The organism is Rhodanobacter sp. FDAARGOS 1247 (genome assembly GCF_016889805.1).
Taxonomy (GTDB): domain Bacteria; phylum Pseudomonadota; class Gammaproteobacteria; order Xanthomonadales; family Rhodanobacteraceae; genus Rhodanobacter.
Genome location: NZ_CP069535.1, coordinates 3853498 through 3910670 on the forward strand (window position 1 = coordinate 3853498; position 57173 = coordinate 3910670).

51 protein-coding genes (1 of these 51 running past the window's edge) are annotated in these 57173 nt (G+C 67.5%); 30 read left to right on the forward strand and 21 right to left on the reverse strand.

What is annotated here, in order from left to right; genetic code table 11:
* Positions 1–18: 18 nt before the first annotated feature.
* Complete coding sequence (locus I6J77_RS17435; protein WP_204110018.1) at positions 19–753, reverse strand: Bax inhibitor-1/YccA family protein; 735 nt, start codon at positions 751–753, stop codon at positions 19–21.
* Positions 754–886: 133 nt separating this feature from the next.
* Between I6J77_RS17435 and hemC the strand changes: the two genes are divergently transcribed.
* Positions 887–1801, forward strand: coding sequence for a hydroxymethylbilane synthase (gene hemC / locus I6J77_RS17440; RefSeq protein WP_204110019.1), 915 nt, complete (start codon positions 887–889; stop codon positions 1799–1801).
* An 80-nt stretch (positions 1802–1881) separates the two neighbouring features.
* Here hemC and I6J77_RS17445 read toward each other — a convergent pair whose 3' ends face one another.
* Together I6J77_RS17445 and I6J77_RS17450 are read right to left on the reverse strand one after the other, a co-directional pair.
* On the reverse strand, positions 1882–2688 hold the full coding sequence (locus I6J77_RS17445; RefSeq protein WP_204110020.1) for a YdiY family protein: 807 nt from the start codon (positions 2686–2688) through the stop codon (positions 1882–1884).
* Positions 2689–2769: 81 nt separating this feature from the next.
* The gene (locus tag I6J77_RS17450) at positions 2770–3693 is read right to left on the reverse strand and encodes a hypothetical protein (protein WP_204110021.1); all 924 of its coding nucleotides are present in this window, start codon (positions 3691–3693) and stop codon (positions 2770–2772) included.
* Positions 3694–3797: 104 nt separating this feature from the next.
* Here I6J77_RS17450 and I6J77_RS17455 point away from each other — a divergent pair, with 104 nt between their 5' ends.
* Positions 3798–4775, forward strand: a complete 978-nt coding sequence (locus tag I6J77_RS17455) for a YafY family protein (protein ID WP_056762760.1) — start codon at positions 3798–3800, stop codon at positions 4773–4775.
* A 325-nt stretch (positions 4776–5100) separates the two neighbouring features.
* Here the strand turns inward: I6J77_RS17455 and I6J77_RS17460 are convergent, their stop codons facing one another.
* The gene (locus I6J77_RS17460) at positions 5101–6861 is read right to left on the reverse strand and encodes an SLC13 family permease (RefSeq protein WP_204110022.1); all 1761 of its coding nucleotides are present in this window, start codon (positions 6859–6861) and stop codon (positions 5101–5103) included.
* 198 nt (positions 6862–7059) lie between these two features.
* On the opposite strand from I6J77_RS17460, the gene I6J77_RS17465 reads away from it, so the two are divergent.
* Positions 7060–8013: a patatin-like phospholipase family protein gene (locus I6J77_RS17465; protein ID WP_239309088.1), complete on the forward strand. Its 954-nt coding sequence runs from the start codon at positions 7060–7062 to the stop codon at positions 8011–8013.
* A gap of 10 nt (positions 8014–8023) precedes the next feature.
* Here the strand turns inward: I6J77_RS17465 and I6J77_RS17470 are convergent, their stop codons facing one another.
* From I6J77_RS17470 to I6J77_RS17490, 5 genes are all read right to left on the reverse strand, one after another.
* The gene (locus I6J77_RS17470) at positions 8024–8392 is read right to left on the reverse strand and encodes a DUF488 domain-containing protein (protein ID WP_056714614.1); all 369 of its coding nucleotides are present in this window, start codon (positions 8390–8392) and stop codon (positions 8024–8026) included.
* Positions 8393–8474: 82 nt separating this feature from the next.
* A complete protein-coding gene (locus I6J77_RS17475; protein WP_204110023.1) occupies positions 8475–9191 on the reverse strand; it encodes a glycosyltransferase in 717 nt (238 codons plus the stop codon).
* A 196-nt stretch (positions 9192–9387) separates the two neighbouring features.
* Entirely contained in the window at positions 9388–10257 is an 870-nt protein-coding gene (locus I6J77_RS17480; RefSeq protein WP_204110024.1) for a ParB/RepB/Spo0J family partition protein, read from the reverse strand.
* Between the two features lie 3 nt (positions 10258–10260).
* The gene (locus I6J77_RS17485) at positions 10261–11139 is read right to left on the reverse strand and encodes a ParA family protein (protein WP_204110025.1); all 879 of its coding nucleotides are present in this window, start codon (positions 11137–11139) and stop codon (positions 10261–10263) included.
* A gap of 78 nt (positions 11140–11217) precedes the next feature.
* The gene (locus I6J77_RS17490; protein WP_204110026.1) at positions 11218–12309 is read right to left on the reverse strand and encodes an ABC transporter ATP-binding protein; all 1092 of its coding nucleotides are present in this window, start codon (positions 12307–12309) and stop codon (positions 11218–11220) included.
* 131 nt (positions 12310–12440) lie between these two features.
* Between I6J77_RS17490 and I6J77_RS17495 the strand changes: the two genes are divergently transcribed.
* Positions 12441–13796 carry a GH1 family beta-glucosidase gene (locus I6J77_RS17495; RefSeq protein WP_204110027.1) on the forward strand — a complete coding sequence of 452 codons (1356 nt, stop codon included), beginning with the start codon at positions 12441–12443 and terminating at the stop codon, positions 13794–13796.
* Between the two features lie 185 nt (positions 13797–13981).
* Here I6J77_RS17495 and rsmG read toward each other — a convergent pair whose 3' ends face one another.
* Both rsmG and I6J77_RS17505 read right to left on the reverse strand, forming a co-directional pair.
* The gene (rsmG, locus tag I6J77_RS17500; RefSeq protein WP_204110028.1) at positions 13982–14614 is read right to left on the reverse strand and encodes a 16S rRNA (guanine(527)-N(7))-methyltransferase RsmG; all 633 of its coding nucleotides are present in this window, start codon (positions 14612–14614) and stop codon (positions 13982–13984) included.
* Positions 14615–14766: 152 nt separating this feature from the next.
* Entirely contained in the window at positions 14767–15222 is a 456-nt protein-coding gene (locus I6J77_RS17505) for an SPFH domain-containing protein (protein WP_056714074.1), read from the reverse strand.
* Positions 15223–15624: 402 nt separating this feature from the next.
* Between I6J77_RS17505 and I6J77_RS17510 the strand changes: the two genes are divergently transcribed.
* The 11 genes from I6J77_RS17510 (at position 15625) to I6J77_RS17560 (ending at position 32514) form a co-directional block, all read left to right on the forward strand.
* Positions 15625–16635 carry a LacI family DNA-binding transcriptional regulator gene (locus I6J77_RS17510; protein ID WP_204110029.1) on the forward strand — a complete coding sequence of 337 codons (1011 nt, stop codon included), beginning with the start codon at positions 15625–15627 and terminating at the stop codon, positions 16633–16635.
* Positions 16636–16795: 160 nt separating this feature from the next.
* On the forward strand, positions 16796–19621 hold the full coding sequence (locus I6J77_RS17515) for a TonB-dependent receptor (protein ID WP_204110030.1): 2826 nt from the start codon (positions 16796–16798) through the stop codon (positions 19619–19621).
* Between the two features lie 128 nt (positions 19622–19749).
* Positions 19750–21225 (forward strand): glucoamylase family protein, encoded by a 1476-nt coding sequence (locus tag I6J77_RS17520; protein ID WP_204110031.1) that lies wholly within the window; start codon positions 19750–19752, stop codon positions 21223–21225.
* Entirely contained in the window at positions 21222–22547 is a 1326-nt protein-coding gene (locus I6J77_RS17525; RefSeq protein ID WP_204110032.1) for a sugar ABC transporter substrate-binding protein, read from the forward strand. Before I6J77_RS17520 ends, I6J77_RS17525 begins: the two co-directional genes overlap by 4 nt.
* A complete protein-coding gene (locus I6J77_RS17530) occupies positions 22544–23422 on the forward strand; it encodes a carbohydrate ABC transporter permease (protein WP_204110033.1) in 879 nt (292 codons plus the stop codon). Before I6J77_RS17525 ends, I6J77_RS17530 begins: the two co-directional genes overlap by 4 nt.
* The gene (locus I6J77_RS17535) at positions 23419–24240 is read left to right on the forward strand and encodes a carbohydrate ABC transporter permease (protein ID WP_204110034.1); all 822 of its coding nucleotides are present in this window, start codon (positions 23419–23421) and stop codon (positions 24238–24240) included. Before I6J77_RS17530 ends, I6J77_RS17535 begins: the two co-directional genes overlap by 4 nt.
* A 2-nt stretch (positions 24241–24242) precedes the next feature.
* The gene (locus I6J77_RS17540) at positions 24243–27026 is read left to right on the forward strand and encodes a discoidin domain-containing protein (protein WP_204110035.1); all 2784 of its coding nucleotides are present in this window, start codon (positions 24243–24245) and stop codon (positions 27024–27026) included.
* A gap of 88 nt (positions 27027–27114) precedes the next feature.
* Positions 27115–27525 (forward strand): GntR family transcriptional regulator, encoded by a 411-nt coding sequence (locus I6J77_RS17545; RefSeq protein ID WP_056714051.1) that lies wholly within the window; start codon positions 27115–27117, stop codon positions 27523–27525.
* Between the two features lie 20 nt (positions 27526–27545).
* Entirely contained in the window at positions 27546–28466 is a 921-nt protein-coding gene (locus I6J77_RS17550; RefSeq protein WP_056762791.1) for an ABC transporter ATP-binding protein, read from the forward strand.
* 26 nt (positions 28467–28492) lie between these two features.
* Positions 28493–30343 (forward strand): hypothetical protein, encoded by a 1851-nt coding sequence (locus tag I6J77_RS17555; protein ID WP_204110036.1) that lies wholly within the window; start codon positions 28493–28495, stop codon positions 30341–30343.
* 77 nt (positions 30344–30420) lie between these two features.
* Positions 30421–32514: a prolyl oligopeptidase family serine peptidase gene (locus I6J77_RS17560; RefSeq protein ID WP_204110037.1), complete on the forward strand. Its 2094-nt coding sequence runs from the start codon at positions 30421–30423 to the stop codon at positions 32512–32514.
* Positions 32515–32708: 194 nt separating this feature from the next.
* Here I6J77_RS17560 and I6J77_RS17565 read toward each other — a convergent pair whose 3' ends face one another.
* From I6J77_RS17565 to xth, 4 genes are all read right to left on the reverse strand, one after another.
* The gene (locus I6J77_RS17565; RefSeq protein WP_204110038.1) at positions 32709–33542 is read right to left on the reverse strand and encodes a pirin family protein; all 834 of its coding nucleotides are present in this window, start codon (positions 33540–33542) and stop codon (positions 32709–32711) included.
* Between the two features lie 106 nt (positions 33543–33648).
* Positions 33649–34395, reverse strand: coding sequence for a DUF4336 domain-containing protein (locus tag I6J77_RS17570; RefSeq protein WP_204110039.1), 747 nt, complete (start codon positions 34393–34395; stop codon positions 33649–33651).
* A 51-nt stretch (positions 34396–34446) separates the two neighbouring features.
* The gene (locus tag I6J77_RS17575) at positions 34447–35121 is read right to left on the reverse strand and encodes a YecA family protein (protein WP_204111531.1); all 675 of its coding nucleotides are present in this window, start codon (positions 35119–35121) and stop codon (positions 34447–34449) included.
* A 5-nt stretch (positions 35122–35126) separates the two neighbouring features.
* Complete coding sequence (xth, locus tag I6J77_RS17580; RefSeq protein WP_056762803.1) at positions 35127–35894, reverse strand: exodeoxyribonuclease III; 768 nt, start codon at positions 35892–35894, stop codon at positions 35127–35129.
* A gap of 266 nt (positions 35895–36160) precedes the next feature.
* On the opposite strand from xth, the gene I6J77_RS17585 reads away from it, so the two are divergent.
* Positions 36161–36370: a cold-shock protein gene (locus I6J77_RS17585; protein WP_007809889.1), complete on the forward strand. Its 210-nt coding sequence runs from the start codon at positions 36161–36163 to the stop codon at positions 36368–36370.
* A 112-nt stretch (positions 36371–36482) separates the two neighbouring features.
* Here I6J77_RS17585 and I6J77_RS17590 read toward each other — a convergent pair whose 3' ends face one another.
* The gene (locus I6J77_RS17590; RefSeq protein WP_204110040.1) at positions 36483–38525 is read right to left on the reverse strand and encodes a M3 family metallopeptidase; all 2043 of its coding nucleotides are present in this window, start codon (positions 38523–38525) and stop codon (positions 36483–36485) included.
* Positions 38526–38620: 95 nt separating this feature from the next.
* On the opposite strand from I6J77_RS17590, the gene I6J77_RS17595 reads away from it, so the two are divergent.
* A complete protein-coding gene (locus I6J77_RS17595) occupies positions 38621–39157 on the forward strand; it encodes a gamma carbonic anhydrase family protein (RefSeq protein ID WP_056762807.1) in 537 nt (178 codons plus the stop codon).
* On the forward strand, positions 39154–39483 hold the full coding sequence (locus I6J77_RS17600) for a low molecular weight protein tyrosine phosphatase family protein (RefSeq protein ID WP_204110041.1): 330 nt from the start codon (positions 39154–39156) through the stop codon (positions 39481–39483). The genes I6J77_RS17595 and I6J77_RS17600 overlap by 4 nt, the downstream gene beginning before the upstream one ends.
* A 12-nt stretch (positions 39484–39495) precedes the next feature.
* Here the strand turns inward: I6J77_RS17600 and I6J77_RS17605 are convergent, their stop codons facing one another.
* The gene (locus tag I6J77_RS17605; protein ID WP_204110042.1) at positions 39496–39762 is read right to left on the reverse strand and encodes a YkgJ family cysteine cluster protein; all 267 of its coding nucleotides are present in this window, start codon (positions 39760–39762) and stop codon (positions 39496–39498) included.
* A complete protein-coding gene (gene aroE, locus I6J77_RS17610) occupies positions 39759–40589 on the reverse strand; it encodes a shikimate dehydrogenase (protein ID WP_204110043.1) in 831 nt (276 codons plus the stop codon). Before aroE ends, I6J77_RS17605 begins: the two co-directional genes overlap by 4 nt.
* A gap of 120 nt (positions 40590–40709) precedes the next feature.
* Between aroE and I6J77_RS17615 the strand changes: the two genes are divergently transcribed.
* The 3 genes from I6J77_RS17615 (at position 40710) to I6J77_RS17625 (ending at position 42299) form a co-directional block, all read left to right on the forward strand.
* Positions 40710–40961 (forward strand): hypothetical protein, encoded by a 252-nt coding sequence (locus tag I6J77_RS17615; protein ID WP_056713806.1) that lies wholly within the window; start codon positions 40710–40712, stop codon positions 40959–40961.
* A gap of 190 nt (positions 40962–41151) precedes the next feature.
* Positions 41152–41889 (forward strand): LysM domain-containing protein, encoded by a 738-nt coding sequence (locus I6J77_RS17620; RefSeq protein WP_204110044.1) that lies wholly within the window; start codon positions 41152–41154, stop codon positions 41887–41889.
* Between the two features lie 11 nt (positions 41890–41900).
* Positions 41901–42299, forward strand: a complete 399-nt coding sequence (locus I6J77_RS17625; protein ID WP_204110045.1) for a hypothetical protein — start codon at positions 41901–41903, stop codon at positions 42297–42299.
* 257 nt (positions 42300–42556) lie between these two features.
* Here the strand turns inward: I6J77_RS17625 and I6J77_RS17630 are convergent, their stop codons facing one another.
* Positions 42557–44044 (reverse strand): RimK family alpha-L-glutamate ligase, encoded by a 1488-nt coding sequence (locus tag I6J77_RS17630; protein ID WP_007809870.1) that lies wholly within the window; start codon positions 44042–44044, stop codon positions 42557–42559.
* Positions 44045–44289: 245 nt separating this feature from the next.
* Here I6J77_RS17630 and I6J77_RS17635 point away from each other — a divergent pair, with 245 nt between their 5' ends.
* A complete protein-coding gene (locus tag I6J77_RS17635; RefSeq protein WP_204110046.1) occupies positions 44290–44757 on the forward strand; it encodes an N-acetyltransferase in 468 nt (155 codons plus the stop codon).
* Between the two features lie 12 nt (positions 44758–44769).
* On the opposite strand, the gene I6J77_RS17640 is transcribed toward I6J77_RS17635, so the two are convergent.
* The gene (locus I6J77_RS17640; protein ID WP_204111532.1) at positions 44770–45459 is read right to left on the reverse strand and encodes a hypothetical protein; all 690 of its coding nucleotides are present in this window, start codon (positions 45457–45459) and stop codon (positions 44770–44772) included.
* A gap of 112 nt (positions 45460–45571) precedes the next feature.
* Between I6J77_RS17640 and I6J77_RS17645 the strand changes: the two genes are divergently transcribed.
* The 6 genes from I6J77_RS17645 to hslU all read left to right on the forward strand — a co-directional run bounded on the left by I6J77_RS17645 (position 45572) and on the right by hslU (position 50350).
* Positions 45572–45727, forward strand: coding sequence for a lipoprotein (locus I6J77_RS17645; RefSeq protein WP_204110047.1), 156 nt, complete (start codon positions 45572–45574; stop codon positions 45725–45727).
* Between the two features lie 13 nt (positions 45728–45740).
* Complete coding sequence (gene dapF / locus I6J77_RS17650; protein WP_204110048.1) at positions 45741–46601, forward strand: diaminopimelate epimerase; 861 nt, start codon at positions 45741–45743, stop codon at positions 46599–46601.
* 82 nt (positions 46602–46683) lie between these two features.
* A complete protein-coding gene (locus I6J77_RS17655; protein ID WP_204110049.1) occupies positions 46684–47370 on the forward strand; it encodes a DUF484 family protein in 687 nt (228 codons plus the stop codon).
* 7 nt (positions 47371–47377) lie between these two features.
* A complete protein-coding gene (gene xerC, locus I6J77_RS17660; RefSeq protein ID WP_204110050.1) occupies positions 47378–48265 on the forward strand; it encodes a tyrosine recombinase XerC in 888 nt (295 codons plus the stop codon).
* Positions 48266–48374: 109 nt separating this feature from the next.
* Positions 48375–48911: an ATP-dependent protease subunit HslV gene (gene hslV / locus I6J77_RS17665; protein WP_204110051.1), complete on the forward strand. Its 537-nt coding sequence runs from the start codon at positions 48375–48377 to the stop codon at positions 48909–48911.
* Positions 48912–49006: 95 nt separating this feature from the next.
* Positions 49007–50350, forward strand: coding sequence for an ATP-dependent protease ATPase subunit HslU (gene hslU, locus I6J77_RS17670; protein ID WP_204110052.1), 1344 nt, complete (start codon positions 49007–49009; stop codon positions 50348–50350).
* A 35-nt stretch (positions 50351–50385) separates the two neighbouring features.
* On the opposite strand, the gene I6J77_RS17675 is transcribed toward hslU, so the two are convergent.
* Entirely contained in the window at positions 50386–51405 is a 1020-nt protein-coding gene (locus I6J77_RS17675; RefSeq protein WP_204110053.1) for a sugar kinase, read from the reverse strand.
* Between the two features lie 271 nt (positions 51406–51676).
* Between I6J77_RS17675 and I6J77_RS17680 the strand changes: the two genes are divergently transcribed.
* Positions 51677–54505 (forward strand): TonB-dependent receptor, encoded by a 2829-nt coding sequence (locus I6J77_RS17680; RefSeq protein ID WP_204110054.1) that lies wholly within the window; start codon positions 51677–51679, stop codon positions 54503–54505.
* Between the two features lie 131 nt (positions 54506–54636).
* Positions 54637–57173, forward strand: the 5' portion of a protein-coding gene (locus tag I6J77_RS17685) for a LamG domain-containing protein (RefSeq protein ID WP_204110055.1). 1267 nt of this gene lie beyond the right edge of the window; the window shows 2537 of its 3804 coding nt (coding positions 1–2537); its start codon is at positions 54637–54639; the stop codon falls past the right edge of the window.

Below are 57173 nucleotides of genomic sequence, written 5' to 3' on the forward strand. Positions count from 1 at the left end.
TTTGCCGTGTCCGGCTCTTCAGTTGCGCGATTGCAGCTTCGACAGCAGGCGCAGCAGTTCCAGGTACAGCCAGACCAGGGTCACCACCAGCGCGAAGGCGCCGTACCACTCCATGTATTTCGGTGCGCCGGACTGGGCGCCGGTTTCGATCAGGTCGAAGTCGAGGATCAGGTTCAACGCGGCGATCACCACCACCACGGCGCTGAAGCCGATGCCCAGCATGCTGCTGCCATTGATGAAGCCCATCGAATGGCCGAAGAAACCCATCGCGAAATTGGCCACGTACAGCAACAAGATGCCGCCGGTGGCGGCGACCACGCCGAGCTTGAACTTCTCGGTGGCGCGGATCAGGCCGCTGCGGTAGGCCAGCAGCATCGCCGCCATGGTGCCGAAGGTCAGCCCCACCGCCTGGATCACGATGCCCGGATAACGCATCTCGAAGATCGCCGACAGCGCACCGATGAACAGGCCTTCGGCCACCGCCGCCCAGGTCTTCTTGAACACGGTGACCAGGCCCAGCACCAGGCCGCCGATGCAGCCGCCAAGCACCAGCGGCATGATCGTGGGCAGGCTGTCCGGGCCGCTGAAGCGGCTCCAGCTGACGAACGCACCCACCAGTACCAGCAACAACAGCAGCCCGGTCTTGTTGACCGTGCCGTTGATCGTCATCGCGTCGTCGCTGCGGGTGACCACGGCGCCGCTGGCGGCGTCGAGGAAGGTGTTCTTGTTGAGCGCCGGATTGCCGCTTTGCATGATCTGCTCCCGAGGTTTTCCCCATCCTAGCCCGGTCCATCGCGGTTTTGCAGCCGCCTGCGCCAATTCGCCGTTGCGCCGCGGCGCGGAAACTACGCGACAATGAGCGCTCGTTGAACCTCGCGGAGCCCTGATGAATCCTTCCACCCTGCGTATCGCCACCCGCAAGAGCGCGCTCGCGCTGTGGCAGGCCGAGCACGTCGCCGCGTTGCTGCGCACGACGCACCCGGGGCTGACAGTGGAGCTGGTGCCGATGAGCACGCGCGGCGACGAGATCCTGGACAAGCCGCTGGCCACGATCGGCGGCAAGGGGCTGTTCCTGAAGGAACTGGAAGTGGCGATGCTGGAAGGCCGCGCGGATCTGGCCGTGCATTCCCTGAAGGACGTACCGGCGGAACTGGAACCCGGCTTCGTGCTGCCGGCGATCCTGCCCCGGGCGGACGCGGCGGATGCCTTTGTCAGCAACGACCACGCCGAGCTGGCGTCACTGCCCCAGGGCGCCCGGGTGGGCACCTCCTCGCTGCGCCGGCAGGCGCAATTGCGGGCGTTGCGGCCGGATCTCCAGCTGCTGGATCTGCGCGGCAACGTGGGCACGCGACTGGGCAAGCTCGACGCCGGCGATTACGACGCGATCGTGCTGGCCTGCGCCGGACTGGAACGACTGGGCCTGGCCGCGCGCATCCGTTCGCGCCTGGCCGCGCCGGACTGGCTGCCGGCACCGGGCCAGGCGGCGATCGCGATCGAGGCACGCGGCGACCAGCCGGCCGTGCTCGCCTTGCTGGCCGCGCTGGACGACGCCGACACCCGCCTCACCGTCACCGCCGAGCGCGCGATGAACCATGCGCTGGGCGGCAGTTGCACGGTGCCGGTGGGTGCGTGGTGCATGCTCGGCGAACACGGCCTGCACCTGCGCGGACTGGTCGGTGACGCGCGCAGCGGCCGCCTGCTGCATGCCGAAGCGAGCAGCCTCGGGGAACAGGCGGAGTCACTGGGTCGGCAGGTAGCCCGCGCCCTGCTGGCGCAGGGCGCGGGCGAGATGCTGGGGTAGAAGCGGGAACGGGGAACAAGGACTCTGAGCTTCGCGCTCTTCCCGTTCCCCGTTCCCCGTTCCCTGTTTCCGCACTTCCCTCAGAAACTGTAAACCAGGTTCGTCGTGGTCAGCGTGTCGGTCTTCTTGGTGCCGGGCAGCACGTCGCTGTTGTGGCGGAGCTGGAAACCCACCTTCAGCGCCAGCTTCTTGGTCATGCTGACGGCGAGGCCCGCGTCGTTCTGCAGGTAGGTGTTCTTGGAGCCCGCTTCCATCAGGAAGGTATCCTCGAACGCGGTGTTCTCGGTGAGCTTGAACTTGTAGTTGATCAGGCCGCGGCCGACCATTTCGCTTTCGGTCGGCTGCTGCTGGTGCACCACCGCGCCGTCGACCACCACATCCACGTCGGCCGGGCGGTAGCGCTTGTAACCGGGGCCGATTTCGAACGACAGCTCGTTGCGGCCGTCCTTCAGCGCGATGTAGCCGTAACCCAGCGAGACGATGCCCTGCCACAGGTTGGCGCCGAAGTCGTCGTGCTCGTAGCGCGCGGCGCCCACGATGTAGCTGCGCGGATCGAGCTTGAGGCCGACCGAGGCACCACCGTCATAGCGGTTCGCGGTGGTGTTGAACTGCTTGATCGTGTTGCCGTCGGTGTCGACCAAGGTCTGCTGACTCTTCGAGCGCAGCGCGTCGACGAAGAAGTTGTTCTTCCACTGCTCGTTTTCCTGGCTCAGGCCGAGCTTGGCGTTGATGTTCTCCGAGCGCGAATTGCCGGTGGACGAGGCGAAACCGAATTCGCCCGAGCCACTCCAGCCGCCGTTGGCGGCCTGGGAGTCGGTATCCTGGGCCTGGACGGCGAAGCTCGAGAAGGCGGCCAGCAGCAGGCCGGCGATCAGGGTCTTTTTCATCGGGGCGATCCATTTGTTAAAAGATGGTAAGGCCGCTACCTTAACGTGGCGGTTTGAACTGCCAATGAACGTTCCGGAAAATCACGGGAACGGATTCATTCCGGCGGCGGGGAGCCCCCGCGCCAGGGCCGTTTCATAGACATGCTGCTCGATCATCTTGCCGAGCAGGCAACTGGGAACGGCCAGCGCGGACGCCAGCAGCCCGCCGCCGAATCGGTCGGTGAACAGCAGGGCCGCGCAGGGCAGCACGTAGATCAGCAGCGCGGCGGCGACGCGGGGCATGGACAGGTGCTGGACGTACAGGTCATGGTCGCTGCCCTGGGCCGGGGCCAACGACTGCCAGCGCATGCCTTCGAGCAGGCCCAGCAGCAGGGCCAGCGCCAGCAACAGCAGAATCCACGGATAGGCGCCGTGTTCGGGGCCAGGCCCGCCCTGCATCATCACGCACAACCACAGCCACAGGCCGCCGCCATACCAGGCGGTGACCAGCCGGCTGACCGGCAGGGAGGAGGACATCCGCTGCAGGTCGGGTGAAAGCTGGCTGCGGAAGCGGTACGCGCTGTGCACCAGGCTGACCAGGCTGCACAGCAGCAGGGCGACCCCGGCCATGCGCATCGACAACACGTGTCCGTGTCCATCACCCAACACCAGCAGCAACAGCACGGGCAGGAAACAGGCCAGCGCCATCCACGCCGCCCGTTTGGGCCAGCGGCGTTCCGCCGGCGGCCCGCCGTACCACGCGGTGTTCGCCGAAAGACGCAAGCCGCCCAGGGCCAGTCCCGCGCACACCAGCGCCGTGCCCAGCACCAGCGGCATCTGCATCGCGCCGTTGCCGATCTGGTTCATGCCCAGGGTCAGGCCCATGCCCAGCCAGATCCACAAGCCGTAGCCGCTGACCGCCAGCACGCGCAGCAGGATTTCGGCGTAGCTGGATCGCGTCGTCCCGGCATGGGAGAGGTCGTGCGTGCTGGTGACGTCTGTCGGCAATTCGCGGCTGGGCGACATGAGGCATCCGATGCTGGTTTCGACCGTGCCGGCGGCGACTTGTGAGCAACGCAGGCCGCCTCCATGCTACACAAGGCCTGCCATCGACGAAACGCCGACGCCCCATGGATCGCTACGAACGCATACTGACCCTGCACCGGCTGCTGAAGTCGGCGCACTACCCGATACCGCTGCCGCGCCTGCTCGACGAACTGGAATGTTCGCGTGCCACGCTGTACCGCGACGTGGCCTTCCTGCGCGATGCATTGCGCGCGCCGATCGAAAGCGGCGGCAACGACCAGGCCGCCGCATTCCGCTACGAGCTGGGCGAAGGCGAGAAGTTCGAACTGCCCGGCCTGTGGCTCACCTCCGACGAGCTGGCCGCCCTGCTGGCGCTGAACGAGCTGATCGGCCGCTCCGGCCCCGGCGTGCTGGCCGGCGCACTGGCGCCGTTCAAGTCGCGCATCGAGGGCCTGCTTTCCAACCACGACAACGGCAAGGCGTTGCCGATCGAGCGGATCAGGGTGATTCCCTGGGGCGAGCGCAAGCTCGACCAGCAGGTGTTCCGCACGGTGGCCGGCGCGGTGCTGCAGCGCCAGCAGCTGCGCTTCCGCTATCGCGCGCGCACCACCAATGCCGACAGCCGCCGCACGGTGTCGCCGCAGCGGCTGACCCATTACCGCGACAACTGGTACCTGGACGTGTGGGATCACGACCGCGAAGCGCTGCGCAGCTTCGCCGTCGACCGCATGGCCGAGGCGCACGCGCTGGACAGCGCCGCCATCGACGTCCCCGACAGCGACCTCAACGAACTGCTCGCCTCCAGCTACGGCATCTTCGCGGGCAAACCCAAGGCCTGGGCCACCATCCGCTTCTCGTCGCACGCGGCACGCTGGGTCGCCGACGAACACTGGCATTCGCAACAGAAAGGCGAATGGCTGCCCGACGGCCGCTACGAACTGAAGCTGCCCTACTCCAACTCGAAAGAGCTGCTGATGGACGTGCTCAAGTACGGCCCGGACGCGGAGATCGTGACGCCCATGTCGCTGCGCGAGGAGATGAAGATCCTGCTGCAGCTGGCATTGGGCGGATACGCCCAATAGAAAATGTAGCCACCACTCCCCAGCGACGCTCGCCCGTCCCGAATGCACGATGTGGCGACTCCCGCACGGCACGTTCGCCTCCTCTCCCTCCGGGAGAGGATTGAGGTGAGGGCCGGTGTACGACGAAGCTTGCTCGAAGTCGGCTTCGATGCTGGTTCCAGGTGGGGGAGCAAACGCAAAAAAGCGCATCGCGGCGTATTGGGGCACCCTCTCCCCAACCCTCTCCCGGAGGGAGAGGGAGCAAACGCGAAATGCGCTTTGCTTTATTGAAGCGGCCTCTCCCCTGCGGGGAGAGGGAGCAAACGCAAGAGGCGCTTTGGCTCCATTAAAACGGCCAGAACTTCGGGATCAGCCACATCGACAGCGCGCAGAAGATCAGGATCAGCGGGATACCCACCTTCATGAAGTCGGTGAAGCGATAGCCGCCGGCGTAATAGACCATGGTGTTGGTGGGATAGCCGACCGGGGTGGCGAATGACGTCGCCGCGGCGAACGCCACCGCCACCACGAATGGCCGGGGGTCCACCTTCATCGCGTGGGCGACCGACACCGCGATGCCCACCATCAGCACCACCGAGGGGTTGTGTCCCATCAGCTCGGTGAGCAGGGCGGTGAGCAGATAGACCATCAGCAGGGCGGCCAGCGGGCCGTGTTCGCCGACCACGCCCAGGCCCATCTGCACCAGTTCCTGCGACAGGCCGCTGCGCTCGATGGCGATGCCCAGGGGCAGGATCGCGCCGAGCAGGATGATGATCTTCCAGTCGATGCCTTCGTAGACATCCTTGCGGCCGAAGCAGCCGGTCAGCGCCATGGCGATGGCGCCGCAGATCGCGGCGATCGGAATCGGCAGCCAGTGCAGGCCCGAGGCCACCACCACGCCGGCCATGATGGCCGCCGCGTAGAACGCCTTGCGCGGCGTGCGATGCGTTTCCTCGCGCTCGCTCAGCACGATGAAGGCCTCGTCGTTGCGCAGGTTGGACAGTGCGTCGTCGTCCACCAGCACCAGCAGCACGTCACCCACCGCGAGGCTGACGTCGCTGAGCTTGTCGCGCAACAGCTGGCCGCGCCGATGGATGGCCAGGGCGACCGCGTCATAGCGCCAGTTCAGGCCGGTCTCGTCGAGCCGCCGGCTTTCCATCGGGCTGGCCGGCGCCACCATCAGCTCCACCATCACCCGCGAGCGGTCATCGCCCTTGGCATAACGCCGGTCCGGTGCGTTGCGCAGGCCGGTACGGCGCTGGAATTCCTCGATCTTTTCCCAGTCGCCGCGGACCAGCAGCACGTCGCCCACGGCGATCTCCTGGCTGCGCGGCGACCACATGCGCTTCTCGCCCCGCAGCAGCTCCAGCGGGTAGACGCCATAACGCTCGCCCAGCTTTGCATCGGCGATGCTGCCGCCGACCAGCGACGACTGTTCGGTCACCTCCAGCTCGGTGACGTACTTGCCGATGTCTTCCTGCTCCGGCATCTCCGCATCGATGTGGCGCGGCAGCAGCCAGCGCCCGACCAGCATCAGATAGAGGATGCCGACCACGGCGAGGATCACGCCCATGCGGGTGAACTCGAACACGCCGAACGCCGCCATGCCGTGCTTCTGCGCCAGCGTGTCGGCCAGCAGGTTGGACGAGGTGCCGATCAGGGTGCACACGCCACCCATCTGCGCGGCGTAGGCCATCGGCATCAGTACGCGGCCCGGTGGCGTATGCGTGCGCTGGCACACGCGCAGCGCCAGCGGCAGGAAGGTGGCGACCAGGGCGATGTTCTTGACGAAGGCGCCCAGCGGCGCGATCGCCAGCATCAGCGCCAGGGTCAGCAGCCAGGGGCGCCTGATCCGCATCAGCCAGCGGCTCAGCGGTTCCAGCGCGCCGGAACGCTCGATGCCCAGGCTCAGCGCGAACATCGCCGCCACCGTCACCGTGGCCTCGTTGCTGAAGCCGCTGAGCGCTTCCACCGGCGTGACGATGCCGAGGATCACCAGGGTCGCCAGCACCAGCAGGGCGACCAGGTCGATGCGCAGCTTCTCGCTGGCGAACAGCGCCATCGCCAGCGCGATCACCGCCACGGTCGCCCACGCCTGCCAGCTCATCCGGCAAGCTCCGGGCCGCGCGCGCGGCAGGGCTTTCGGGCAGAAGCGGGTGATGAAGAAGCCATGCGCGATTCCATGTTCGTTGCCGCCAGCCAGGTGCCGCAGCCCTGGTCATACTAACCAGCCGCCACCAGCCTCGCTCGCGTTCGATGCAGCCTGCCAACGGCAACGCCTGCATTTCGTGATTGAATGCCTGCCATGAAAGCACATCAACCCGGGCCTTCTTTCACCACGCCGGACCTGCCCGCCGCGCCACTCGGGCCGACGGTGGCGCTGGCGCTCGGGGCCGGTGGCGCCAAGGGGCTGGCGCACATCGGCGTGATCGAGGAAATCGAGGCGCAGGGCTACCGGATCGTAGCGATCGCCGGCACCTCGATGGGCGCCCTGATCGGCGGCATCCATGCCAGCGGCAAGCTGGAGGTCTATCGCGACTGGGTCTGCGCGCTGGCCAAGCTCGACGTGCTCAGGCTGGTCGACTGGACCTTCACCGGCGGCGGACTGATCAAGGGCGAGAAGATCATCGAGACGATGCGCGGACTGATCGGCGACGTGCAGATCGAGGAGCTGCCGCTGGCGTTCACCGCCGTGGCCACCGACATCGAACGGGGCCGCGAGGTGTGGCTCAGCCGGGGCTGCCTGTTCGACGCGATCCGCGCCTCGATCGCCATTCCCACCGTGTTTCGCCCGCACCTGATCGACGGTCACCGGCTGGTCGACGGCGCCCTGCTCAATCCGGTGCCGGTGACTCCGCTGATCCGCGAGAACGCCGACTACACGATCGCCGTCAGTGTCGACGGCGCGGCCGTGACCAGCACGCCACCGGAACCGCCGATCCGCGACGCGAACGCGTCATCGGGCTACCGCCAGCGGATCGGCGACTTCATCAGCCGGATGATTCCGCATGGCGAGAGCCACCCGCCGGTGCCGGGCACGCTCGACCTGCTGACCCAATCGATGGACCTGATGCAGGCCAACCTGGCGCGGCTGCGCCTGGCCGCCTACGAGCCGGACCTGCTGATCGAGTTGCCGCGCAACATCGCCAGCGCCTACGAGTTCTACCGGGCGCGCGAGCTGATCGAGATGGGCCGGCTGCAGGCCCGCGCCGCGCTGGCCAGCTGGCCGCGGGCGGGCACGCCGCAACGCGAGGCGTGACGGGCGCGGCTCAGCGCGGCCCGTGCGAGTGCAGCCAGTTTTCCAGATAGGCCTTCAGCGCCACCGCGTTGTTGTGTTCCTCGTCGCGTGCGCCATACAGCAGGGTGAGCTTGTGCCGGCTGGCGCGTTGCGCCAGCGGTTGCCAGTGTTCGGCGAGCTTGTCCAGTTCGCTGGCGTAGCGATGGCGGAAGCCGTCCCACAACGCGGGATCGTGCCCGAACCACTGGCGCAGCGCGGTCGACGGCGCCAGTTCCTTCGCCCACAGGTCCAGCGGCACCGCGTCCTTCTTCAGGCCGCGCGGCCACAGGCGATCGATCAGCACGCGGTAGCCATCGGTCGTCGCGGCCGGTTCGTAGACGCGTTTGACGGCAATGCTCATGGGCGGTCTCCCGATGCTCCGGATCAGCCGAGGACAACACCACCCAGCATACGAGCATCCGGAACAGCCGACGTGACCTGGATCAGAGTTCCTCGACCCTGGTCACCTTGCCGCGACGCATCAGCCAGGCCACGCCGCGCAGGTCGGCCAGGCCCACCCACAGCCGGTCCAGCATGCCGTACTTGGACACGCCGGCGGTGCGCGGACGATGGCCGACCGGCACGCTCTGGGCGGCGAAACCGGCACGCTTGACCAGCGCCGGCAGGTAGCGGTGCATGTGGTCGAAGTAGGGCAGGCGCAGGAACACCTCGCGCTCGAACAGCTTCAGGCCGCAGCCGGTGTCCGGGGTGGCGTCGCGCAGCATGCGCGAGCGCACCGCGTTGGCGATCTTCGAGGAGATCCGCTTGTTGAAGCTGTCGCGGCGGGTGGTGCGCCAGCCCGCGAACAGCCGCGTTTCGGCCGACGCCGCATCGCGGGCGGCCAGCAGTTTCGGGATGTCGGCCGGATCGTTCTGGCCGTCGCCGTCCAGCGTGGCGATCCACGGCGACTGCGCCGCGCGCACGCCGTTCCACACCGCCGTGCTCTGGCCGCTGCGGGTGACGTGGTGCAGCACGCGCAGTTCCGGATGGCTCGCCTTCTGCGCCGCCAGCACCGCGCGACTGTCGTCGCTGGAATCGTCATCGATGTAGATGACCTCGTAGTCGACCTGGCCGCGCAGGGCGGCGGCGATCTCGGCCAGCAGCGGCGAGATGTTGTCGCGCTCGTTGAAGACGGGGACGACGACGGAGAGTTGCGGCATGGGGAAGGCCTTTCAGCGGAAACAGATACGACGCGTGGCGCGGCAACGGGGCAGTTTAATGCCAAAGCACGTACTGCTCCTCCCTCTGCCAGGCAGGAGAGGCTGGGAGGGGGTGGCTGTTGGCTTGAAAACCAGGATCAGCAGCGACCCCTCCCCGACCCTCCCCTGCCTTGCAGGAGAGGGAGCAGGGCATGCTTCAGCGGATCTTGCCCAGGATGCCGTCGAGCTCGTCGTTGCTGTGGTAGTGGATCACCAGCTTGCCGCGGCCGCCGCGGCCCTGGGCCAGCTCGACGCGGGTGGCGAAGCGCTCGCCCAGCTCGCGTTCCAGCGCGCTGATGTTCGGGTCGGTCGCGGGCGCGTTCCTGGCCTTGCCCTTGGGCGCGGTCTGCGCGCGGCGCGCGGCTTCCTCCAGTTCGCGCACCGACCAGCCCAGCGTCGAGGCCTGGCGCGCCAGCGGTACGGCGATGGACTCCTCCAGCGTCAGCAGGCAGCGGGCGTGGCCCATTTCCAGCTTGCCTTCGTCGAGCAGGCGCTTGATCGCCTCGGGCATCTCGGTCAGCCGCAGCATGTTCGACACCGATGCCCGCGAGCGGCCGACCGCATCGGCGGCCTGCTGGTGGGTGAGCTCGAAATCGTCGATCAGCCGCTTCAGCGCGTCGGCTTCTTCCAGCGGGGTGAGGTCCTGGCGCTGGATGTTCTCGATCAGCGCCATCGCCGGCACCGCCGCCTCGGAGACCTGCTTGATCAGCGCGGGGATCTCGCTCATCTGGGCGCGCTGGGCCGCGCGCCAGCGGCGTTCGCCGGCGATCAGCTCGTAGCTGTGCTTGCCCAGCTCGCGCACCACCACCGGCTGGATCAGGCCCTGGGCCTTGATCGAGGCGGCCAGTTCGTCCAGCGCCTCGTCGTTCCAGTGCCGCCGCGGCTGGTACTTGCCGGGCTGGACCTGCTGGATCGGCAGCATGCGCAGCTCGCCTTCCTGCGCCAGCATCGACGGCGTGGCGTCACCATCGCCGCCGAGCAGGGCATCGAGCCCGCGTCCCAATCCACGTTTTTTCGCAGCAGCCATGCCTTATTCCTGATGGTTGGCGGCCGGCGCCTTGAGCACCGGGCCGCTGTCGTCGTGTGCCGGCGTCGGCGCCGCCACCTCGATGTCTTCGACCGGCACCGCCGCCACGCTCCGCGGCAGCCCGCGCTCGCGCCGGATCACTTCGCCGGCCAGGCCGATGTAGGCGATCGCGCCGCGCGAGCTGCGATCGTACAGATGGATCGGCTGGCCGTGGCTGGGCGCCTCGGCCAGGCGCACGTTGCGGGGGATGATCGAACGCAGCACCTTGTCGCCGAAATGCTGGGTGAGCTGGGCCGACACCTCGTTGCCGAGGTTGTTGCGCACGTCGTACATGGTGCGCAGCAAGCCTTCGATCTCCAGCTTCGGGTTCAGCCGGTGGCGCACCGCCTTGACCGTGTCGAGCAGGCTGGAGAGCCCTTCCAGCGCGAAATATTCGCATTGCACCGGGATCAGCACGCCGTCGGCGGCGGTCAGCGCATTCAGGGTCAGCAGGTTCAGCGAGGGCGGGCAGTCGATCAGGATGGTGTGGTAGTTGTCCGTCACCGTGGCCAGCAGTTCCTTCAGCCGATGCTCGCGGGCCAGCGCATCCATCAGCTTCAGCTCGGCGGCGGTGAGGTCGCCATTGCCCGGCAGCAGGTCGTAATGCGCATCGGTGGACACGATCGCGGCGGCCAGCGGCACTTCCTCCAGCAGCACCTCGCACCCGCTGGCCTGGATGTCGCGCTTGTTGACGCCCGAGGCCATGGTGGCATTGCCCTGCGGATCGAGATCGATCAGCAATACCTTGCGCTTCGCCGCGGCCAGCGCCGCGGCGAGGTTGACGGCCGTGGTGGTCTTGCCGACACCGCCTTTCTGGTTGGCGACAGCGATGATGCGGGCCATGGATGGATAGCTACCGTTCGCGAAGGACGGCTAGATTAGCATTGCCGCCGCGGCTTGCCTGCCCGGCCGGCGCCTGGCTCACGCCACGATGCGCCCGCCGCTGTCCGCATCGAACAGGTGCAGCCGCTCGTTCGCCAGGCCCAATGGCACTGCGTTGCCGGGCTTGGGCAGGGCTCGCGGCGCCACGCGGGAGACCAGCGGCTGGCTGCCGTAGCGCAGGTTGAGGAAGACCTCGTTGCCGACCGGCTCGACCACTTCGAGCTGCGCGGTGAGGGCGGCCGCGCCGGACGGCTGCGGCTGCAGGTCCTCCGGGCGGACGCCCAGCACCACCGCACGATCGCGCCACAGCTCCCACGCGGACGCCTGCGGCGGTTCGCCCAGTGCGATGTCGCCCTGACCGGTGACCAGCTTCCAGCCGTCCTGCCGCTGCAGGGTGCCGTGCAGCAGGTTCATCGCCGGGCTGCCCACGAAGCCGGCCACGAACAGGTTGGCCGGCTTGTCATACAGGTTCATCGGCGTGTCGATCTGCTGGATCACCCCGCCATCGAGCACCACGATGCGCTGGCCCAGGGTCATCGCCTCGATCTGGTCGTGGGTGACGTAGACCATGGTGGCCTTGAGCTGCCGATGCAGCCGGGCGATCTCCACCCGCATCGACAGGCGCAGCTTCGCGTCGAGGTTGGACAGCGGCTCGTCCAGCAGGAACACTTTGGGATCGCGCACCAGCGCCCGGCCCAGCGCCACGCGCTGGCGCTGGCCGCCGGACAGCGCGCCGGGGCGCGAGGCCAGCCGGCTTTCCAGCTCCAGCGTCTTCGCCGCGGCCGCCACGCGGCCGTCGATGTCGGCCTGCCTGTGGCCGCGCAGTTTCAGGCCGAAGCCCAGGTTCTCGGCCACCGTCATGTGCGGATACAGCGCGTAGTTCTGGAACACCATCGCGATGTCGCGATCCTTGGGCGCGACGTCGTTGACCACGCGGCCGTCGATCGCCAGGGTGCCGTCGCTGATCGTTTCCAGGCCGGCGATCATCCTGAGCAGGGTGGTCTTGCCGCAGCCGGACGGCCCCACCAGCACCAGCAGTTCGCCGTCGGCGATCTCGAAACTGGCGCCCGCCACGCCGACGTGGCCGTTGGGGTAGACCTTGCGCAACTGATCCAGTTGTACGGCGGCCATCGGCATCTCCGGTGCGGGTGGCCACGATGGCCGTCCCGCCGAAGCATGCGCTGGTCTGCACATCGGCGGGGCATTGGGCTATTCTGCCCATGTAATCGTTTACATCAAGCACTTTGATTGCAGGAACCCCGATGACACGCCCCAGTTTCCGCTTTCCCGACGGCTTCCACTGGGGTGCCGCCACGTCGGCCTACCAGATCGAGGGTTCGCCGCTGGCCGATGGCGCCGGCCCCAGCATCTGGCAGCGCTTCGCCCACACGCCGGGGATGATGGTGAACGGCGACACCGGCGACGTCGCCTGCGACCACTACCGCCGCTACAAGGGCGACGTGCAGCTGATGAAGGCGCTGGGCCTCAAGGGCTACCGCTTCAGCATCAACTGGGCGCGGGTGCTGCCCGAGGGCACCGGCCGGGTCAATCCGCAGGGACTGGATTTCTACTCGAGGCTGGTCGACGAACTGCTGGAGAACGGCATCGTGCCGAACGCCACGCTGTTCCACTGGGACCTGCCGGCGGCGCTGGACGACCGCGGCGGCTGGCTCAACCGCGACATCGCGCACTGGTTCGCCGAGTACGCCGAAGTGATGTTCAAGGCGCTGGACGACCGCGTGCCGCGCTGGGCCACGCTCAACGAACCCTGGGTGGTCACCGACGGCGGCTACCTGCACGGTGCACTGGCACCGGGCCATCGCAGCAAGTACGAGGCGCCGATCGCCACGCACAACCTGATGCGCGCCAGCGGCGCCGGCATCCAGGCCTATCGCGCCCATGGCAGGCACGAGATCGGCGTGGTGTTCAACATCGAGCCGAAGTACCCGCACAGCGACAACGCCGAGGATCTGGCCGCCACCCGCCGCGCGCATGCCTACATGAACGAGCAGTTCGCCGACCCCGCCCTGCTGGGCCGTTATCCGCCCGAGCTGAAGGAGATCTTCGGCGACGCGTGGCCGGACTTCCCCGAAGACGATTTCAAGCTGACGAACCAGAAGGTCGACTTCGTCGGCATCAACTACTACACCCGCGCCGTGGTGAAGCACGATGCGAACGCCTACCCGCTGAAGGCGGTGCCGGTGCGCCAGCCTAACAAGACCTATACCGAGACCGGCTGGGAGGTGTTCGAGCAGGGCCTGACCGACACGCTGACCTGGTTCAAGGATCGCTACGGCGACATCCCGCTGTACATCACCGAGAACGGTTCCGCGTTCTACGATCCGCCGGTGGCCGAGAACGGCGAGCTGGACGACCCGCTGCGCACGAACTACCTGCGCAAGCACCTCAAGGCGCTGCACAAGGCGATCGGGGCCGGGGTGAACCTCAAGGGCTATTACGCGTGGTCACTGCTGGACAACCTCGAATGGTCGCTGGGTTTCTCCAAGCGCTTCGGGCTCTACCACGTCGACTTCGCCACCCAGCAGCGCACGCCCAAGGCCACCGCGAAACTGTATGCCCGGGTGATCGAGAGCAACGGCGCCGTGCTGGACGACTGACCCATCGGAAGCTTTTGCTTCCCCTGCCCCGCAGGGGAAGCTGCCCGAAGGGCTGATGGGGTAGTGCTTTTGCTTTTCGCTGCTCGGAGCGTGGCTGCGCCGCGCGCACCCCCATCCGCCCTTCGGGCACCTTCCCCCACATGCGGGGAAAGGGATCAGCGGACTGGTCGCGGAGGTGGTTTCGGTTAGGCGCCGCGGGCCAGCACCAGCAGGTGGCGTTCGGCCGGCAGGCCCGGCACCGTCAACTCGTGCGTGCTGCGCAGCGCGAAGCCCGGCGGAATGCCCGGCAGCTCGTCATCCGGCCGCTTGCCTTTCATCGCCAGCCAGATTCCGTCCGGGGCCAGCAGATGACCACCCCAGCCCAGCATGTCGGCGAGGCTGGCAAACGCCCGGGCGGTGACGCAGTCGAACCGGCCTTCGACGTCTTCCACCCGCGACTGTTCGGCACGAACCCCTTCCAGTTTCAGCGAACGGATCGCCTCGCGCAGGAAGCGCACCTTCTTGCCGTTCGAATCCACCAGCAGGATCTGCCGACCGGGCGCGGCAATCGCCAGCACGATGCCGGGCAGGCCAGGACCGGTGCCGAGATCGGCCAGGGTCTGGCCCTGCACGTACGGCAGGATCGCCAGCGAATCGAGCAGGTGACGGGTGATCATCTCGTCCGGATCGCGCACCGCGGTGAGGTTGTACGCCGCGTTCCAGCGCTGCAGCAGGGCCTGGTAATCGAGCAGGCGCGGCACCGCCTCGGACGGCAACGACAGGCCAAGCGTGGCGATGCCTTGTTCGAGTCGTGCCTGCAGGGCGTCGCGGCTGGTCATCGGTTCACTCGTCACATGGGGCCGCAAAGTATCGGCGGCCGCTGCCGCGCTTGCCAGCCCCGCCAAAAAGAAAAACCCGCCGTAGCGGGTTCAATACCTGCAAATCCCCTGCGGCGCGGGCGTTCTGGGACGCCCTGGCGCGACCCCTTGATTCAGGCGGCGTCCAATTCGACCCGCGTCACCATCATGCCGCGCTCGCGGAGCGCGCTGTTCAAGGACTGTTTCATCCGGGCGCCAAGGTCGCGCCGATCGGCGCCGGCGGCGACGGGCTCGTTGCGCAGCGCTTCACGGGCGCCGCGGCGAATCAGCTGGTCGACCTGCTCGAACACCGCGTCCGCCCGCTCCGGCTCCAGCACCTGCCAGTACACGGTGCCGCGTACCTCGCCGGCATCCTCCTGCGACGCATCCAGCCGCAGCGTCTGCCCGGCCAGGTTGATCTTGTGGGCCACCCGGTCGAGCAACGGCAACACCAGATGCGTTCCCTGCTGCAGTACCCGCACCAGCTTGCCGCGGCGATACAGGCTGTAGACCTGACCGGCCGGCACATGACGCACGGCGCTGGCGATCAGCGCGGTGGAGACAAGCAGCAAGGTGAGAGCAGCAGTCATCATGGTCTTGAAAAACAGCAGGTTGCCTATCGTTTATTGAGTAACCGCGATAACTTGAGGATACAGTTGCCTGAGTCCACAAAGATTAACCTTCATTTAACGGTGAAACTGAAAATTTAACAAGTGGTCAGGCGAGGGCGGCGAATGACTCCGGTCACAGAACCACCAAGTCACTGAATGCCATGCCTGAATCGTGCCAAATCAAGGGCTGCTGCAACGCCGCAGCGGGAAACCGGTCGATCCGGGCCCGCGTCAGGGGATCTGCCGGCGACGGCGCGCGGCGATCGACGGCGACTGCCGCAGCGCAGCAGAGGTATCGTTTTACAAGCGCTTTACAATCCGCCATGAAAACGTTTACGTTGGCGCCGCAATGCGGTTCCCTGTTCGCGGATCGGGTCACCAATGCCAGCAGCAACCATCAAAGACGTGGCGCGCGAGGCCGGTGTATCGGTGGCCTCGGTGTCGCGCGCGCTGAACGGCGGCCGTGGCGTCACCGCCGAAACCTGCCGGCGCATCGTCGAGGCGGCCCAGCGCCTGCGCTACGTGCCGCACGCCGCCGCCCGCATGCTGATCACCCGGCGCACCAATACGGTGGGCGCCCTGCTGCCCGACCTGTACGGCGAATTCTTTTCCGAGCTGATCCGCGGCATCGACCTGGCGGCGCGGGCGCGCGGCCTGCACCTGCTGGTCTCCAGCTCGCACGATGACGCGGAAGCGGCGGCGGCAGCCCTGCGCGCGATGCAGGGGCGGGTCGACGGCCTGCTGCTGATGTCGCCCCACGCCGATGCTGACTTCCTGCGGCAGAACCTGCCGCAGAATCTTCCCACCGTGCTGATCAACACCCGGCTGTCCGGCACCGACTACTGCGCCCTGTCGGTCGACAACGACGGCGGCGCGCGGCTGATGGTCGAACATCTGCTGTCGCTGGGTCGACGGCGCATCGTGTTCATCCAGGGCCCACCGGGCAACCGCGACGCCACCCAGCGCGAACTCGGCTATCGCGAATCGCTGGCCAGCCATGCACCGGACAGTCCGGTGATGATGCTTCGCGGGGACTTCAGCGAGGAATCCGGCTATCGCGCCGGCCAGCAGGTGCTGGCGATGCGGCCGCGGCCGGATGCGGTGTTCGCCGCCAACGACATGATGGCGATCGGCTGCCTGGCGGCCCTGCGCGAGGCAGGCCTGCGCATCCCGCAGGACATCGCCGTGGGCGGCTTCGACGACGTGCCGATGGCGCGCTACGTGACGCCGCCGCTGACCACGATCCAGGTGCACATCGCGGAACTCGGCGGACAGGCGATGGCCCTGCTGGGCGAGCAACTCGACCACCCGGACGACGTGCGCGCGGGCCACCGGCGCCAGGTCGGCGCCGAGCTGGTGGTGCGCGCATCCAGCGCCGCACCATCGGGCTGAAACGCATCGACATACCGGCGCCGGATCGCGCCGGAAGGAACTGCACCGGGCAGCGGTCGGTGCACTCCAGGCGGGCCACGGTAGCGGTCCGCAGACAATGGCACGGCAACGACGGAAGAGCGTTCCACCACCTTGCAACGATTACGGGAGAGGGTCAGTCATGGTCAATCAACGTACGTTATCCAGGCACATCTCGCTGGCACTCGCCGGCCTGCTGGTCACCGCATTCGCGCTGCCGGGCGCGCACGCCCAGACCAGCACGGCGATCCTGCGCGGGCACGTCAGCGCACCGCAGGGCGCGATGCCCACCCAGGTGGTGGCCACCAATACCGCCAACGGTTTCGTCAGCAAGGCGAAGGTCGGTGCGGACGGCAACTACACCCTGGCCGGACTGAGCCCGGGCAGCTACACCATCGTGGCCAGCGGCAACGGCAGCAGCGCCAGCCGCACCGTCACGGTGCAGGTCGGCCAGGCGCTGAACCTCAACCTGGACGCCGGCGCCGCCGCGGCCGGACCCAGCACCAGCAATGCCACCGAGCTGCAGGGCGTCTCGGTGAACGCCACCACCCTGGTCGAGACGCGCACTTCGGAAGTGGCCACCAACATCAGCCAGAAGCAGATCCAGCAACTGCCCCAGAACGAGCGCAACTTCCTGGATTTCGCCAAGCTGGTGCCGGGCGTGACCACCTCGCGCGACCCCAACTCGAAAAGCTTTTCGGCGGGCGGTCAGTCGGCCGAGAATGTAAACGTTTTCATCGACGGCGCCAGCCTGAAGAACAACGTGCTCAAGGGCGGCATCGCCGGCCAGGACTCCACCCGCGGCAACCCGTTCTCGCAGGAGGCGGTGCAGGAATTCCGCGTACTCACCAACAACTACAAGGCCGAGTACGAGCAGGCCGGCACCGCGATCATCACCGCGGTGACCAAGTCCGGCACCAACGAATTCCACGGTTCGCTCTACGACTACTTCCAGAACACGTCGATGATCGCGCAGAACTCGTTCGACAAGAAAAACCACGTCAAGAAACCCGAATACAAGCGCGAACAGCGCGGCTTCACCCTGGGCGGCCCGATCATCAAGGACGTGGCGCAGTTCTTCATCAACTACGAGGAACGCAAGGACACCGCCAACAAGACCGTACAGATCAACGACCCGCGCTTCGCCCAGTACAACGGCACGTTCTCGGCGCCGTTCAACGAGAAGACCTTCTTCGGCAAGTTGAGCTGGCAGCCGAACCATGACAACAACGTCGACCTCAGCCTGACCACCCGGCGCGACAGCGAGCAGCTCGGCTTCGGCGGCACCACCGCCTACAGCGCCCGCAGCAACCGCAAGAACAACGTCGACGACCTGCTGCTGAAATGGCAGAAGCGTGGCGACAGCTACACCAATGATTTGCTGCTGGATGCGGGCACGGCAAAATGGCGCCCCACCTCGGCCGAATCCGGCACGGCGCGGGCCATCGTCGATCCCGGCATCGCGGTGATCGGCGCCGGCGGCGACCTGCAGGACAAGGGCCAGGACCAGCGCACCTTCCGCGACGATTTCACCTGGTTCGGCCTGCCCGACCACACGATCAAGGCGGGCATCAAGTACGCCGCGTACGGCATCACGCTGGAGCAGAACAGCGCCACCGTGCCGACCTACTACTTCCAGGAAGGCCCGGATTATCCCGGCGGCTTCAACACTCCCTACAAGGCGGTGTACGCGCCCAACGGGGCCAGTGCCAACCTGCACACCAACCAGTTCGGCCTGTATGTACAGGACGACTGGGACATCACCGAACGCCTGCAGTTGAACCTGGGCATCCGCTGGGATTACGAGACCAACGCCCTCAACAAGGACTACGTGACGCCGGCCGCGCAGATCCCCACGCTGGAATACCTGGGCCTGCAGAACTACATCAGCAACGGCCACAACCGTGACGGCTACAAGGGGGCGATCCAGCCGCGGCTGGGCTTCTCGCTGGACGTCAGCAAGGACGGCGACCAGAGCACCACCATCTTCGGCGGCGCCGGCCGCTACTACGACCGCACGCCGTTCGACTGGATCAGCCAGGAACAGCTGCACTCGCTGGTGCCGAACTACACCTTCCTGTTCAGTCCCGGCGGCGTCACCCCCGGCACCATCGCATGGGACCCGAGCTACCTGACGCCGGCCGGCCTCAACGGTCTGCTGGCATCCGGCTCGGCCGGTTTCAGTTCCGAAATCGACGTGGTCAACAACAACACCAAGCCGCCGCACACCGACCAGTTCAGCCTGGGCGTGCGTCAGGTGATGGGTGACTGGACCGCCTCGCTGACGTTGGCCCGCGTGCTGGGCTACGACCAGTTCACCTGGGTGTGGAACCGCCTGCCACTGCCGGGCTTCACGCTCGACATCATGCCCGGCAGCCCGTACGGCGCGGTGCTGCACAACACCGACAAGAAGACCCAGTCCAGCAGCGTGCTGGTCAGCATCGACAAGCCGTACACCGAAGCGTCCGGCTGGGGCGTGGGCCTGGCCTACACCTACCAGCGCGCGCGCCAGCAGGGCAACGACAACTACTCGCTGGACTATGTCGATCCGGCGGGCTACCCCGCCGGCAACGTGGGCGAGAAACAGCACCTGGTGCTCAACGGCATCGTGCGCGGGCCATGGGATACCCGGCTGACCGGCATCTTCACCTATGGCTCGGGCCTGCCCTGGGACTACTTCGATACCCGTCCGGGCTGCGACTACAACTGCGTCTTCTACAAGGGCGGCAAGTACGGCCAGAAGTACCTCAACCTCGACCTGTCGATCGCCAAGGAATTCCGCTGGGGCGAAAGCCAGGCGCTGGAGCTGCGCTTCGACGTGATGAACGTGTTCAACCGCGACGTCGACAACGGTTACGTCAACAACCTCTACAACGGAGCGAACCCGAATCCTGATTTCGGCCGGGCCACCAGTGCCGACCCGAACCAGACCCGCCGCTTCCAGATCGGCGCGCGCTACACGTTCTGATCCACCCGCGGCAAGGCAGTACCGATTCATCCGTCCGCTTCGTGAGAACGGACGTCTGGACGTCCACCTGAACCTGCGCTCCCCCGCGGGTCCAGGTGGCGTCGCTCACAAAGTACGGCAGACCGATCATGACGTTTCCCCACCGGCCCGCATGGCTTGCCTCCCTCCTGCTCGGCCTGGCCCTGGTGCTGGCAGCTCCCGCCAGCCCGGCCTGGCAGGCCCGACCCGACCCCGCTCCCGCCACAACCGCCACAACCGCCAGCACGCCCGAAGTACCGGCGCTGGTCAACGACCTCGAACAGCGCACCTTCCAGTTCTTCTGGGACAGCGCGGACCCGGCCAATGGCCTGGTGCCCGACCACTATCCGGGCGAATCGTTCTCCAGCATCGCCGCGGTCGGCTTCGGCCTGACCGCCTACGGCGTGGGCGTGGAGCGCGGCTACATCACCCGTGAACAGGCGGTGGAGCGCACGCTCGCCACGCTGCGCTTCTTCGACACTGCGCCGCAGGGCGACAGCGAGGACGACGACAGCGGCTACCACGGTTTCTTCTATCACTTCCTCGACATGAAGAGCGGCCGGCGCTTCGCCCGCTGGACCGAGGTGTCCACGGTCGACACCTCGCTGCTGCTGGGCGGCGTGCTGTTCGCGCAGTCGTACTACGACCGCGACACGCCGGCCGAGCAGGAAATCCGCACGCTGGCCGACCGCATCTACCGGCGGGTCGACTGGCCCTGGGCACAGGTGCGCGCGCCGCTGATCAGCATGGGCTGGACGCCGGGCGGCAAGTTCATCCCGCACGACTGGGAAGGCTACAACGAGGCGATGCTGGTCTACGTGCTGGCGCTGGGCTCGCCCACGCATCCGGTGGACGCCGACGCCTGGACGGCGTGGACCCGCACCTACGACCGCAGCTGGGGCAGCTTCCACGGCGAGCAGCTACTGAACTTCGGCCCGTTGTTCGGCCACCAGTACAGCCATGTGTGGATCGACTTCCGCGGCATCCGCGATGCCTGGAACCGCCAGCACGACCTCGACTATTTCGAGAACAGCCGCCGCGCGGTGATCGCCCAGAGGAACTACGCGATCGCCAACCCGGGCGGCTGGACCGGCTATGGCCCGAACATGTGGGGGCTCACCGCCAGCAACGGTCCCGGCGGCATCGTCATGGACGGCAAGAGCAAGCGCCAGTTCTACGGCTACACGGCGCGGGGCGCCGGACTGGGCTACCTGGTCGACGACGGCACCCTCGTGCCCACCGCGGTCGCCGGCTCGATCGCGTTCGCGCCCGAGCTGGTGATTCCCGCGCTGGAGGAGATGAAGCGCCGCTACGGCAGCGCGATCTACAACCGGCACGGCTTCGTCGACGCCTTCAACCCCAGCTTCCACGTGCAAACGGAGTTGCGCACGGGCAAAGTGCTGCCGATGGGCTGGGTCGACAGCGAGCAGCTGGGCATCGACCAGGGGCCGATCGTGCTGATGATCGAGAACTGGCGCAGCGACTTCGTCTGGAACGTGATGAAGAAGAACCCGTACATCCGCAAGGGACTTCAGCGCGCCGGCTTCGAAGGCGGCTGGCTGGCCGCGCAGGCGTCGAAAAAATGAGCTGCCGTGCGCGCCCGTGGCGGCACGCATGGCTGGTGGCGATCGCCTGCTGCAGCGCCCTGCTGGGCAGTTGCACGCAAGCGCCGGACAACCACGAACTCACGTTCTGGACGATCGGCCGCGAAGGCGAAGCCATCGTCCAGTTGCTGCCCGCGTTCGAGCGCGCCCACCCGGACATCCACGTCAGGGTGCAGCAGCTGCCGCTGACCGCCGCGCACCAGAAGCTGCTTACCGCCTTTGCCGGCGATTCCACCCCGGACCTCAGCCAGCTCGGCAACACCTGGCTGCCCGAGCTGGCCGCATTGCACGCGCTGGAGCCCTTGCAGGCGCGGGTCGACCGTTCGCGGGTGATCCAGCCGCGTGACTACTTCGCCAGCATCTGGGCCACCAACGTGATCGACGGCACGCTGTACGGCGTGCCGTGGTACGTCGACACGCGGCTGCTGTTCTATCGCCGCGACCTGTTGCAGGCCGCCGGTTTCGACGCACCGCCGCGCAACTGGGCCCAGTGGCGGCAACAGCTTGCTGCATTGAGCGATCCCGCCCGCCACCGCTACGGCATCCTCTTGCCGACCAACGAGTACGAGCAGCTGATGTCGCTGGCGCTGCAGCAGGACTACGGCCCGCATCCCGGCGACGGGCTGTTGCGTGACGGCGGTCGCTACGGCAATTTCGAAAGCGCGGGGTTCAAGCAGGCGCTGGCCTTCTACGTCGACACCTTCCGGCTGCGCCAGGCGCCGGCGATCACGAATGTCGAAGCGGGCAATCCGTGGACCGAGTTTGGCCGCGGCGTGTACGCGTTCTACCTGTCCGGCCCGTGGAACATCGGCGAATTCCGCGCGCGCCTGCCGGCAGCGCAGCAGGACGACTGGGCCACCGCGCCCCTGCCCGGCCCGACCGGTTCCGGCATCGGCGTGGCCGGCGGTTCCAGCCTGGTGATCTTCCGTCGCTCGCGGCACAAGGACGCGGCGTGGCAGCTGATCGAGTACCTGTCGCAGCCCGCGGTGCAGCGACAGTTCTACGACCTGCTCGGCGACATGCCGCCCCGGCGCAGCTCATGGGAGGGCGGCGCCCTGCATGACGATCCCAAGGCGCGCGCGTTCCGCCAGCAGCTGGAGCAGGTGCGGCCCGCGCCGGCCGTGCCGGAGTGGGAGCGCATCGCCAACGAGATGCAGCTGGTCGCCGCCGAGGCGATCGCCGGCCGGCTGACGATTGACCAGGCCGCCGCCGAGATGGATCGCCGCGCCGACGCGATCCTGGCCAAACGGCGCTGGGTGCTCGACCACGCCCATCCTGACCAGCTCCGTGGGCACACGCCATGAATCCGCAACGGACGGCCTGGCTGTTCCTCGCCCCGGCGCTGCTGGTGCTGGGCGTGTTCTTCCTGCTGCCGGTGCTGGCCGCGCTGCTGCTCAGCCTCACCGACTACGACCTCTACGCGCTGGCCGACATCCGCAACCTGCGTTTCGTGGCGCTGGGCAATTACTGGGAACTGCTGCAGCGGCCGCTGTTCTGGTCGGCGCTGGGACACACGATGTACTTCGTGGCGGTGGGCGTGCCGTTGTCGATGGGCGCCTCGCTGGGCGCGGCGATGCTGCTGAACTCGCCGCTGGCGCGCTGCAAGCCGTTCTTCCGCACCGCGCTGTTCGCGCCGGTGGTGACCACGGTGGTGGCCACCGCGGTGATCTGGCGCTACCTGTTCAACACCAAATACGGCATGGCGAATTATGTGCTGGGGCTGCTCGGCATCCATCCGGTGGACTGGCTGGGCGATCCGCACTGGGCGATGCCCACGATCATCGCGTTCGCGGTGTGGAAGAACTTCGGCTACAACATGATCATCTTCCTGGCCGGCCTGCAGGCGATCCCGCCGGACCTGTACGAAGCCGCCCGCATCGACGGCGCCTCGCCCTGGCGGCAATTCCGCCACATCACCCTGCCGATGCTCAAACCCACCATGCTGATGGTGGGCATCCTCACCGTGTCGGGCTACTTCCAGCTGTTCGCCGAACCCTACGTGATGACCGAGGGCGGCCCGCTGCAAAGCACGGTCAGCGTGCTGTACCTGATGTACGACGAAGGCTTCAAGTGGTGGAACCTCGGCTCCGCTTCGGCGGTGGCGTTCCTGCTGTTCCTGATCATGTTCGCGGTGACCGTGCTGATGCTGAAACTGTCCCGACACGGAGAGCAGGCATGAATCCGCGGCTGGCCAGGGCGCTGGTCAACGGCCTGCTGATCGGCGTGGCCGCGGTGGCGCTGTTCCCGCTGCTGTGGATGCTATCGGTGTCGTTCATGGCGCCGGGCGCGGCCAGCGCGCTGCCGCCGCCGCTGCTGCCGCGCCATGCCGGCTGGGACAACTACCGCGAATTGTTCGTGCACGCCGGCATGGGCCGCTACCTGCTCAACAGCCTGCTGGTGGCCGGCACCATCACCGTGCTGTCGCTGGCCTGCAACCTGCTGGCCGGCTACGCCTTCGCCAAGCTGCGCTTCGCCGGGCGCGAGCGGCTGTTCCAGGCCTTGCTGGGCGCACTGGTGATCCCCGCCCAGGTGGCCATGCTGCCGCTGTTCCTGCTGCTGAAGTACATCGGGCTGGTGAACAGCTACGCCGGCGTGGTGGTGCCCGCGCTGGCCACCGTGTTCGGCATCTTCCTGGTGCGCCAGTACGCCCGCGGCATTCCCGACGAACTGCTGGAAGCGGCGCGGATCGACGGCGCCGGCGAGTGGCGGATCTTCGCGCAGATCGTGCTGCCGCTGCTGAAGCCGATCATCGTGACACTGGCCATCTTCACCTTCCTCGCCGCGTGGAACGACTTCATGTGGCCGCTGATCGTGCTGACCGGGCAGGACCACTACACCTTGCCGATCGGCCTGGCCTCGCTGGCGCGCGAACACTCGCAGGACAGCGAGCTGATGATGGCCGGCTCGGTGGTCACCGTGCTGCCGGTGCTGCTGCTGTTCCTGTCGCTGCAGCGCTACTACCTCGAAGGCCTGCTGCTGGGCAGCGTGAAGGGCTGACGATGCGTCGCTACCTTCCCGTGCTGCTTGCCCTGCTCGCGATCAACCACTTCGCACATGCCGAAGCGGCGTCACGAACCCTCGACGACTTCACCCAGCCGAACGCCTGGCAAGCCATCGCCACCGACGACATCGGCGTATCCCTGCGCCCGGCCAGCGGGCCGCACGGCAAGGCGATCTGCCTGGACTTCGACTTCAACGGCGTGTCCGGCGGGCCGAGCCTGCGTCGCACGCTGCCGATCACTTTTCCCGACAACTACGCGCTGTCGTTCGACGTGCGCGGCAACATGCCGACGAACGACCTGCAACTGAAACTGATCGACGCCAGCGGCGACAACGTGTGGTGGTATCGACAACAGAACTTCCGGCCGACCGATGCGTGGCAGACGATCACCGCCAACAGGCGCGACATCGTTTCGGCTTGGGGTCCGGCGCAGGACCGCACGCTGCGCCACACGCAGACGCTGGAATTCACCCTGTATGCCGGGCAGGGCGGTCGCGGCGAATTCTGCCTCGGCAATCTCCGCCTGACGCCGTTGCCGCCCGCACCCGTCGACGAGCCCACGCCGGCCAGCCTCACCCCGAATGCCCGGCTGATGCGGCAGGCGCGCAGCGCCCCGCGCGGCATCTACCCGCGGGGCTTCTCCGGCGAGCAGAGCTACTGGACCCTGGTCGGCGTGGACGGTGGCGCGAAGCAATCGGCGCTGCTCTCCGAGGACGGCGCGGTGGAGGTGCGCAAGGGCGGCTGGTCGATCGAGCCGATGCTGCTGGACGGCGACACGCTGATCGACTGGGGCACGGTGAAAGCCACGCAAAGCCTGCAGGACGGCTACCTGCCGATTCCCACCGTGCACTGGCAGGCCGACGGCCTGCGGCTGGACACCACAGCCTTCGCCAACGGCACGTCGGCTCGTTCGAACCTGCTGCTGCAATACCGCCTGCACAACGACGGCTCGCAACCGCGCACGCTGACGCTGGCCTTGCTGTTGCGACCGTTCCAGGTCAATCCGCCCACCCAGTTTCTCAACACGCCCGGCGGCATCAGCGCGATCCGCGACCTCGAGCGGGATGGCCATGGCGTGCAGGTCAATCGGGCGCTGCGCGTCGTGCCGCTGCAGACACCCACCGCGTTTGTCGGCAGTCGCCATGGCGAGCTCACCTTGCCGCAGCGGCTGGCCCGCGGCGAACGGCCGCGCATCACCGCGCTGCACGACGACAGCGGCTACGCCCAAGGCGCGCTGCTGTATCGGCTGACCGTGCCGGCTCACTCGGCCGTGACGCTGGGCCTGGTGGTGCCTTCGGATGCGTCTTCGTTCGCCACTCCCGCCGACGCCATGCGCTGGCTGCAGCAACAGCGCGACGAGGTGGCGGCCGCATGGCGCGAAAAGCTCGATCGCGTGACCCTGCAATTGCCGGCTGCCCAACAGGCGCTGGTCGACACCGCGCGCAGCGCGCAGGCCCAGATGCTGATTTCGCGCGATGGCCCGGCGCTGCAACCGGGCACGCGTTCGTATGCGCGCACGTGGATTCGCGACGGCGCGATGATGAGCGAGGCGCTGCTGCGCAGCGGCCACGCCGACGTTGCGGGCGCGTTCGTGCAGTGGTACGCGCCGCACCAGTTCGCCACCGGCAAGGTGCCGTGCTGCGTCGATGCGCGCGGTGCCGACCCGGTGGTGGAGAACGACAGTCCCGGCGAATTGCTGTTCGCGATCGCCGAATGGTGGCGCTACGGCCATGACCGTGCCGGCCTGCGGCGGCTATGGCCGCACGTGGAACGCACGGTGGCCTACATGGACCGGCTGCGCGCCAGCGAGCGCACCCCGGCGCAGCAGGGCAGCTCGCGCTACGGCCTGATGCCGGCCTCGATCAGCCACGAAGGCTACTCGGCCAAGCCGATGCATTCGTACTGGGACGACTTCTGGGCGCTGCGCGGCTACGACGATGCGGTCGAGCTGGCGCGCGTCCTGGCCAGGCACGACGAGGCGATCCGCTACGCCGCCTCGCGCGATGCCTTCCGCGCCGACCTGCAGGCCTCGATCCTGGCGGCGGTGCACGAACACCGCATCGACTTCATCCCCGGCGCGGCCGAGCTGGGCGACTTCGATGCCACCTCCACCACCATCGCGCTGTCGCCCGGCGGCACCCAGGCGTGGTTGCCGCCAGCGTTGCTGCAGCAGACCTTCGAGCGCTACTGGCAGGGCTTCATCGCGCGGCGCGACGGCGACAAGCCATGGGATGACTACACCCCGTACGAGTGGCGCAACGTGGCGGCCTTCGTCCGGCTGGGCTGGCGCCAGCGGGTGCCGGCGCTGCTCGACTTCTTCATGGCCGACCGCCGTCCCGCGGGGTGGAACCAGTGGGCCGAAGTGGTGGGTCGCGACGCGCGCGAGCCGCGCTTTGTCGGCGACATGCCGCATGCGTGGATCGCCTCGGACTTCCTGCGCTCGCTGTACGACCTGTTTGCCTGGGAGCGCCGCAGCGACCAGGCGCTGGTGCTGGCCGACGGCATGCCGGTGGACTGGCTGCGCGGCGAAGGCATCGGCATTGAGCACCTGCGCACGCCCTACGGCGAGCTGAGTTACCGCCTGCGCGAACACGACGGGCGGCTGGAGCTGTCGCTGCCGGCCGGCAACGCGATGCCGCCCGGCGGCCTGGTGCTGCGCTGGCCGTACGCCGGCCAGCCCGGCGGCACGGCGCGGCTGAATGGTGCGCCGGTGGCGTGGCGGCACGGCGAGATCGTCGTCCGCTCGCTGCCCGCCACGGTGCAGATCGACCCCGCCCGCTGATCCCGACTGCGAAAACCGCTTGACCGAGACGTTGCGCCTACTGTACTAATGCACACAGTACACAAGGTACAGCCAAGCGGAGACCCTGATGGCCCGAACCCAAGCCCTGCTGATCCAGATCGCCACCGGCGATCCGCGGCCGATCAGCAAGCAGATCGTCGACGGCGTGCGCATGAAGATCGCCACCGGCGAGCTCGCCGTCGGCGCGCAGCTGCCCAGCGTGCGCGGACTGGCGCAGCAGTTGACGATCAACCCGAACACCGTGGCCAAGGCCTATGCCGAACTCACCGGCGACGGCTGGCTGGAATCGCGCCAGGGCCTGGGCCTGTACGTGGCCACGCCGCGCCAGCGGCTGAGCAATGCCGAACGCGACCGCCGCATGGATGACGCCGTGCAGAACTTCGTGCACGAGGTGGCCGCGCTGGACTATCCGCCCGAGCGCGCGCTGAGCCGGCTGGAACGCGCGCTGCGCGTGCTGGCCCCGAAGAAATCCGCCTGACCCGGAGGCGAGAGACGAGCATGACCGAGCCCACGCCTTCCGAGTACGTGATCGAGACCGCAGCGTTGTGCAAGCGCTACGGCACCAAGCTGGCGCTGGACCAGCTGGACCTGCGCATCGCCAGCGGCCGCATCCACGCCATCGTGGGCGCGAACGGGGCGGGCAAGTCCACGCTGTTCCGCATCCTGCTCGGCTTCCTGCCACCGAGCTCGGGCCAGGCCCGCATCCTCGGCCGCGACAGCCAGCGATTGACACCGACCGACCGCGGCCGCATCGGTTTCGTCAACGAGGAACACACGCTGCCGAACTGGATGCGCGTGGCGGCGGTGACCGCGATGCAGCGCCACCACTACCCGCGCTGGGACCAGCGCGCGTTCGACGAGGTGATCGGCCACTACCACGTGCTGCCGGAGCAAAAGGTCGGCCAGCTGTCGCGCGGCGAGCGCGCCGGTTTCAACCTCGCGCTGACCCTGGCGCAACGGCCGGAGCTGCTGGTGCTGGACGAGCCGACCCTGGGGCTGGACGTGGTGGCCAAGCGCGCCTTCCTCGAATCGCTGCTGTATTCGAACGCGGCCGGCCAGTGCACGGTGATCTATTGCTCGCACCAGATGGAAGAGGTCGAACGGGTCGCCGACAACCTGATCATCCTCGAACGCGGCCGACTGATGAACATGTCGGCGCCCGACGATTTCTGCGCGCGGGTGACCCACTGGGTGGCGGACATCCCGTTCGCCGGCCCGCCCCCGGCCAGCGTGCCCGGACTGCTGCAGGTACAGCGCATCGACGGCTTGCACCACTACCTGGTGCTGGACCAGGACGAGGACTTCGCCAGCTTCCTGCAAGCCAGCGGCGCGCGTTCGGTGCAGAGCATGCCGGTGAGCCTGGACCGTGCGGTCAACGGCTTCCTGGCCAAGAACCACGCCGTACCGGCCGCGGCCTGAGCGCCGCCCTTTTTCGAGGAAACAACATGCGCGATCTTTTCAGGGCCGAACTGCTGCGCTTCCGCAGCTGGGCCATCGCCGGCGCGTTGCTGCATCTGCTGGTGCTGGGTTTCCTGACCCGGGTGGTCGACCTGGCGCAGCAGCCACTGCTGGTTTACCGCGTGTTCGGCGGCGTCTACGCGCTGGCCGGCCTGTTGCTGGGGCTGTTCCAGATGGGCAGCTACCGGCGTCCCAGCACCTGGCTGAACCTGCTGCACCGGCCGTTGCCGAACTGGCGCATCGCCGCGGCGCTGCTGGGTGCGGGCGTCGTGTTGCTGGCGCTGGCCGCGGCGCTGCCGATCCTGCTGATCGCCGTCTACCAGCACGGCATGACCGCACGCGTGGTCGACCTGCGCCACTGGCTGTTCCCGCTGGCCGCGCTGCTGATCGCCGCCTGCGGTTACCTGGCCGGCGCCTACTGCATGCTCGGCGGTCGTCGTCATTCGACCTGCGCGCTGGTGTTCCTGGTGTTGCTGGCGGTGAGCCAGGCCATCGGTCCGCGGATGCTGATCGTGCAGGCGCTGGCCCTGCTGTGGCTGGCGGCGATGGTGCTGGCCGCGTTCAAGCCCGACCTCAGTGCGCCGCCGCGTTCGCTCACCGCCACCGTGATCACCGCCCTGCCGCTGCAGATGGGCGTCTATCTGCTGGCCCTGCTGCTGGGCTTCGGCGTGGAGATGCTGTGGATCATGCAGGGCACGCATCCGAACAACATGAGCGTGCCGCCACCCGGCGGCCACAACGAAACCGAACGGATGACGCCGCAGCAGCGCATGCTGGCTGGCCTGGCCGCCAGCCGCGCGGCGCAGGCGCCGCTGTGGCGCGAGCAGGTGGCGCTGTCCGAAGTGCATGAGATCGGGTCGCAGCTGGCGGCCACCCCGGTGCGCAACGAACTCACCCACGCCGCGGCGGCGCAGATGGAATTCGACGACGAGGAACTGCGCGTGCGCTGGGTGTTCAGCCACGATCGCATGCGCTTCGAAGGCTACCGCCTCACCGATGGCCGCCATTTCGGCGAGCTTGGCGTGGGCGCCGGCGATGCTGCATTCCCGGCACCGGCGCAGGCGGCCGGCAGCCTGCCGGCCCTGCCCAGGGGTGATGGCGCGCTGGTCGCCGGCAACACGCTGTATCACTACGTCAGCGCCAGCCATCAGGCACGGCCGCGCATCCGCCTGGCCGCCGGTGAAATCCTGGCCGGGGTGACGCCGGTGGGCGAAAGCCTGGTGGTGGCGAGCGATCGCGCGCTGTACTTCTTCGATGGTCGCGACGCGGCCGCCAGCGACGCCTTGTTGAGCCCGCGCCAGCGACTGTCGATGCCCGGCCGCAGCGGCGACCTGAGCAACATCGATCTGATCGAGCTGGTGGACGGCTACCTGGTGTCGTTCTCCTTCACCACCTACGCACATGAACTCACCGGCGCGGCGCCGTACCAGAGCGTGCTGTGGCTGGACGACGCCGGCTACGTCACCGAAGCTGCCCATCGCGCGATCGGCTACGACTACCCCGCGTTGTACCGCTACAAGGCGTGGTGGCCATCGCCGGCGCTGTATGCCTTGCGCGTGGCGGCGCTGGAGCTGTTCGCGGTACACGATCCGCTGGACGTCACCGCGCCACCGCCGATTCCCCGCCGCATCCAGCTGTTCGCCGGCGCCCTGATGCTGCTGTCGCTGCTGGCGGCGATCTGGCTGTGCCGTCGACGCGCCCTGTCCACGCCGGCGCGGCTGGCCTGGCTGCTGGCTTGCGCCGTGGTCGGACTGCCGGCGCTGGCCAGTCTGTGGCTGCTGTATCCCGCCGGCGAATACGCGCCGTCCCGACGCAAGCTGCTGCCCGCAACCGCCTGACCACGCGCGGCGCAGGCCGCCTCGTCCCCTTGATGATGCGGCCCGTCGGCATGACGGGCCGACAGCCGGAGAAATCCATGTCCACGTTCCCGAAGTGGTTGGCGGCGCTGTGCGCCCTCGTGCTGGCGCTGGCGAGCGGAACGGTGCGCGCCGACGAGGCAGCAGACGCTGCCGCCCTGCATCGCGCGGTCGCCATCGAGCAGGCGCGCGCGCCGGCGCCGCGCTTTCCGCGCAGCGCGTTCCTGGTCGATCGGATGATCGACAGCGTGAGCCTGTCGCCCGACGGGCGATCCGTCGCCTGGCTGCGCGTGCAGGGCAACCAGCGCAGCGTGTGGCTGCAGTCGACCGCGGGTGGCGCCGCACGCCAGCTGCTCTCGCGTACCGAGGCGCGCCAGTTGTACTGGTCGCGCGACAGCCGGTGGCTGCTGCTGGAATCGCCGCGCCAGCTGTTTGCGCTGGCGGCGGCCGACCAGGGCGGCTCCGGCATCGTCACCGCGCTGGGTGGCGGCGAACGGCGCGAAGTGCGTGCCGTCGATCCGCTGCAGGGCGCCGCGGTCATCGTCAGCGAGCAGGTGCCGACCACGTCGCCGGCATCGGCCAAGACGTGGCGCCTGTTGCGCGTGGACATCCACGGCAAGCGCAGCGTGCTGCACGAAGACGCCGATGAACTGGCCGGGTTCGCGTTCGATCCGCAGGGTCGGCTGGCCTTCCTCGAACGGGTCGAACACGAGGACCTGGTGATCCATCGCGTCGACGCGGACGGCGGCCTGCACGAGGTGCTGCGCTGCGCGCAGTTGCAGCGCTGCAGCCTGTTGCCGGTGACCGCGCCAGACGGCGAGCTGCTGCTGCGCACGGATCGCGGCGGCAGCCTGCTCGACCTGGCGCGGCTGGATGCGCAAGGCAAGCTGCATACCCTGCTCACCGATCCGGCGGGCAAAGCCGACCTCGATGCGCTGCTGCTCGATCCCGTCGACGGCCAGCCGCTGATCGCCAGCTGGCGCAGCAGCACGTCGGCGCAGCGCGGGCTGGATGCGCAGACGCAGCAGGCGGTCGAAGCCATCACCCGCCACTTCCCGCAACGCGATCTGGACATCCAGGTCGGTCGCGGCGCGCAGGCCGCGTGGCTGGTCGGCGAACGCGGGCCCACGCTGCAGGCCGGGCGCTGGCATCTCTACGAGCCGTGGTCGGGTCGATTCAAGCCGTTCCTCGACGACGCGCTGACGCAGCAGCGCAGCGGCAAGCCGCTGTCGCCGTTGCCCGAGTCGGCACTGGCACGCAAGATTCCGTTTACCTGGAAAGCCTCCGACGGCATGCGCCTGCATGGCTTCCTGCTGCTGCCGCCGGGCGCCGATCCGGCCACGCTGCCACTGGTGGTGACGCCGCATGGCGGTCCGTGGAACCACGATCGCCCGGACTACGGCAGCTTCGGGCAGTTCCTGGTCAACCGCGGCTACGCGGTGTTCCAGCCGCAGTTCCGCGGCTCCACCGGCTACGGCCGCGACTACGTGCTCGCCGCGCACGGCGACTTCGGCAACGGCCGGGTGCAGCAGGACATCGTGGAAGGCACGCGTTACCTGCTGGCGCAGGGCATCGGCGATGCGCAGCGGGTCGGCATCGCCGGCGCCTCGTTCGGCGGCTACGCGACCCTGCTCGGGGTGACCTTCCAGCCGGAGTTGTTCAAGGTGGGCGTGGCGATCGTGCCGCCGGCGGATTTCGGCTGGGATCTGCGCTGGGTTTCGCGCAGCCACGAGGCGCTGAACCTGTCGCGCTACATCCCGTTCATCGCCTGGCTGCGCCTGCTGTCGCTGGACCTGGACGACGACGCCACCATGGCGCGGCTGCATGCGCAGTCGCCGCTGGCCAACGCGGCACGGATGCAGCGTCCGTTGTTGTTGATCGCCGGTGGCGCGGATCACCGGGTGGCGATCCGTGGCGTCATCGCGTACGCCGCGCAGCTGAAGCTGATGGAGCGGGAGGTCAGCCTGCTGGTCGATGACCAGGCCGGCCACACCAACGAGGATCCGCTGGCCAGGGAGGCGATGTTCTACCTCACCGGACGACTGTTGCAGCGTCAGCTGGGCGGCGTCGCAGCCGCGCCGCCGGACGCGGCGATGCGCGAATACCTGAAGAAAAATTTGCGACTCAGTGGAAAGGATCTGCGCGGCGAGTGAATCGCGCCGACGGCCCGGTGCCGCCCTGCGCGGAAGCCGCGCAGGGCGGGCAGTGCCCGCCCCTTTCGACGGAAGCGCGCTTCGCCCAGGCAACGCTGGACGCGTGGACCCTCACCCCAACCCTCTCTCCCGCAAGGGGACTTCCTGCGGTCGCCGGGGGAGAGGGAGCAACGCGCAAGAAGCGCGTTACTTGATCAAAAGCGGCCGGCGCGAAAGTCGGCGATTGCCTCGTGGATCTGCTCGGGCGTGTTCATCACGAACGGCCCGTAGCGCGCCACGCTTTCGTTCAGCGGCTTGCCGGCGACCACCAGCAGACGTGACGGTTTGTCAGTACCCGCCAGCTGCAGTTGCCCGCCTTCGGACAGCACGCCCAGTTCGCTGCGCCGCAGTGATTCGCCGCCGACCAGGGCCGATTCGCCCTCGAACACATAGGCGAAGCCGTGATGGCCGGCGGGCAGATCCAGCGTGAACTGCGCGCCGGGCTGCAGGCTGATGTCCAGGTACACCGGCGCGGTGACGATGCCTTCGACCGGGCCGGTGGCACCGGCCAGCTCACCGGCGATCAACTTCACCTCGACGCCGGCGGCCGGATGCACCACCGGGATCCGTTCCGGGCCGATGTCCTGGTAGCGCGGCGCGGTCATCTTGTCTTTCGCCGGCAGGTTCACCCACAGCTGGAAACCCCACATCAGGCCGTTTTCCTGCTGCGGCATTTCCGAATGCAGGATGCCGCGGCCGGCAGTCATCCACTGCACGCTGCCGGGCACCAGATTGCCCCGGTTGCCGTGGTTGTCGCCGTGCTGCATGTGGCCGGCCAGCATGTAGGTCACCGTCTCGAAGCCGCGGTGCGGATGTTCCGGGAAGCCGGCGATGTAGTCGCCGGCCTGGTCGGAGCGGAACTCGTCCAGCAACAGGAACGGGTCGAGCATGTCCAGCCCGGGCTGGCCGATCACGCGCTTCAGCTTCACGCCCGCGCCGTCGGAGGTGTCCATGCCGCGGATGCGGCGGGTGATGTGGCGATCGCTCATGGCTTGCTCCGGTAAAGGGAAGGACTGGCCGCCAAGATGGCCCCGTTCGAGCGTCTGTCCAAGCGCCGCCGCGGGAACGGATCGTTCCGGCAGGGGCAACGCCGGGTCAGTCGAGCCAGCGGAATGCCCGGGCCAGCTCGGCCGGCGCGTTGTCCAGGTAGCAGCGACCGTGGGCGAGGATCACCCGCTGCGGCTGCCAGGCCAGCATCCGCGCCAGGCAGGCGCGCGCTTCGTCCTTGTGCCCGAGATAGGTCAGGCGCATGTCCAGCGGCGCCTTGCCGTCGGGATCGGTCACGCCGCCCAGTCGCGCCATCCAGCGCATCGCCGTGGGCAGCTTCCCAGCTTCGAAGTTCTCGATCAGGTCAGTCAGGATCAGCGTGGCGCTGGCGCGATGCAGGAACACGATTTCCTGCAGCACGCGGCTGCCACGGAAGCGCAGCTGGTCGATCGCGGCGGCCCAGTCCGGCGGCGGCGCGTCATCGAGATCCGCGTCGAACGCGACCTCGATGTGCTGGCTGGCGGCGCGCTGCCGTACGCCTGGCGAGGCCCACGCCGTCGCCTGCGGATAGCGTCGTTTCCAGGCCGCGATGTGCGCGTAATGCAGCAGGTTCGGCGAAACCAGGTGACGCACCGGGCCGAGTGCGTCGATCGCGGCGAACAAGGCTTCGTCAGGCGCGATCGGCGAGTGGCACCACAAACCGCCATCGGCCAGCCGCACCACCGTCATGCGGGTGGGAAACGGCACGCGCATGCCGAGTGTGGCCATCTGCACCAGCGGGCCATCGGCGATCCAGATCCCGGACGCGACCGGCTTGAGCGTGTTGAGCGGGGTGTACAGGCCGACTTCGGACATGGCAGCTTCCGTTTCGCAGTAACGCGCCAGCAGCCTCCCGCAGGACCCTGTTCAGTGCACCCAGTGGCCGCTGCGCTGGCGCGGCGGGGTGGCTTCTTCCTGCTTGCCCGGGCGTTGCTGCAGCACCATCGTCTCCACTTCGGCCTCGGTGGCGGGCTTGGCCTGCCAGTACTGGTTGACCGCGCCAAGCACGGTCGGCACCTGGGACAGGCACTCGTCGTATTCTTCTTCGCTGAGCTTCTCGAATTCGGTGTCGGCGCTGAGGATGCCTTCGTCGACCGCCAACGCCATCACCGGGCCCAGCAGTTCCATCAGTTGCGGGTCTTCGGCCAGACGGTTTTCCCACAGCACAGCGCGCAGGTCGATGCCGCGGCTGAAGCCCTCGCACCAGCCCGCGGCCGACAGCATCGGGCCGCCTTCCATCTCCACTTCGCCCAGGATCGGCTCATAGGCGTCGACATCGAGCTCGGCGCTGATCGAATCGTTGAGCTTGGCCAGCAAGGCCAGCACGCGATTGCCTTCGTCCTCGTCGGTGAACGGCTCGTGCAGCACTTCATGCAGCCATTCGTCGGGCAGCACCAGCAGCGGGCCCACCGCCAGTGCGCTGAGCAGGCCGTGGACGCCATCCAGCAGCAGGTCGCCTTCGCCGGTGTGCGCGCGCAGGTAGCGGTCCAGTTCTTCCAGTTCGTTGTCGTCCAGCGAGCTGGGCCATTCGGCTTTCGTCATGTCGTTCATATATCCAGTTCCAGCGTCACCGGCGTGTGATCGGAAGGGCGTTCCCAGCGTCGCGGTTCGCGGTCGATCGCTGCCGCCGTGGCAGCGGATTTCAACGCCTCGCCGATCAGGATCAGATCGATGCGCAGGCCCATGTTGCGGCGGAATGCCGCCTGCCGATAGTCCCACCAGCTGAAGTGCCCGGACTCGGGCTGGAACAGGCGGAAGCTGTCGTGCAGGCCGAGGTCGGTGATCGCCTTCAGCGCAGCGCGTTCCGGCGGCGAACAGAGGATGTCCTCGCCCCAGGCCACCGGATCGTAGACGTCGCGATCGTCCGGGCAGATGTTGAAATCGCCCAGCACCACCAGGTTCGGATACCGCTCGTGTTCGCGGGCCAGGAACTCGCGCACCCGGGCCATCCAGTCCAGCTTGTAGGCGTATTTTTCGTCGCCGACCGCCTTGCCGTTGACCACGTACAGGTCGACCACCCGCAGGCCGCCGACGGTCGCCGCCAGGATGCGCCGCTGCGGATCATCCAGGCCGGGAATGTCGGTGACGATGTCGGCGGGTTCCTCGCGGGCCAGGATCGCCACCCCGTTGTAGGTCTTCTGGCCGGAATACACCGCCCGGTAGCCGGCGGCGGCCAGCTCGTCGACCGGAAACTTCGCGTCTTCCAGCTTGGTTTCCTGCAGCGCCACCACGTCCGGCTGCGCGTCCGCCAGCCACTGGGTCAGGTGCGGCAGGCGCACTTTCAGCGAATTGACGTTCCACGAGGCGATTTTCATCGGGTCATTGTAAGGGGAAGCGCCGGCACGAGGCAGCGCAGGCGAGCGCCAGGCGCGCCACGACGCGGTTTCGGGGAAAAAGGGGTGGTTTCGATGAACGGGAACGCGGGTTCGGGGATGTTTGCCTGAAAAACCCACCAAACCGCCGAAATACGGTGTATGCTGGTCGAGCAAGAGTACCGCGTAAAGGCGACCCCTTGCTTCTATTGCGGTTCGGCGCACGTCGCCAGGGCCGCAAATCATCCATGCTTCAAAGGTAATGTTACATGTCGGATCGTCAGAGCGGTACAGTCAAGTGGTTCAACGACGCCAAGGGTTTTGGCTTCATCACCCCGGAAAGCGGTGACGACCTGTTCGTGCATTTCCGCGCGATCCAGGGCACGGGCTTCAAGTCCCTGCAGGAAGGCCAGCGCGTCACGTTCGTCGTCACCAAGGGCCAGAAAGGCCTGCAGGCTGAGGAAGTCCAGGTTGCCTGATTCCCCCGGGAATTGAGCGATCTTGAAGAAACCCGCTTCGGCGGGTTTTTTCTTGCCCGGCGTTTGACCTTGCCCGGACAACGCCGCGGCGGTGGCCGCGGCGTTGCGTCGATCAGGCCAGCCCGTGGCTGCGCAGCAGCGCCTCGGGTTCCGGCTTGCGGCCACGGAAGGCGATGAAGCTTTCCAGCGCCGGCCGGCTGGCGCCCACCGAGAGGAACTCGGCGCGGAAGCGTTCGCCGGTGGCGCGATCGATGACGCCATGTTCCTCGAACTCGCCGAACGCATCGGCGCTGAGCAGTTCGGCCCACAGATAGCTGTAGTACCCGGCGGCGTAACCGCCGGCGAAGATGTGGCTGAAGCCGTGCGGAAACCGCTGCCAGGCCGGCGGATGCAACACGGCCACCTGCTTGCGGACCTGCTCCAGCACCGCCAGCGTGCGCGCGCCCTGCGTCGGCTCGTACTCCAGGTGCAGCAGGAAATCGAACAGCGCGAATTCCAGCTGGCGCACCAGGAACAGGCCGGCGTGGAAGTGGCGCGCGGCCAGCATGCGGTCGAACAAGGCGTCCGGCAGGCGTTCGCCGGTCTCGTAATGCTTCGCGAACAGGTCCAGCGCCTCGCGGTTCCAGCCGAAGTTCTCCATGAACTGGCTGGGCAGCTCCACCGCGTCCCATTCGACGCCATCGATGCCGCCGATCGAGGGCAGCGCGATCCCGGTCAGCAGGTGGTGCAGGCCGTGGCCGAATTCGTGGAACAGGGTCAGCACGTCGTCGTGGGTGAGCAGGGCCGGCCTGCCTTCGGTCGGCGGCGCGAAATTGCAAGTGAGGAAAGCCACCGGCCGCTGCTTCCGGTCGCCGTCGTCGAAGCGGGCGCGGCAGACGTCCATCCACGCGCCGCCGCGCTTGCCGTTGCGCGCGTACAGGTCGACATAGGCGCCGGCGAACACCTGGCCGTCGGCATCACGCACGTCGTAATAGCGCACGTCCGGATGCCACACATCGACGCCATCGCGCGCGGCCAGGGCGATGCCGTAGAGCTTTTCGGTGAGGCCGAACAGTCCGTCGATCACCGCCGGCAAGGGGAAGTACGGCTTCAGTCGCTCCTCGTCCAGTGCGTACTCGCGCTGGCGCAGCTTCTCCGAGGCATAGCCGACGTCCCACGGTTCGAGGTTGTCGAGCTGCAATTCCTCGCGGGCGAAGGCGCGCAAGGTCGCCAGCTCCTGTTGCGCCACCGGCTTGGCGCGGGCGGCCAGGTCATGCAGGAATTCCAGCACCTCGGCCGGCGAGCCGGCCATCTTGGTCGCCAGCGACTCCTCGGCGGCGTTGGCGAAGCCCAGCAGCCCGGCCGCCTCGTGGCGCAGCGCCATGATCTGCTCGATGCGCGCGCTGTTGTCGAACTTGCCCGCGTTCGGGCCCTGGTCCGAGGCGCGCGTCTGGTACGCCCAGTACACCCGTTCGCGCAAGCCGCGGTTGTCGGCGTAGGTCAGCACCGCCTGCACGCTGGGCTGCTTCAGGGTGACCAGGTAGCCATCCAGCTGCTGGTCTTCGGCGTACTGGCGCAGCACCGCGCGACCGGAGTCGGGGATGCCGGCGAGATCACGCTCGTCGGTGACGTGTTCGTGCCACGCCTCGCTGGCATCGAGCACGGCGTTGGAAAATTCGGTCGAAAGCTTGCTGAGCTCGACGCCGATCTCGCGGAAGCGCGAGCGCGCCGGCTCTTCGAGCGCCACGCCGGACAGGCGGAAATCCCGCAAGGCGTGCTCGACCAGCGCACGCTCCGGCCGCGGCAGCGACGGAAAGTCCGCCGCGTCGGCCAGCGCCTGCACCGCGGCGTACAGCTCGCGGTTCTGGCCCAGTTCGATCGCGTGATCGGTGAGCTTTTCCTCGGCCGGCGCGTAGACCTCGCGCAGCGCCTCGCTGTCGGCGACGGAATGCAGATGGGACACCGGCGCCCAGGCGCGCGCCAGGCGTTGTTCCAGCCTTTCCTGGGTCAGCATCACCGTGGCGAAGTCGCGCGGCGCCGCGGGCGCCAGCAAGGCGTCGATGCCGGCGCGATAGTCGGCCAGAAGGGACTCGACGGCCGGCAGCACGTGTTCGGGGCGGATCTGCGAGAACGCCGGCAGGGTATCGTCAGCCAGCAGGGGGTTGTCGTGACTCATGAACGCTCCTTTGCGATGCGCCAGCGTGGCGACCGGGACGGGCGAAATCAAGCGCGGCGACGTGACGACGCGGCCCCCGCCGCTAGAATGCCCGGATGAACTCCTTGCGCAGCTTCCAGGGCGTCACGCCCACTCTCGGCCAACGCGTCTACGTCGACCCGGCCGCCAGCGTGATCGGTGACGTGGTGCTCGGCGACGACGTCTCGATCTGGCCCGGCACGGTGCTGCGCGGCGACGTCCACCACATCCGCGTCGGCGCAAGGACCAGCATCCAGGACGGCAGCGTGGTGCACGTGGCCCACGCCGGTCCGTACGGTCCGGGCTTTCCCTGCCTGATCGGCGCCGGCGTCACCATCGGCCACGCCGCCGTGGTGCACGCCTGCACCATCGGCGACTACTGCATGATCGGCATGCACGCCACCGTGATGGACGGCGCGGTCGTCCACAAATACGGCTTCGTCGGCGCCGGCAGCCTGGTGGCGCCGGGCAAGGTGGTCGGCGAGCGCGAACTGTGGCTGGGCAATCCGGCGCGGTTCGTGCGCCTGCTCAGCGACCGGCAGATCGAGCAGCTGCATTATTCGGCCGACCACTACGTGCGGCTGAAGGACCGCTACCTGGCCGGAGCCGAATGAGCGCACGGCGCGTGCTGTTCCTGTGCAGCCGCAACCGGCTGCGCAGTCCCACCGCCGAACAGGTGTTCGGCGCGTGGCCGGAACTCGAGGTGGATTCGGCCGGTCTCGCCGACGATGCCGAAACGCTGCTCAGCGCCGAACAGCTGGACTGGGCCGAACTCATCGTGGTGATGGAGGCGGCCCATCGCCGGCGTCTGCAGGCGCGCCATCGCCGCCGGCTGCGCGGCAAGAAGGTGATCTGCCTCGACATTCCCGACCACTACGCGTTCATGCAGCCGGAGCTGGTCGCCTTGCTGCTGAAGAAGGCCGGGCCGCTGCTGCGTTGAGCTGGCCCCGCTTCAGGCCGGCGTGGTGGCGGCCTCCAGCGCCGCCAGCCAGGCCAACGCGTGCGCCCGGTCGTCGCCGCACATCACCACTTCGGCGCGCAGGCTGCTGCACACCGCGGGGCGCTCGGGCTGGCCGAAGATCGCACAGCGGTTGTCGTCGGTGAGTTGCACGCAACGCACGCCGGCCGGCTTGCCGTGCGGCATGCCGGGGATCGGCGAGGAGATCGACGGCGCGATGCAGCAGGCGCCGCAACCGATCCGGCAAATCACCGAACTCACGCGGCTTGCTGACGCAGGGACTGATAGACCGGTTCGGTCTCGGGGCGCCGGCCATGCCACAACTCGAACGCGTCGGCCGCGGTTTCCACCAGCATGCCGAGGCCGTCGACCGCATAGCGCGCGCCCGCCGCCTTGGCCCAGGCCAGGAAGCTGCCGGCGGCGGGGCCGTAGGACAGGTCGTAGCACAGCGCACGCGCGCCGATCAGCGAAAACGGCAGTTGCAGCGCTACCCCCAGCACGCCGGCCGAGGTCGCGTTGACGATCAGGTCGTAGCTGCCGATGTTGGCCAGGTCGTCCCAGTAGCGCGTGTGCGCACGCGCCGGGTCGCCGATCGCGTCGGCCAGCACGTCGGCCGCCTCGGGCGAACGGTTGACGATGGTCAGCGTTTCCACGCCGGCGTCCAGCAGGTTCCACGCCACGCCATGCGCGGCGCCGCCCGCGCCCAGCAGCAGCGCGGTGTGGCCGCGCAGGTCCAGGTCGTGGCGTTCGGTGATGTCGCGCACCATGCCGGCACCATCGGTGTTGTGCGCCGCGAGCCGGCCATCGGCGAGCCGGGTCAGCACGTTCGCGCTGCCGGCGCGGGTGGCCGCCGCACTGCGCTCATCGGCCAGCGCGAAAGCGGCGGCCTTGTGCGGCAGGGTGACGTTGGCGCCGCGGCCGCCGGTGGCAAAGAACCGCCTCACGGCCTCGGCGAAATCGGCCGGTGCCGTGTCGATCGCGCGGTATTCCAGTTCGATGCCGAACTGTTGCGCGAACGCCTGGTGGATGCGCGGTGACAGCGAATGGCTGATCGGATGGCCGAATACGGCGAACTGGGCGATGGGCATGTGATTCCCCGCAGGATGTCTGGCAACCATTCTACAAGCCGGATTTTTGGGGAAGCGAAGTCGCAGGTGATGAGATGGCGGTCCGGCAACTTGCGGACAACCTGTCCGAGGAGAACTCCCATGCGCATGCCCGTCCTGCCCTCGCCGCGCCACCTGCGCCTGCTCGGCGCCGCCGTGCTCTGGTTGCTGGGCGGAACCCTGTTGCTTCTGAGCATGCTGGTGCCAGCTCATACGGAGCTGCTCGGCTGGACGCCGGCGTTCTGGCTGGGCGGTGCGCCACTGATGGTGGTGCTGGTGCTGGAGCCGACGCTGCCGCGGCAGGTGCTGGCGTTGTGCCGACCGCAGCGACGCGCGATCCGCCGCGCCATGTGACCCCGGCGGATTGTCCGGCCGGTCCTGTGCAGGGCAGCTGGCGAGTCGGTATCTGCCTACGCACTTTTCGGGATTCCCGCAGCAGCTCCAGCGCTACCCTCGACGTTGGCGTTCAACGCCGCAGGGTGGCCCGACGTGGCCGGTATCCGGCACCGGCTCGGCGCCCGGATTTGACGGAGGAGATGCGCAGATGGCGGGGCCGCCCCATGCGAAGTCGGGTTTCCAGAAGTGGCAGGACACGATTCGTCGTGCCCGCTGCGATACGAAGTGGGCCGAATACGACGCCGACATCAGGAGAACCGTCGGGGAGTTCAACACGCACCTGAAACCGAGCTCGGGCTACGTCCCGCTCGACTGGCGGTTGATCAAGGCCATGGCGTGGACGGAAACTGGCGCGGCGGCAAGCTTGTGGAAGTCGAACCCGATGCAGATCGGCATGTTCAATGATCCAGGGCTGGATCAGCTGCTGTCGGGAGCGCCGGCGTCGCGCTTGATTCTTCCGGCCTGGAAGCAGCCGCTGACCAGGAAGGACGTGCGCACGACGCCGCTTTACAACATTCGCGCGGGCGTGGGCTATCTGCTGCTGAAACTCGCAAGGTTCGAGGTGAGGGACGTGCTCGACAAGGACAACACGATCCACCAGCTGACCGTGAAGGCTGGCGACAGCTTCGACAAGTTGGCGCATGCGCACGGAAGCACGGTTGCGGTCATGCAGGCATTGAACCCCGGGGTGCGCGTGCTGCACCCAGGCCAGGTTCTGAAATATCAAAAGGCCTCCCGCCAAACGGTCATCGCGGGGTGGCGGGCTGCCACCACGGCAAACGTCGCCATGTATTACAACGGCGGAGGTGACGCGGCCTACGCGAAAAAGCTGGATTTCGCCCTGTCGGTCATCCAGCAGGGGAACGTTCCGCCATGCCGGCCGTGATCCGACGCAGGATGGCCGTGCTGGCGGGCCTGATCCTGCTGGTCGGTTGCGCCAACGCGGGCGATGGCATGCTGACTGGCCAGTTCGAGGGAAGCGGCCGGCAATGTCGGGGCGTCCTGTTGGTGCAGGCCAGGACCATCGCGTGGCACACCCCGTTCGCAAGCTGTGCAAGAACATCCTACGAAGTTCTCGACCAGCCCGCCGTTGGCGGCGCGACGCGCAGGGTCTTCCTGTTGAAGCCGGGTTCCGCCTGCGCCTTCGCGGTGATTTCGCTGGAGCGGGATGCCGAACATCCGGAATACTGGAATGCCACGGGCTACCGTTCGCGCCAGGATTACGAAGACGGCAGCGACGACACGCTGCGTTGCAACCTCACCAGGAAGGAAATCGCGTCAGCGTCGTCCCGCTGACGAAGCGCGCCTGCCTGAACCCACCCGTTGCGCACGGAACATCGCGGGAACCGTCGAGCACCATCGGCCCCGACCCACCCTCTGCACGAGACGATCGTCCTGCGCTCAGCGCCTGTGAAGAAAGCCACTTCCTGTGGTTTTCTTCTATCGCGAGTCCGGTACACGCCCGGACTCGCTCACATGAAACAGTCACTTGCATGACTGCTTCATGCTCGGCCATCCATGGCCGACCTGAGAGGTTGAAAACTCACAACCTCTCAGCGCGCGCTGCCGCCCTGACGCTTGCGCTCCATCCGGCGCAGGAACTCCTGCATGATGCGCGAATACAACTCGTCGCCGAGATGGGCGTCCTCGACACCGGCATCGATCGACGGATTGTCGTTGACCTCGATCACCACCGGCTTGCTGCCGACCTGTTTCAGGTCGACGCCGTAGAGACCATCGCCGATCGGCTGGGTGGCCTTCAGCGCCAGCTTGACCACCTCGGCCGGCGCGTCCTTCACCGCAATCGTCTCGAAGCCGCCGGACTTCGCGGTGCCCTTGGCGCCGTGGTTGTAGATCTGCCAGTGGCCGCGCGACATGTAGTACTTGCAGGCGTACAGCGGCTCGCGGTTGAGCACGCCGATGCGCCAGTCGAATTCGGTGTAGACGTATTCCTGCGCCAGCAGCAGCGCGCTGTGCTGGAACAGGCCGCTGGCCGCTGCGGCCAGCGCCGCCTCGTCCTCGACCTTGACCACGCCCCGCGAAAACGAGCCGTCCGGAATCTTCAGCACCAGCGGGAAGCCCAGCTTGGCGACGACTTCCTTCATACCCTTGCTGTCGTCGCGGTAGAGAATTTCCGTACGAGGGACAGCAAGCTTGCGCGAGACCATCAGATCGTTGAGGTAGATCTTGTTGGTGCAGCGCAGGATCGAGCTGGGGTCGTCGATCACCACCATGCCTTCCTTCTCCGCGCGATGGGCGAAGCGGTAGGTGTGGTTGTCCGACGCGGTGGTCTCGCGGATGAACAGGCCGTCGTATTCGGCCAGCCGCTGGTAGTCGTTCTTGCCGATCGGGTCGACCTCGATGCCGAGTTCCTTGCCCGCGTCGATGAAGGCCTTCAACGCCTTCTTGTTCGACGGCGGCATCTTTTCCTTCGGATCGACCAGCATCGCGAGGTCGTAGCGGAACTGCCGGCGCGCGCGCGGCTTGCGCCACAACTTGCGCGAGAAGCGGTCGAGCTCCTCGGCGAAGGCGTCTTCCTGGGCGTCGTCCAGCGTGTGCAGGCCGACCGGCTTGATCGAGCTGACCTGCCACACGCGGTCGCGCTCGAACTCGATGCGCAGCAGCGGGCAGGGGAACATTTCGAACACCTGCCGGGCCAGGTCCTGCAGCGCCGGATAGGCGGTCTCGCCGAAGTAGACCAGGATGCCGAAGTCGGTGGTGTCGCGCCCGCCCGCAGGCAGGAAGTGGGTGAGCTTCTGGTTGAGGTCGTCGATGTCCAGGCCGTACAGCGAGCGTCGGCGCAGGTCGTTCACCGTGCGCACCGACGGCATCACCTTGTGCCCGCGCGCCTCGGCCAGCAACGACACGTAGTAACCGGTGCCCAGATATTTGTAACTGCGGCACAGGTTGATCACGTGGGTGCGCTCGTCGTCGCCGCCGACCGGCTTGCGCAGGTAGTCCATCGCGCTCATGACATCGACGGACGGGTAGTACGAGCCCCAGTCGGAGGCTTTTTCGACAACGATGACCAGACGGGTCATGACACCACTCAGGCGATGCGGCGACGGCGGACAGGCCTGCGTGGGCAGGGCGGTACGTGCAAGGCGCGCAGTTTGGCACAGCAACCACGGTGCACAAGGGCAGGCGCTGAAGCGTGACTAAACGGCACGACTGCGCTGCGAAGCGCACCTTCAGGCCCGCCGGCTGCTAGAGTCCGCGCGTGCCGACCCATACGCCCCAAGCCTCACCCGACTACGCGCGCCGCGTCGTGGCGGAATCCGCCGACATGCCGCCGGTTCCTGCTGGCACGCGCGTGCGCCGCGCTGCCTCGTCCGACCTGGATGAGCTGGTCGCCCTGGAACAGCGCAGCTTCAGCAGCGACCGCTTGAGCCGCGCGCAGTATCGTCGCCACCTGGACAGCGACAGCGCCGTGGTCCTGGTCGCCACCGGCCATCCCCGGCCGCTGCTGGGCAGTGCCGTGCTGTTCTTCCGCAAGCGCAGCAGCGTGGGCCGGCTCTATTCGCTGGCGACCCGGCCCGAGGCACGCGGCCAGGGCGTCGGTGCGGCCTTGCTCGAAGCGGCGGTGAACGCCTGCCGACACCGTGGCTGCCACGCGCTGCGACTGGAAGTGCGCACCGACAACGCCGCCGCGATCGGCCTGTACGAGCGCGCGGGATTCCGGCACATCGGCTGCTACGAGCGCTACTACCAGGACGGCGCCGATGCGTGGCGCTACGAGAAGTCGCTGGACTGAGCGCCGGCCCGCTCAGCCGCCCAGCGGCTGCCCGATGCGCCGCTCGGTCGCCTCGTCCGGCCGCGCCACCAGCGCGCCGGTGCGCATCAGGCTCACCGTGTAGTGGCCCTGGTCGACCAGCGGCAGGAACGCGCCGCTGCCGTAGACCGTGTCCACTTCGGGCAGCCAGCGCGGGTACTGCTTCTTGAGGTCGAGCAGATCGAAGCCGCCGTTCTCGCCGAAGCCGATCACCGTGCGCGGTGCATTCATTTCCTGCGCCGCATCGTCATAGCGGCCGGACAGGCGGTCGAGCCGGTACAGCGGCGGCACGCCGGCCAGCAGGGCCGGCAGTTTCCATTTCAGCACCACCGCCTCGATGCGCCACTGGTCTCCCGCCAGTTGCACCTGGCGCGTGCTGCCGTCCGGCCAGTTGAGGGTGACGTCCCAGCGCTGCGGCGACAGGATCCGCGCGTCGATCTCCACCACCGGCGCCTCCTCGCCGAGCAGGCGGTAGCCGCGCAAGGCATAGCCGGCGCCGGCCAGCAGCAGGGTCAGCGCGAAGCAGGTCAGGCAAAGCAGCGCGCGCCAGCTGGCCGCCAGTCGACGACCGCGCTGCAGGCGCTGACGCACGGCCACCAGTTGCACCAGGGTGACCAGTGCAAGCACGGCGGCCAGCACCAGCAGCATGGTCGTCGGCAAGCGCAGCAGGGTGGCCCAGTCCATCGTGTTCATCCTCGTCGCCGCGACCGGCGACCTGCGTCGGCATGATAACCGGCGCCCGCGAAGCAGGGCGGCCGGCCTCGCTATACTGCGCGAATCCACAGGAAATCCCGCCATGTCCCGTACCCTTTCGCTGCTGGCCTGCTGCCTCGTCCTCGCCCTGCTTGCCGGCTGTGGCAACAAGGGCCCGCTGGTGCTGCCGAGCCATCCCGCCGCCGCTTCCACCGCGCCGGCCCCGGCAGCGGTTGCACCGGCCAGCCAGCCGCGCTGAGCGGCGTGACCTGATGCGGCTGCACTTCTCCAAGATGCACGGCATCGGCAACGACTTCGTCGTGCTGGATTGCCGGCAGCACCCGTTTCCGCTGAACCCGGAACAGATCCGTGTGCTGGGCGATCGCCATGTCGGCGTCGGTTTCGACCAGTTGCTGAGCGTCGAGCCCGCGCGCGATCCGTCCTGCGCGTTCTACTACGGCATCTGGAACGCCGATGGTTCGCCGTCGGGCCAGTGCGGCAACGGCGTGCGCTGCGTGGCGGCGTGGCTGCATCGCGCCGGCGCGCTGGCGCTCGGCGAGCAGGTGATGATCGAAAGCCCTTCGGGGCCGGTGACGGTACGCCTGCTGGACGCCCACGAGGTGACCGTGGACATGGGCGAACCACGCTTCGAACCCGGGCGCATTCCGCTGGTGGCCGAGGCGGGGACGGACCGCCACGAAATCCTCGTCGGTGAGCGCAAGGTCGAGTTCGGCGCGGTCTCGATGGGCAATCCCCATGCGGTGGTGAGCGTGGCTGATCTGGCCGACCCGGCGCTGCAGCAGCTCGGCCCGCTGCTGACCAGCCATCCGCGGTTTGCCGAAGGCGCCAACGCCGGCTTCGTCCTGCAGCTGGACCGCACGCAGCTGCGCCTGCGCGTGCACGAACGCGGCGCCGGCTGGACGCGCGCCTGCGGCACCGGCGCCTGTGCCGCGATGGCGGTGCTGCATCAGCGCGGCGAGGTGGACGACTCGGTGAGCGTCGAACTGCCCGGCGGCAAGTTGCGGATCGATTGGGCCGGCCCCGGCCATCCGTTGTGGATGACCGGCCCGGCCGCCTTCGTGTTCGAGGGCGAATGGCCGGTTCCGGCGGTCGACGGCGACCGGGGCGGTTGAAGCGCGCCCCGGTCCATCGCACACTCGCGCCAGGCGGCACGCATCCTGCGCGTGTCCCGGAACGGTTCGAGGAACTTCGCGCATGACCGCAACCCTGCTCGACGACGCCACCCAGGCCCGGGTGGTCGCCGCTTACCTGAAGCGCCATCCGGAGTTCCTCAGCGAGTATCCCGAGCTGGCGGCCAAGCTGACCATGCCGCGCCCCGAGGGCGCGGTGGCCTCGCTGGCGGTGTATCAACTGCAGAGCCTGCGCGACAAGAACGCGGAGCTGGAACGCCAGCTGGCCGAGCTGGTCGCCATCGCCGCCGAGAACGAAAAGCTGATGGAGCGCGTCCATGCGCTGACCGTGGCCCTGCTGCGGGCGAACACCATGGAAGTCACCGTGCGCACGGTCATCGCCAGGCTGTCCGCGGATTTCCACACCGAACAGGTGCGCCTGCTGCTGTTTGGCGACGAGCCCCAGCTGCCGCGCACCGACTGGATGCAGCAGATTCCCGAAGGCGCCAGCGCACTGCCTGAGTTCAGCGAGTTCCTGCACAAGAACGAACCCGTGTCCGGGCGGCTGGCGAGCGAAAAACTCGTGCGCCTGTTCGGCGTCGATGCCCCACAGATCCATTCGGTGGCGATGATGCGGCTGGGCGACTGCGGCATCCTGGCCATCGGCAGCGCCGACCCGGACCGCTTCCAGCCAGGCATGGGCACGCTGTTCCTGAAGATGATCTCGGCCACCATCACCGCGGCGCTGGCGCGCTCACGGGACGTCTCCTGAGCCGGCGATGACGCCCGAACAACAGGTCGAACGCTGGCTCGGCCGCCTCGCCGAAGAACGCCACGCTTCGCCGCACACGATCGCCGGCTACCGGCGCGACCTGGCCAAGCTGCTGCGCTTCATGCGGGCGCAGCGGCTGGCCTCGTTCGATGCGCTGGATGCGAACCGGATGCGCACCTTCATCGCCGGCGAGCATCGCGACGGGCTGGCGCCGAAGAGCCTGCAACGCCTGCTGTCGTCCTGCCGCAGCCTGTTCCGCCAGCTCACCCGCGAAGGCCAGCTGGCGAACGATCCGCTGCTGGGCGTGCGCGGCCCCAAGGTGCGCCGCAAGCTGCCCCAGGTGCTCGACGTCGACGAAGCCACCGCCCTGGTCGAGACCGACAGCGGCGGCCAGCTCGCCGTGCGCGACCGCGCGATGCTGGAGCTGTTCTATTCCAGCGGCCTGCGCCTGTCCGAACTGGTCGGCCTGCGCTGGCTCGACCTCAACCTCGACGACGGCGAGGTGCGCGTGCTGGGCAAGGGCGGCAAGACCCGCATCGTGCCGGTCGGCCGTCACGCCGTGATGGCGCTGCGCGCACTAGGCGCGGAGCAGGGCATGCCGGCCGACGGTCCGGTGTTCCGCGGCCGCGGCGGCGCGCCGATCAACCCCCGCACGATCCAGCTGCGCATGAACAAGCTGGCGCTGCAGCAGGGCATCCCGAAGCACATCCACCCGCACCTGCTGCGCCACACCTTCGCCAGCCACATGCTGGAATCCTCCGGCGACCTGCGCGCCGTGCAGGAGCTGCTCGGCCACGCCGACATCGCCACCACCCAGATCTACACCCACCTGGATTTCCAGCATCTGGCCAGGGTCTACGACGCCGCGCATCCGCGAGCCAAACGCAAACCGTAAGCTGTGCTCCCTCCCCTGCATGCAGGGGGAGGAGCTCGATCCCCCAACGTTGAAGCCCCATCCCCACGCCCCCATCTCATCCGCTCAGACATCCTCTTGCGGAGCACCCATGGAATCGTTTCACGCCACCACCATCGTCTGCGTGCGCCGCGAAGGCCGCGTCGTGATCGGCAGCGATGGCCAGGTCACCCTTGGCAACACGGTGATGAAGGGCAACGCGCGCAAGGTGCGCCGGCTCGGCAAGGCCGGCGAGGTGGTGGCCGGTTTCGCCGGCGCGACAGCCGATGCATTCACCCTGTTCGAGCTGTTCGAGCAGAAGCTCGAGAAGCACAACAACAACCTCACCCGCGCCGCGGTGGAGATGGCCAAGGAATGGCGCACCGACCGCCGCTTCGGCAAGCTCGAGGCGATGCTCGCGGTGGCCGACAAGGAAACCTCGCTGCTGATCTCCGGCAACGGCGACGTGGTCGAGCCCGAACACGGCCTGATCGCGATCGGCTCGGGTGGCCCGTTCGCCCAGTCCGCGGCGATGGCCCTGCTGGAAAACACCGAACTGGATGCCCGAACCATCGTCGAGAAGGCGCTGAAGATCGCCGGCGACATCTGCATCTATACCAATCACAACGTCAGTATCGAAGAGCTTTGAGGCGGGAACGGGGAACAGGGAACGAGGAACGGCAAACCGCCGACCGCTGTTCCCCGTTCCCCGTTCCCTGTCCCCCGTTCCTTTGAGTAAAGCCCATGTCCGAACTCACCCCCCGCGAAATCGTCAACGAACTCGACCGCTACATCATCGGCCAGCACGACGCCAAGCGCGCCGTGGCGGTGGCACTGCGCAGCCGCTGGCGGCGCATGCAGTTGCCGGCCGAGATGCGCAACGAGATCACCCCGAAGAACATCCTGATGATCGGCCCCACCGGCGTGGGCAAGACCGAGATCGCGCGGCGCCTGGCCACGCTGGCCAATGCGCCGTTCGTGAAGGTCGAGGCGACCAAGTTCACCGAGGTGGGTTACGTGGGCAAGGATGTCGAGTCGATCATCCGTGACCTGGCCGACGGCGCCTACAAGCTGACCCGCGAGCAGGCAGTCAAGCGCGTGCGCTCGCAGGCCGAGGACCGCGCCGAGGATCGCATCCTCGACGCGCTGCTGCCGCGCCGGCAGTCCCAGCCCACCGACTGGAGCCACGACGCCGCGCCCGAGCCCGCCATCGAAAGCGACACCCGCCAGAAGCTGCGCAAGCAGTTGCGCGAAGGCGCGCTGGACGATCGCGAGATCGAGCTGGATTTCGCCATGAACGTGGGCGTGGAAATCATGTCGCCGCCGGGCATGGAGGAGATGGGCGCGCAGCTGCGCCAGATGTTCCAGAACATCGGCGGCGCCAAGACGCAGCAGCGCAAGCTGGCGATCAAACTGGCGCGCCCGCTGCTGATTGACGAAGAAGCCGGCAAGCTGCTCAACGACGATGAAATCCGCGCCCAGGCGATGGAAAACGCCGAGCAGAACGGCATCGTCTTCATCGACGAGATCGACAAGGTCGCCCAGCGCAGCGACCACGGCCACGCCGGGGTCAGCCGCGAGGGCGTGCAGCGCGACCTGCTGCCGCTGGTGGAAGGCTCCACCGTATCGACCAAGTACGGCCCGATCAAGACCGACCACATGCTGTTCATCGCCTCCGGCGCGTTCTCGCTGGCCAAGCCGTCCGACCTGATCCCCGAGCTGCAGGGCCGGTTGCCGATCCGGGTCGAGCTGTCCGCGCTTTCGGTGGACGACTTCAAGCGCATCCTGCGCGAACCGCACAACGCGCTGACCAAGCAATACGTCGCCCTGCTCGGCACCGAAGGCGTCACCATCGAATTCACCGATGCCGGTGTCGATCGGCTGGCCGAGGTGGCGTTCCAGGTGAACGAACGCACCGAGAACATCGGCGCGCGCCGGCTGCATACGGTAATGGAGCGCCTGCTGGAGAAGATCTCCTACGAAGCGGCGGACAAATCCGGCGAGAAGTACCTGATCGACGCCGCGCACGTGGACAGCTCACTGGGCAGCCTGGTGCTGGACGAAGACCTCAGCCGATACATTCTGTAACGCCACCCGCTCGGGGCGTTCGTCGCCAGCGCCACTCAGCGGCGCACGTCGAACGCTCCAGCTTCCATCGCCGCCATGACATCGGCCACGCCGACCGGACTGAAATCGCCGGGAATGGCATGCTTCAGGCACCCGGCAGCCAAGCCAAAACCGATGGTGGCATTGCTGTCGAACCCTTCCATCAGCCCGTGCAGCACGCCGGCGGCAAACGCATCGCCGGCGCCGATCCGGTCGACGATGCCCGCCAGTTCCCGGGTCGGTGCCACCGCCCGGGTACCGTCACGGCCGAGCAGCATCGCGCCCAGCGAGTGCTGGCTCGCACTGTGCGCCGCGCGTTGGGTGCAGGCCATGTACTGGAGCTGGGGAAACGCCGCGAACGCCGCCGCGGCCGCCGCGTCGACCCGTGCCTGGGCATCAGCCTGGGCGAACTCGCCACCCAGCACCACGGCCATGTCGCGATGGTCGGCAAACACGATGTGAGCGCAAGCGAACAGCTCGCGCAGAATCGCCCGGGCGTCGCCCCCGGAGCGTTCCCACAAGCGGGGTCGGAAGTTGCCGTCGAACGAAACCTTGATGCCCTGCTCGCAGGCCGTCCGCGCCGCCGCCAGCGTGGCTTGCGCCGCCTGCGTGCCGAGCGCCGGACTGATGCCGGAAAGATGCAGCCACTGTGCGCCCTGCAACAGGGCCGGCCAGTCGTAGTGGTCTGCCTGCGCCGTGGCAAACGCCGACTCGGCGCGGTCGTACACCACCTCGCCGGAACGCAGACCGGCGCCGGCCGTCATGAAGTAGAGACCCATGCGTCCCGCGCTGCGCCGCACGTGGCGGGTGTCCACCCCGTGCCGGCGCAACTCGCCCGAAGCGGCGGCGCCCAGCGGGTTGTCGGCCACCACGCTGACCATTGCCACGGCATGGCCCAGGCAGCTCAGTGCCACGCCCACATTGGCCTCGGCACCGCCGACATGCACGTCCAGGGCAGGTGTCTGCAGCAGCAGCTGCTGGCCCGGCGCGCCCAGGCGGAGCAACAGTTCACCAAAGCAAACCACGCGAGCGGACATGGGAGTTCCTGATTCAGACGGTAAGGAAGGCATGTTGCCATATTCCTTAGCTACCGGTGTCATCGGGCTGGTGAAGTGGCGTTTGCGGCTCAGTGATTATCTTGCAAATCACTGATAATAAAGACTATACAAGAGCTGCTGCGGTGCAAGATGCGGCATCCACGAGTAACTGTTACGTTTCCGTATGACCAGCGGTGTCATTTGTGGTTCATTGTTGCGTAACCACGTTGCGTGACCAGATAACGGGCAGGATCTTCGGGAGGGGAACACCATGAAGCTACTCAGCAACCAGAAAAAGACACCGGTTACCGCGCTTGCGCTGGCGATCGGTTTCGCCTTGCATGCGGGCGCCGTGATGGCCCAGGACACAGCCGCGTCGGTCCAAGACGCCAGCCCGGTCGCGCAAAGCGCCGCCACGCCGGCCGCCAACCAGAAAGACGCCACCTCGCTCAATGTGGTCACCGTCACCGGTTATCGTGCCAGCGTCGAGAAGGCGCTGGACGTCAAGCGCGGCGAACTGGGCATGGTCGATGCGATCGTCGCCGAAGACGTGGGCAAGTTTCCCGATCTGAACCTGGCCGATTCGTTGCAGCGCATTCCCGGCGTGGTCATCACGCGCGACGCCGGTGAGGGCCGCAACATCACCGTGCGCGGCCTGGGCCCGGATTTCACCCGGGTGCGCATCAACGGACTGGAGGCGCTGACCACTGTGGGCGCCACCGACCAGAGCGGCGGCACCAACCGCAGCCGCGGTTTCGATTTCAACGTTTTCGCCGCCGATCTGTTCTCGGCCATGATCGTGCGCAAGACCGCCTCGGCCGACGTGGAAGAGGGTTCCCTCGGCGCCACCGTGGACCTGAATACCGCACGTCCCTTCGACTACGACGGCTTCACCCTGGCAGCCAACGCCCAGGCCAGCTACGGCAGCATGTCGGAAAAGACCGACCCCCGCGTGTCGGCGCTGATCGCCAACACCTCGGCCGACGGCCGGTTCGGCGCCCTGCTTTCGGTGGCCTATTCCGAAAAGCACACGCTGGAGGAAGGCAGTGGCACCGGACGTTGGGCCAACGGCCCCAGCAACGGCGGCTACAACGCCAGCTCGCCGTTCACCGATGCGCTGCGCTCGGACGTCTACACCCCGCGCTTTCCCCGCTATACGCAGATGCTGCACGACCAGAAGCGGCTGGGCGTCACCGGCTCGCTGCAGTTCAAGCCGGACGAGGACACCCTGTTCACCCTCGACGCGCTGTATTCCAAGATCGACGCCAAACGTGACGAGCATTACATCGAGGCCATTTCGTTCAGCCGCAACGTGACCAAGTTGCCGGACGGCAGCTCCTTCACCGGCAAACCGGAAACCATCGTCAAGGACGGCTACATCGATCCGGCCAGCGGCGGCTTGCTGTACGGCAGCTTCGACAACGTGGACGTGCGCGCGGAGAACCGCCACGACGAATGGTCCACGGTCTTCACGCAGTTCACCCTGAATGGCGAGCACCGCTTCTCCGACGACTTCAAGATCGACGGCAAGATCGGCACCTCTTCGTCCGAGCATGACAATCCGGTGCAAGCCACGGTCATGATGGACAAGCTAAACGTCGACAACTACAGCTACGACTATCGGGGCGACAAGTGGTCGCCGGTGATCAACTACGGCATCAACCCGACCGATCCGACAGGCTGGAACCTTTCCACCATCCGCATGCGCCAGTCCGCGGTCGACAACAACTTCCACACCGGCGAACTCAATTTCAACTGGCACCTTTCGCCCGGCTTCACCTTGCGCGGCGGCGTTTTGGCCAAGAACTATGGCTTCGAGTCGAGTGAGTCGCGACGCACCGCCAACGAGGCGATCGTGCCCACCTTTGCCGGCGGCACCACGGTGGTACCGGCCAACCTGATCGACCAGGTCAGCCTGGGTGGCATCTCCGGTTCGCCGGGCAGCTGGGTGGTGCCGGACTTCAACGGCATCGCCAACAATTTCGACATCTTCGGTGGCGATGGCACGTTCGCGCTGAGCCCGTATGCGGCGAGCGAGCGCAGCGTCACCGAGAAGGACCGGGGCGCCTGGCTGATGGGCGAATTCGGCTTTGACGTCGGCGCGATCCCGGTATCGGGAAACCTGGGCGTGCGCTACGTCCGGACCAGCCAGAGCTCCCACGGTATCGCCGTCATCAACGGCGTCAATACGCCGGTCGAGGCCAGGCGCGAATACGACGACACGCTGCCTGCGCTGAACCTGGTGGCCGCGCTGACCCCGGACTTCCTGCTGCGCTTTGGCGCCGCCAAGGTGATGGCACGTCCGGGCCTGGGCAGCCTCACGCCCGGCGTGACGGTCAGCGTCAGCGGTGGCGCGCGCACGGTCAAGGGCGGCAACCCGAACCTGGACCCGATCCGGGCGACCACCTACGACTTCGCGGCCGAGTGGTATTTCCAGGAATCGTCGCTGCTCAGCCTCGGCCTGTTCTACAAGGACATCGCCAGCTTCGCGCAGAACACCAACGAGGTGCGTCCGTTCAACACCAGCGGCCTGCCCGACAATGTGGCCACCGACCTGGGTGCCAGCCCCACCGACGACTTCTCGTTCCAGGTGCCGATCAACACGCCCGGAGGTGCGCTCAAGGGCGCCGAGGCCAACTTCGTCCAGACGTTCAAGTTCCTTCCCGGCAAGCTCGGCAACCTGGGCGCACAGCTGAACTACACGTTCGTCGATTCGAAGATCCAGTACATGACCAGCAGCGGCGCCAATTCGTTGAAGACCGATCTGACCGGCCTGTCGCGGCATTCCTGGAGCGCTACCTTGTTCTACGAAGGCAAGCGCTTCTCCGGCCGCGTTTCGGCCACCAACCGCGACGACTTCCTGATCCAGGTGCCGGGTACCGAGCAGGGCTTCACCAATGATGTCCATGGCCAGAGCGGCAGCACCTATGTCGATGCCTCGCTGCGCTACGAGCTCAACGACAACATGGAGCTGAGCCTGGAAGGGAGCAACCTGACCAACGAGTCTTCCAAGACCTGGATCGGCGCCAACTCGCAATTGCCGCTTGACTACAGCGAAACCGGTCGCGTGTATCTTGTGGGCTTCCGTTACAAGCTTTGACGCAGAACTGACGTCCCGGCCGCGCCGGCCAGACGTTGTCCCACCGGAGCGACACCCGTGCCTGCCGCGGGTGTCGCTCACTTTTCACCATGTGCGAGACGGCATTCCGCGCATGCTGCCGGGGATGCACGATGTCACCACGCTCCAATCGCTTCGCGTTTCGCATCCTCGTGCTGGCCAGCGCCTTCGTCGTCTCCCTCCCTGCCGCCGCCGGCGACACGCCGCCGCAACTGCTGTTCCGCGTCTCGGCCGACCACGGCTTCGTGGCCGATCATGCCGAAGGCGAGGCCATCCCCAATTTCCAGGACAAGGTCAGCCTGGTCGCCGATGGCGCCATGGGGCAGGCGATCCAGTGGCAGGACGACGGCGTGCTGGCGTGGAATGCGCCGGGCAACATCCGCGCCGAACGCGGCACGCTTTCCTTTTTCTGGCGCTCGCGCTATCCGGCGGGTGAGGCGCCGTTCGTGATTTTTCGCGTCGGCTATGCCGACCACAGCAGCTGGGACATGGTCTGGCTGCGCATCGACTGGAACGGCCACGGCTTCGACGCCTTCGTCACCGACGCCAACCTGGCGCGCACCCGCGTCTCGTTCAAGCTCGACAAAATTCCCGACCCGAAACAATGGATGCACCTGGCCTTCGGCTGGGATGAAAACCAGGGCGTGCGTCTGTTCGTCGATGGCAAGCCAGTGGCGCGCGTCGACACCACCGCCGACTACGACGCAGCACTGGACCAGCTCGGCCTGGCTGCGCGGGTGATGGCGCCCTACCAGGTGCAGAGCCGCTACAGCTTCCTGCGCGGCAGCGACGTCGACGACATCCGCGTCTACGACCGCATGCTCGACCGCAATGCCGTCGCCGCGCTGGCGCACCACGGCGATCCGAAAAACAGCGCAGACGTCGCCACCTCGCAGCACGCCTGGTGGCATCGCTACGGTTGGGACGGCGCGCCGCCGCCGGTGTTGAGCGCGCCCAGCACACGCATCCGCAAAGTCGAGTTCGCCGACGTGCGCGATCACAAACAGTGGATGTGGAAAGGCACCGACGGCATCGCCGAAACCACCTGGCCGGGCGTCTACAACCGCTCGCGCCTGGCCGGTCGCCACGACTACTTCACGCTGCCGGACTGGAATACCTATGTCGACGGTGGCAAGACGCTGGAGTTGACCGTTCCCGCCGACGAGGCGATCAATCGCATCGAGATCCGCGGCGCTGCCTACGGCACCCTGTCGGGCAACGCTGGCATCCTGTTCACCCGCCCCGAAGGCGTGGTGCGCAGCGTCAACACCTTCCCCGCGCAGACCGGTGGCACGTTGCGCTTCAGTAACGTCGCCCAGGAAACCCCGATCCAGGAGATCTGGGGTTACGACGTGAGCGTCGCCGCCGAGCCGGCGGGAACGGTCAAGCAGCGCTACCTCATCGACAGCAACGCGCTGCCGGATTACACCAACCTCGATCGCCTGCGCCGCTACATCGACGGCCGTTTCGCGCCGGACGAACGCAGCACGGTGATGGCGCTGCCCAAGGGCGCGGGCTCGCGCACGCGCGGGCCCGACAGCCTGCCTGCGCATCCGCTGCCGATCGTTCAGGTGCTGATCCCGTCGGGCATCGGCAGCGCGCCGGCGGCGCAACCGCTGATCCGCAGCTGGGCGTATAGCTGGGAAAACATGCACGACGGGCTGGACGGCATCGCCATCGACCTGCCCGCGCTGAACTTGCCGGCCACGCACGACGGTCCCGATGGCAAGGTGATTCCGCTCGACATCCGCATCAAGGACCCGATCTGGCCGGGGCGCGACATGATCGACGTGTCGGTCTCGGTGAAGCCGGGCCAACAGCGCACGCTGTGGCTGGACCTGCGCGACCGCATGCTCACCGCCGACAGTCTGTGGATCTCCGTTGCCTCGGCCGCGCCCGGTTTCAACGCCGCTTCGCTGAACGGCGCCGAGATCCGGCTGGTGTTCAAGGATCGTCAGCAAGCAATCGGGGAACACGTTGCCGACCGCTTCAACCAGGTGCGCGACAACTGGGGCTTCATGGTCGAGGAACACACCACCTCGCGTCGCCAACGCCTGTACGACCGTCTCTACGCTGACATCAGCGACCTGCTGCGGGTGGATCCGGAGCACCAGCAGGGCCGCATGTACTGGAACGACATCAGCTACAACAGCCAGGGCCTGCCGCCGTTCGTGCAGCCGCAGCCGCCAGCCGGCGTGCCGCTGTGGGCGTTCCGCCAGGTGGAGGATCTGAAGTACGTGCGCCGCTTCGTCGACTGGTGGATCGACCACCGCCAGATTGCCTACGGCGATTTCGGCGGGGGCATCTCCGACGACACCGACCTCACCCAGCAGTGGCCCGGACTCGCCTTGATGGGCGTGCAGCCCGATCGCCTCAACGCCTCGCTGACGGCACTGTCCGATGCGGTCTACAAGAACGGCATGTTCTCCAACGGCCTCAGCACGATCGAAACCGACGAGCTGCACTCCTACGAGGAGGGCATCAACGCCGACTCGGAAATGCTCTACCTCAACTGGGGCGATCCACTCACCGTCGAACGCCTGATGGCCACGGTGAAGGCGCTGGGCGAGCGCATCATCCTGCGCAATCCGCAAGGCCACCTGCATTTCTCCAGCGACTGGTTCGGCGGCAACAAGGTGTACCGCGATCC

Coding starts and splice junctions, on each gene's coding strand:
- I6J77_RS17515 (WP_204110030.1), top strand. CDS start 16,796: ATGGTCAATCAACGTACGTTATCCAGGCACATCTCGCTGGCACTCGCC.
- I6J77_RS17655 (WP_204110049.1), top strand. CDS start 46,684: ATGACCGCAACCCTGCTCGACGACGCCACCCAGGCCCGGGTGGTCGCC.
- I6J77_RS17540 (WP_204110035.1), top strand. CDS start 24,243: ATGCGTCGCTACCTTCCCGTGCTGCTTGCCCTGCTCGCGATCAACCAC.
- I6J77_RS17635 (WP_204110046.1), top strand. CDS start 44,290: ATGCCGCCGGTTCCTGCTGGCACGCGCGTGCGCCGCGCTGCCTCGTCC.
- I6J77_RS17625 (WP_204110045.1), top strand. CDS start 41,901: ATGGCCGTGCTGGCGGGCCTGATCCTGCTGGTCGGTTGCGCCAACGCG.
- I6J77_RS17550 (WP_056762791.1), top strand. CDS start 27,546: ATGACCGAGCCCACGCCTTCCGAGTACGTGATCGAGACCGCAGCGTTG.
- I6J77_RS17555 (WP_204110036.1), top strand. CDS start 28,493: ATGCGCGATCTTTTCAGGGCCGAACTGCTGCGCTTCCGCAGCTGGGCC.
- I6J77_RS17470 (WP_056714614.1), bottom strand. CDS start 8,392: ATGAGCATTGCCGTCAAACGCGTCTACGAACCGGCCGCGACGACCGAT.
- I6J77_RS17570 (WP_204110039.1), bottom strand. CDS start 34,395: ATGTCCGAAGTCGGCCTGTACACCCCGCTCAACACGCTCAAGCCGGTC.
- I6J77_RS17560 (WP_204110037.1), top strand. CDS start 30,421: ATGTCCACGTTCCCGAAGTGGTTGGCGGCGCTGTGCGCCCTCGTGCTG.
- I6J77_RS17575 (WP_204111531.1), bottom strand. CDS start 35,121: ATGACGAAAGCCGAATGGCCCAGCTCGCTGGACGACAACGAACTGGAA.
- I6J77_RS17615 (WP_056713806.1), top strand. CDS start 40,710: ATGCGCATGCCCGTCCTGCCCTCGCCGCGCCACCTGCGCCTGCTCGGC.
- I6J77_RS17435 (WP_204110018.1), bottom strand. CDS start 753: ATGCAAAGCGGCAATCCGGCGCTCAACAAGAACACCTTCCTCGACGCC.
- I6J77_RS17475 (WP_204110023.1), bottom strand. CDS start 9,191: ATGCCGCAACTCTCCGTCGTCGTCCCCGTCTTCAACGAGCGCGACAAC.
- I6J77_RS17510 (WP_204110029.1), top strand. CDS start 15,625: ATGCCAGCAGCAACCATCAAAGACGTGGCGCGCGAGGCCGGTGTATCG.
- I6J77_RS17675 (WP_204110053.1), bottom strand. CDS start 51,405: ATGTCCGCTCGCGTGGTTTGCTTTGGTGAACTGTTGCTCCGCCTGGGC.
- I6J77_RS17530 (WP_204110033.1), top strand. CDS start 22,544: ATGAATCCGCAACGGACGGCCTGGCTGTTCCTCGCCCCGGCGCTGCTG.
- I6J77_RS17495 (WP_204110027.1), top strand. CDS start 12,441: ATGACACGCCCCAGTTTCCGCTTTCCCGACGGCTTCCACTGGGGTGCC.
- I6J77_RS17565 (WP_204110038.1), bottom strand. CDS start 33,542: ATGAGCGATCGCCACATCACCCGCCGCATCCGCGGCATGGACACCTCC.
- I6J77_RS17630 (WP_007809870.1), bottom strand. CDS start 44,044: ATGACCCGTCTGGTCATCGTTGTCGAAAAAGCCTCCGACTGGGGCTCG.
- dapF (WP_204110048.1), top strand. CDS start 45,741: ATGCGGCTGCACTTCTCCAAGATGCACGGCATCGGCAACGACTTCGTC.
- I6J77_RS17485 (WP_204110025.1), bottom strand. CDS start 11,139: ATGGCCCGCATCATCGCTGTCGCCAACCAGAAAGGCGGTGTCGGCAAG.
- I6J77_RS17450 (WP_204110021.1), bottom strand. CDS start 3,693: ATGTCGCCCAGCCGCGAATTGCCGACAGACGTCACCAGCACGCACGAC.
- I6J77_RS17455 (WP_056762760.1), top strand. CDS start 3,798: ATGGATCGCTACGAACGCATACTGACCCTGCACCGGCTGCTGAAGTCG.
- hslU (WP_204110052.1), top strand. CDS start 49,007: ATGTCCGAACTCACCCCCCGCGAAATCGTCAACGAACTCGACCGCTAC.
- I6J77_RS17585 (WP_007809889.1), top strand. CDS start 36,161: ATGTCGGATCGTCAGAGCGGTACAGTCAAGTGGTTCAACGACGCCAAG.
- I6J77_RS17505 (WP_056714074.1), bottom strand. CDS start 15,222: ATGACTGCTGCTCTCACCTTGCTGCTTGTCTCCACCGCGCTGATCGCC.
- I6J77_RS17490 (WP_204110026.1), bottom strand. CDS start 12,309: ATGGCCGCCGTACAACTGGATCAGTTGCGCAAGGTCTACCCCAACGGC.
- xerC (WP_204110050.1), top strand. CDS start 47,378: ATGACGCCCGAACAACAGGTCGAACGCTGGCTCGGCCGCCTCGCCGAA.
- I6J77_RS17620 (WP_204110044.1), top strand. CDS start 41,152: ATGGCGGGGCCGCCCCATGCGAAGTCGGGTTTCCAGAAGTGGCAGGAC.
- I6J77_RS17645 (WP_204110047.1), top strand. CDS start 45,572: ATGTCCCGTACCCTTTCGCTGCTGGCCTGCTGCCTCGTCCTCGCCCTG.
- I6J77_RS17535 (WP_204110034.1), top strand. CDS start 23,419: ATGAATCCGCGGCTGGCCAGGGCGCTGGTCAACGGCCTGCTGATCGGC.
- I6J77_RS17600 (WP_204110041.1), top strand. CDS start 39,154: ATGAGCGCACGGCGCGTGCTGTTCCTGTGCAGCCGCAACCGGCTGCGC.
- I6J77_RS17680 (WP_204110054.1), top strand. CDS start 51,677: ATGAAGCTACTCAGCAACCAGAAAAAGACACCGGTTACCGCGCTTGCG.
- hemC (WP_204110019.1), top strand. CDS start 887: ATGAATCCTTCCACCCTGCGTATCGCCACCCGCAAGAGCGCGCTCGCG.
- aroE (WP_204110043.1), bottom strand. CDS start 40,589: ATGCCCATCGCCCAGTTCGCCGTATTCGGCCATCCGATCAGCCATTCG.
- I6J77_RS17460 (WP_204110022.1), bottom strand. CDS start 6,861: ATGAGCTGGCAGGCGTGGGCGACCGTGGCGGTGATCGCGCTGGCGATG.
- xth (WP_056762803.1), bottom strand. CDS start 35,894: ATGAAAATCGCCTCGTGGAACGTCAATTCGCTGAAAGTGCGCCTGCCG.
- I6J77_RS17590 (WP_204110040.1), bottom strand. CDS start 38,525: ATGAGTCACGACAACCCCCTGCTGGCTGACGATACCCTGCCGGCGTTC.
- I6J77_RS17520 (WP_204110031.1), top strand. CDS start 19,750: ATGACGTTTCCCCACCGGCCCGCATGGCTTGCCTCCCTCCTGCTCGGC.
- rsmG (WP_204110028.1), bottom strand. CDS start 14,614: ATGACCAGCCGCGACGCCCTGCAGGCACGACTCGAACAAGGCATCGCC.
- I6J77_RS17640 (WP_204111532.1), bottom strand. CDS start 45,459: ATGGACTGGGCCACCCTGCTGCGCTTGCCGACGACCATGCTGCTGGTG.
- I6J77_RS17465 (WP_239309088.1), top strand. CDS start 7,060: ATGAAAGCACATCAACCCGGGCCTTCTTTCACCACGCCGGACCTGCCC.
- I6J77_RS17445 (WP_204110020.1), bottom strand. CDS start 2,688: ATGAAAAAGACCCTGATCGCCGGCCTGCTGCTGGCCGCCTTCTCGAGC.
- I6J77_RS17525 (WP_204110032.1), top strand. CDS start 21,222: ATGAGCTGCCGTGCGCGCCCGTGGCGGCACGCATGGCTGGTGGCGATC.
- I6J77_RS17595 (WP_056762807.1), top strand. CDS start 38,621: ATGAACTCCTTGCGCAGCTTCCAGGGCGTCACGCCCACTCTCGGCCAA.
- I6J77_RS17545 (WP_056714051.1), top strand. CDS start 27,115: ATGGCCCGAACCCAAGCCCTGCTGATCCAGATCGCCACCGGCGATCCG.
- I6J77_RS17480 (WP_204110024.1), bottom strand. CDS start 10,257: ATGGCTGCTGCGAAAAAACGTGGATTGGGACGCGGGCTCGATGCCCTG.
- hslV (WP_204110051.1), top strand. CDS start 48,375: ATGGAATCGTTTCACGCCACCACCATCGTCTGCGTGCGCCGCGAAGGC.